Source organism: Massilia endophytica (assembly GCF_021165955.1).
GTDB lineage: Bacteria > Pseudomonadota > Gammaproteobacteria > Burkholderiales > Burkholderiaceae_D > Rugamonas > Rugamonas endophytica.
In genome coordinates, this window is the sequence record NZ_CP088952.1 from 2,944,273 (window position 1) to 2,997,536 (window position 53,264).

55 protein-coding genes (2 of these 55 only partly in view) are annotated in these 53,264 nt (G+C 64.6%); 19 read left to right on the forward strand and 36 right to left on the reverse strand.

Annotated elements, in window-relative coordinates:
- The 3 genes from LSQ66_RS13295 to LSQ66_RS13310 form a co-directional block, all read left to right on the forward strand.
- Nucleotides 1-46, forward strand: partial view of a c-type cytochrome gene (locus LSQ66_RS13295; RefSeq protein ID WP_231765681.1) — the final stretch only. 1,334 nt of this gene lie to the left of the window's left edge; only the last 46 of its 1,380 coding nucleotides appear in the window; the start codon falls outside the window, past its left edge; it ends in the stop codon at nt 44-46.
- A 91-nt stretch (nt 47-137) separates the two neighbouring features.
- A complete protein-coding gene (locus tag LSQ66_RS24860) occupies nt 138-1,739 on the forward strand; it encodes a methyl-accepting chemotaxis protein (protein ID WP_269449072.1) in 1,602 nt (533 codons plus the stop codon).
- Nucleotides 1,740-1,825: 86 nt separating this feature from the next.
- Nucleotides 1,826-2,755: an exo-alpha-sialidase gene (locus LSQ66_RS13310; protein WP_231765682.1), complete on the forward strand. Its 930-nt coding sequence runs from the start codon at nt 1,826-1,828 to the stop codon at nt 2,753-2,755.
- 86 nt (nt 2,756-2,841) lie between these two features.
- Here the strand turns inward: LSQ66_RS13310 and ltrA are convergent, their stop codons facing one another.
- The 3 genes from ltrA to rpsO form a co-directional block, all read right to left on the reverse strand.
- A complete protein-coding gene (gene ltrA, locus LSQ66_RS13315; protein ID WP_231765683.1) occupies nt 2,842-4,209 on the reverse strand; it encodes a group II intron reverse transcriptase/maturase in 1,368 nt (455 codons plus the stop codon).
- A 455-nt stretch (nt 4,210-4,664) separates the two neighbouring features.
- A complete protein-coding gene (pnp, locus tag LSQ66_RS13320) occupies nt 4,665-6,794 on the reverse strand; it encodes a polyribonucleotide nucleotidyltransferase (RefSeq protein ID WP_231765684.1) in 2,130 nt (709 codons plus the stop codon).
- Nucleotides 6,795-7,001: 207 nt separating this feature from the next.
- Nucleotides 7,002-7,271, reverse strand: a complete 270-nt coding sequence (gene rpsO / locus LSQ66_RS13325; RefSeq protein ID WP_231765685.1) for a 30S ribosomal protein S15 — start codon at nt 7,269-7,271, stop codon at nt 7,002-7,004.
- 167 nt (nt 7,272-7,438) lie between these two features.
- Between rpsO and LSQ66_RS13330 the strand changes: the two genes are divergently transcribed.
- Entirely contained in the window at nt 7,439-7,930 is a 492-nt protein-coding gene (locus tag LSQ66_RS13330) for a hypothetical protein (protein ID WP_231765686.1), read from the forward strand.
- Between the two features lie 5 nt (nt 7,931-7,935).
- On the opposite strand, the gene LSQ66_RS13335 is transcribed toward LSQ66_RS13330, so the two are convergent.
- Nucleotides 7,936-9,459: an alpha/beta hydrolase gene (locus LSQ66_RS13335; RefSeq protein WP_231765687.1), complete on the reverse strand. Its 1,524-nt coding sequence runs from the start codon at nt 9,457-9,459 to the stop codon at nt 7,936-7,938.
- 104 nt (nt 9,460-9,563) lie between these two features.
- Here LSQ66_RS13335 and LSQ66_RS13340 point away from each other — a divergent pair, with 104 nt between their 5' ends.
- Nucleotides 9,564-10,070, forward strand: a complete 507-nt coding sequence (locus tag LSQ66_RS13340; protein ID WP_231765688.1) for a hypothetical protein — start codon at nt 9,564-9,566, stop codon at nt 10,068-10,070.
- A gap of 5 nt (nt 10,071-10,075) precedes the next feature.
- On the opposite strand, the gene LSQ66_RS13345 is transcribed toward LSQ66_RS13340, so the two are convergent.
- The 3 genes from LSQ66_RS13345 to LSQ66_RS13355 form a co-directional block, all read right to left on the reverse strand.
- Entirely contained in the window at nt 10,076-11,617 is a 1,542-nt protein-coding gene (locus tag LSQ66_RS13345) for a 2-isopropylmalate synthase (protein ID WP_231765689.1), read from the reverse strand.
- Between the two features lie 13 nt (nt 11,618-11,630).
- Complete coding sequence (gene pssA, locus LSQ66_RS13350) at nt 11,631-12,491, reverse strand: CDP-diacylglycerol--serine O-phosphatidyltransferase (RefSeq protein WP_231765690.1); 861 nt, start codon at nt 12,489-12,491, stop codon at nt 11,631-11,633.
- A 75-nt stretch (nt 12,492-12,566) separates the two neighbouring features.
- Nucleotides 12,567-12,947 carry a hypothetical protein gene (locus LSQ66_RS13355; RefSeq protein ID WP_231765691.1) on the reverse strand — a complete coding sequence of 127 codons (381 nt, stop codon included), beginning with the start codon at nt 12,945-12,947 and terminating at the stop codon, nt 12,567-12,569.
- A 76-nt stretch (nt 12,948-13,023) separates the two neighbouring features.
- Between LSQ66_RS13355 and LSQ66_RS13360 the strand changes: the two genes are divergently transcribed.
- Nucleotides 13,024-13,629, forward strand: a complete 606-nt coding sequence (locus tag LSQ66_RS13360) for a GyrI-like domain-containing protein (RefSeq protein WP_231765692.1) — start codon at nt 13,024-13,026, stop codon at nt 13,627-13,629.
- A gap of 3 nt (nt 13,630-13,632) precedes the next feature.
- On the opposite strand, the gene LSQ66_RS13365 is transcribed toward LSQ66_RS13360, so the two are convergent.
- A complete protein-coding gene (locus LSQ66_RS13365; protein WP_231765693.1) occupies nt 13,633-14,385 on the reverse strand; it encodes an SIMPL domain-containing protein in 753 nt (250 codons plus the stop codon).
- Nucleotides 14,386-14,568: 183 nt separating this feature from the next.
- Between LSQ66_RS13365 and LSQ66_RS13370 the strand changes: the two genes are divergently transcribed.
- Nucleotides 14,569-14,832 (forward strand): DUF1902 domain-containing protein, encoded by a 264-nt coding sequence (locus tag LSQ66_RS13370; protein ID WP_231765694.1) that lies wholly within the window; start codon nt 14,569-14,571, stop codon nt 14,830-14,832.
- Nucleotides 14,833-15,007: 175 nt separating this feature from the next.
- Here the strand turns inward: LSQ66_RS13370 and ilvC are convergent, their stop codons facing one another.
- From ilvC to LSQ66_RS13385, 3 genes are read right to left on the reverse strand one after another with little or no spacing between them, the layout of a single operon-like run.
- On the reverse strand, nt 15,008-16,024 hold the full coding sequence (gene ilvC / locus LSQ66_RS13375) for a ketol-acid reductoisomerase (RefSeq protein WP_231765695.1): 1,017 nt from the start codon (nt 16,022-16,024) through the stop codon (nt 15,008-15,010).
- A gap of 32 nt (nt 16,025-16,056) precedes the next feature.
- On the reverse strand, nt 16,057-16,548 hold the full coding sequence (ilvN, locus tag LSQ66_RS13380; RefSeq protein ID WP_231765696.1) for an acetolactate synthase small subunit: 492 nt from the start codon (nt 16,546-16,548) through the stop codon (nt 16,057-16,059).
- 1 nt (nt 16,549) lies between these two features.
- Complete coding sequence (locus LSQ66_RS13385; protein WP_231765697.1) at nt 16,550-18,271, reverse strand: acetolactate synthase 3 catalytic subunit; 1,722 nt, start codon at nt 18,269-18,271, stop codon at nt 16,550-16,552.
- Nucleotides 18,272-18,630: 359 nt separating this feature from the next.
- On the opposite strand from LSQ66_RS13385, the gene LSQ66_RS13390 reads away from it, so the two are divergent.
- The 4 genes from LSQ66_RS13390 to LSQ66_RS13405 are packed head-to-tail and all read left to right on the forward strand — an operon-like array spanning nt 18,631 to nt 21,063.
- Nucleotides 18,631-19,320 (forward strand): RNA polymerase sigma factor, encoded by a 690-nt coding sequence (locus tag LSQ66_RS13390; protein ID WP_269449073.1) that lies wholly within the window; start codon nt 18,631-18,633, stop codon nt 19,318-19,320.
- A complete protein-coding gene (locus LSQ66_RS13395; RefSeq protein ID WP_231765699.1) occupies nt 19,317-19,721 on the forward strand; it encodes a DUF3619 family protein in 405 nt (134 codons plus the stop codon). The genes LSQ66_RS13390 and LSQ66_RS13395 overlap by 4 nt, the downstream gene beginning before the upstream one ends.
- A gap of 3 nt (nt 19,722-19,724) precedes the next feature.
- Nucleotides 19,725-20,534, forward strand: coding sequence for a DUF3106 domain-containing protein (locus LSQ66_RS13400; protein ID WP_231765700.1), 810 nt, complete (start codon nt 19,725-19,727; stop codon nt 20,532-20,534).
- Nucleotides 20,521-21,063: an RDD family protein gene (locus tag LSQ66_RS13405; protein ID WP_231765701.1), complete on the forward strand. Its 543-nt coding sequence runs from the start codon at nt 20,521-20,523 to the stop codon at nt 21,061-21,063. Before LSQ66_RS13400 ends, LSQ66_RS13405 begins: the two co-directional genes overlap by 14 nt.
- On the opposite strand, the gene LSQ66_RS13410 is transcribed toward LSQ66_RS13405, so the two are convergent.
- Nucleotides 21,056-21,712 (reverse strand): hypothetical protein, encoded by a 657-nt coding sequence (locus LSQ66_RS13410; RefSeq protein WP_231765702.1) that lies wholly within the window; start codon nt 21,710-21,712, stop codon nt 21,056-21,058. The genes LSQ66_RS13405 and LSQ66_RS13410 overlap by 8 nt on opposite strands.
- A gap of 133 nt (nt 21,713-21,845) precedes the next feature.
- On the opposite strand from LSQ66_RS13410, the gene LSQ66_RS13415 reads away from it, so the two are divergent.
- Nucleotides 21,846-22,187 carry a PilZ domain-containing protein gene (locus LSQ66_RS13415; RefSeq protein WP_231765703.1) on the forward strand — a complete coding sequence of 114 codons (342 nt, stop codon included), beginning with the start codon at nt 21,846-21,848 and terminating at the stop codon, nt 22,185-22,187.
- On the opposite strand, the gene LSQ66_RS13420 is transcribed toward LSQ66_RS13415, so the two are convergent.
- The 12 genes from LSQ66_RS13420 to LSQ66_RS13475 all read right to left on the reverse strand — a co-directional run bounded on the left by LSQ66_RS13420 (nt 22,184) and on the right by LSQ66_RS13475 (nt 30,856).
- Entirely contained in the window at nt 22,184-22,864 is a 681-nt protein-coding gene (locus tag LSQ66_RS13420) for an RNA pseudouridine synthase (protein WP_231765704.1), read from the reverse strand. The genes LSQ66_RS13415 and LSQ66_RS13420 overlap by 4 nt on opposite strands.
- Nucleotides 22,861-23,883: a low-specificity L-threonine aldolase gene (ltaE, locus tag LSQ66_RS13425; RefSeq protein ID WP_231765705.1), complete on the reverse strand. Its 1,023-nt coding sequence runs from the start codon at nt 23,881-23,883 to the stop codon at nt 22,861-22,863. Before ltaE ends, LSQ66_RS13420 begins: the two co-directional genes overlap by 4 nt.
- Nucleotides 23,880-24,761: a class I SAM-dependent methyltransferase gene (locus LSQ66_RS13430; RefSeq protein WP_231765706.1), complete on the reverse strand. Its 882-nt coding sequence runs from the start codon at nt 24,759-24,761 to the stop codon at nt 23,880-23,882. The genes ltaE and LSQ66_RS13430 overlap by 4 nt, the downstream gene beginning before the upstream one ends.
- A complete protein-coding gene (iscX, locus tag LSQ66_RS13435; protein WP_231765707.1) occupies nt 24,748-24,942 on the reverse strand; it encodes a Fe-S cluster assembly protein IscX in 195 nt (64 codons plus the stop codon). Before iscX ends, LSQ66_RS13430 begins: the two co-directional genes overlap by 14 nt.
- A gap of 13 nt (nt 24,943-24,955) precedes the next feature.
- Nucleotides 24,956-25,297, reverse strand: a complete 342-nt coding sequence (gene fdx / locus LSQ66_RS13440; protein WP_231765708.1) for an ISC system 2Fe-2S type ferredoxin — start codon at nt 25,295-25,297, stop codon at nt 24,956-24,958.
- A gap of 23 nt (nt 25,298-25,320) precedes the next feature.
- The gene (gene hscA, locus LSQ66_RS13445) at nt 25,321-27,201 is read right to left on the reverse strand and encodes a Fe-S protein assembly chaperone HscA (RefSeq protein WP_231765709.1); all 1,881 of its coding nucleotides are present in this window, start codon (nt 27,199-27,201) and stop codon (nt 25,321-25,323) included.
- A gap of 62 nt (nt 27,202-27,263) precedes the next feature.
- Entirely contained in the window at nt 27,264-27,779 is a 516-nt protein-coding gene (gene hscB / locus LSQ66_RS13450; protein WP_231765710.1) for a Fe-S protein assembly co-chaperone HscB, read from the reverse strand.
- Between the two features lie 14 nt (nt 27,780-27,793).
- Entirely contained in the window at nt 27,794-28,117 is a 324-nt protein-coding gene (iscA, locus tag LSQ66_RS13455) for an iron-sulfur cluster assembly protein IscA (protein WP_231765711.1), read from the reverse strand.
- A 17-nt stretch (nt 28,118-28,134) separates the two neighbouring features.
- The gene (gene iscU, locus LSQ66_RS13460; RefSeq protein WP_231765712.1) at nt 28,135-28,521 is read right to left on the reverse strand and encodes a Fe-S cluster assembly scaffold IscU; all 387 of its coding nucleotides are present in this window, start codon (nt 28,519-28,521) and stop codon (nt 28,135-28,137) included.
- 34 nt (nt 28,522-28,555) lie between these two features.
- Complete coding sequence (locus LSQ66_RS13465) at nt 28,556-29,821, reverse strand: IscS subfamily cysteine desulfurase (RefSeq protein ID WP_269449074.1); 1,266 nt, start codon at nt 29,819-29,821, stop codon at nt 28,556-28,558.
- A 13-nt stretch (nt 29,822-29,834) separates the two neighbouring features.
- The gene (iscR, locus tag LSQ66_RS13470; protein WP_231765713.1) at nt 29,835-30,311 is read right to left on the reverse strand and encodes a Fe-S cluster assembly transcriptional regulator IscR; all 477 of its coding nucleotides are present in this window, start codon (nt 30,309-30,311) and stop codon (nt 29,835-29,837) included.
- Nucleotides 30,312-30,454: 143 nt separating this feature from the next.
- Nucleotides 30,455-30,856, reverse strand: a complete 402-nt coding sequence (locus LSQ66_RS13475) for a hypothetical protein (protein WP_231765714.1) — start codon at nt 30,854-30,856, stop codon at nt 30,455-30,457.
- Nucleotides 30,857-31,054: 198 nt separating this feature from the next.
- Between LSQ66_RS13475 and LSQ66_RS13480 the strand changes: the two genes are divergently transcribed.
- The gene (locus LSQ66_RS13480; protein ID WP_231765715.1) at nt 31,055-32,794 is read left to right on the forward strand and encodes a GGDEF domain-containing protein; all 1,740 of its coding nucleotides are present in this window, start codon (nt 31,055-31,057) and stop codon (nt 32,792-32,794) included.
- Here the strand turns inward: LSQ66_RS13480 and maiA are convergent, their stop codons facing one another.
- The 3 genes from maiA to LSQ66_RS13495 are packed head-to-tail and all read right to left on the reverse strand — an operon-like array spanning nt 32,795 to nt 34,997.
- A complete protein-coding gene (gene maiA, locus LSQ66_RS13485) occupies nt 32,795-33,439 on the reverse strand; it encodes a maleylacetoacetate isomerase (protein ID WP_231765716.1) in 645 nt (214 codons plus the stop codon).
- Complete coding sequence (locus tag LSQ66_RS13490; protein WP_231765717.1) at nt 33,436-34,458, reverse strand: fumarylacetoacetate hydrolase family protein; 1,023 nt, start codon at nt 34,456-34,458, stop codon at nt 33,436-33,438. The genes maiA and LSQ66_RS13490 overlap by 4 nt, the downstream gene beginning before the upstream one ends.
- Entirely contained in the window at nt 34,455-34,997 is a 543-nt protein-coding gene (locus LSQ66_RS13495) for a VOC family protein (protein ID WP_231765718.1), read from the reverse strand. The genes LSQ66_RS13490 and LSQ66_RS13495 overlap by 4 nt, the downstream gene beginning before the upstream one ends.
- A gap of 85 nt (nt 34,998-35,082) precedes the next feature.
- Here LSQ66_RS13495 and LSQ66_RS13500 point away from each other — a divergent pair, with 85 nt between their 5' ends.
- Together LSQ66_RS13500 and LSQ66_RS13505 are read left to right on the forward strand one after the other, a co-directional pair.
- The gene (locus LSQ66_RS13500; protein ID WP_231765719.1) at nt 35,083-35,970 is read left to right on the forward strand and encodes a LysR family transcriptional regulator; all 888 of its coding nucleotides are present in this window, start codon (nt 35,083-35,085) and stop codon (nt 35,968-35,970) included.
- 27 nt (nt 35,971-35,997) lie between these two features.
- Nucleotides 35,998-36,564 carry a gamma-glutamylcyclotransferase gene (locus tag LSQ66_RS13505; protein WP_231765720.1) on the forward strand — a complete coding sequence of 189 codons (567 nt, stop codon included), beginning with the start codon at nt 35,998-36,000 and terminating at the stop codon, nt 36,562-36,564.
- Here LSQ66_RS13505 and LSQ66_RS13510 read toward each other — a convergent pair.
- Nucleotides 36,561-37,355, reverse strand: coding sequence for an MBL fold metallo-hydrolase (locus tag LSQ66_RS13510; protein WP_231765721.1), 795 nt, complete (start codon nt 37,353-37,355; stop codon nt 36,561-36,563). The genes LSQ66_RS13505 and LSQ66_RS13510 overlap by 4 nt on opposite strands.
- Nucleotides 37,356-37,446: 91 nt before the next feature.
- On the opposite strand from LSQ66_RS13510, the gene LSQ66_RS13515 reads away from it, so the two are divergent.
- Nucleotides 37,447-38,418 carry a GlxA family transcriptional regulator gene (locus LSQ66_RS13515; RefSeq protein WP_231765722.1) on the forward strand — a complete coding sequence of 324 codons (972 nt, stop codon included), beginning with the start codon at nt 37,447-37,449 and terminating at the stop codon, nt 38,416-38,418.
- On the opposite strand, the gene LSQ66_RS13520 is transcribed toward LSQ66_RS13515, so the two are convergent.
- A complete protein-coding gene (locus LSQ66_RS13520) occupies nt 38,415-39,566 on the reverse strand; it encodes a PA0069 family radical SAM protein (protein ID WP_231765723.1) in 1,152 nt (383 codons plus the stop codon). The two genes, LSQ66_RS13515 and LSQ66_RS13520, sit on opposite strands and share 4 nt — an antisense overlap.
- Nucleotides 39,567-39,743: 177 nt before the next feature.
- On the opposite strand from LSQ66_RS13520, the gene LSQ66_RS13525 reads away from it, so the two are divergent.
- From LSQ66_RS13525 to LSQ66_RS13535, 3 genes are read left to right on the forward strand one after another with little or no spacing between them, the layout of a single operon-like run.
- Nucleotides 39,744-40,298, forward strand: a complete 555-nt coding sequence (locus LSQ66_RS13525; protein WP_231765724.1) for a DUF2760 domain-containing protein — start codon at nt 39,744-39,746, stop codon at nt 40,296-40,298.
- The gene (locus LSQ66_RS13530; protein WP_231765725.1) at nt 40,295-42,133 is read left to right on the forward strand and encodes an Hsp70 family protein; all 1,839 of its coding nucleotides are present in this window, start codon (nt 40,295-40,297) and stop codon (nt 42,131-42,133) included. Before LSQ66_RS13525 ends, LSQ66_RS13530 begins: the two co-directional genes overlap by 4 nt.
- Entirely contained in the window at nt 42,130-44,937 is a 2,808-nt protein-coding gene (locus tag LSQ66_RS13535) for an Hsp70 family protein (protein ID WP_231765726.1), read from the forward strand. Before LSQ66_RS13530 ends, LSQ66_RS13535 begins: the two co-directional genes overlap by 4 nt.
- On the opposite strand, the gene LSQ66_RS13540 is transcribed toward LSQ66_RS13535, so the two are convergent.
- From LSQ66_RS13540 to tssC, 7 genes are all read right to left on the reverse strand, one after another.
- On the reverse strand, nt 44,921-45,544 hold the full coding sequence (locus LSQ66_RS13540) for a tRNA-uridine aminocarboxypropyltransferase (RefSeq protein WP_231765727.1): 624 nt from the start codon (nt 45,542-45,544) through the stop codon (nt 44,921-44,923). The two genes, LSQ66_RS13535 and LSQ66_RS13540, sit on opposite strands and share 17 nt — an antisense overlap.
- Before the next feature lie 20 nt (nt 45,545-45,564).
- Nucleotides 45,565-47,202 (reverse strand): methyl-accepting chemotaxis protein, encoded by a 1,638-nt coding sequence (locus LSQ66_RS13545; RefSeq protein WP_231765728.1) that lies wholly within the window; start codon nt 47,200-47,202, stop codon nt 45,565-45,567.
- A gap of 72 nt (nt 47,203-47,274) precedes the next feature.
- Nucleotides 47,275-48,309, reverse strand: a complete 1,035-nt coding sequence (tssA, locus tag LSQ66_RS13550) for a type VI secretion system protein TssA (protein ID WP_231765729.1) — start codon at nt 48,307-48,309, stop codon at nt 47,275-47,277.
- A gap of 9 nt (nt 48,310-48,318) precedes the next feature.
- Nucleotides 48,319-50,901 (reverse strand): type VI secretion system ATPase TssH, encoded by a 2,583-nt coding sequence (gene tssH / locus LSQ66_RS13555; protein WP_231765730.1) that lies wholly within the window; start codon nt 50,899-50,901, stop codon nt 48,319-48,321.
- Nucleotides 50,898-51,356: a type VI secretion system baseplate subunit TssE gene (gene tssE, locus LSQ66_RS13560; RefSeq protein ID WP_231765731.1), complete on the reverse strand. Its 459-nt coding sequence runs from the start codon at nt 51,354-51,356 to the stop codon at nt 50,898-50,900. Before tssE ends, tssH begins: the two co-directional genes overlap by 4 nt.
- Before the next feature lie 53 nt (nt 51,357-51,409).
- The gene (locus LSQ66_RS13565) at nt 51,410-51,901 is read right to left on the reverse strand and encodes an Hcp family type VI secretion system effector (protein WP_231765732.1); all 492 of its coding nucleotides are present in this window, start codon (nt 51,899-51,901) and stop codon (nt 51,410-51,412) included.
- A gap of 29 nt (nt 51,902-51,930) precedes the next feature.
- Nucleotides 51,931-53,264, reverse strand: partial view of a type VI secretion system contractile sheath large subunit gene (tssC, locus tag LSQ66_RS13570; RefSeq protein ID WP_231765733.1) — the 3' portion only. It continues 145 nt past the right edge of the window; only the last 1,334 of its 1,479 coding nucleotides appear in the window; its start codon lies off the right edge, out of view; its stop codon occupies nt 51,931-51,933.

The following is a 53,264-nucleotide window of genomic DNA, read 5'->3' on the forward strand; positions in this document are numbered from 1 at the left end:
TGATCATGGTGGCAAGCTCTACCGTGTTACCTATGAGGGGAAATAGCCACAACTGAGTTCCGTACGGCAAAATCAATTGCGACACGGAAATCAGAATGTTACATTGGGAGCGCATCCTTTCACACTGCCTCCCAACCATGAAATTCCTCAAGAACCTCACCATCCGCAGCAGCCTGATCCTGACTTTTTCCCTGCTCGGGCTGCTGCTGCTGCTGCTCGGCGCGGAAGGCATTGCCGGCATGCGTGCCAGCAATGCCAGCCTGAACGAGGTGTACTCGAACCAGCTGGCCTCCACCATTGCGATGGGAGCGGCCAAGAACTCGCTGGCGCGCGCCCGCTTCGTGCTGGACCGCGCCGTATTCCATCCGGATGCGCCGGACGCGCAGGAGATCGCCGGAACGAGCACGGCGCTGCTCCGCGACTCCGACGAGGCCTGGCAGCAGTACCGCAAGCTGCCTGCCGGCCCCGAGGAAGACGCGCTGGCGGACGAGGTGCAGCGGAAGCGCGCGGCGTATGTGAAAGATGGCCTGCAGGCGCTGGCACAGGCTCTGCATAACCGTGAACTGGACCGCATCGATGCCCTGGCCGTCAGGAAGGTGCCGGAACTGTTCGCTGCCTACAACGACGCGGCCGACAGGCTGGCCCAGCTCCAGGTGAAGCTGGCGAGGGAAGGCTACGAGGACAGCCAGGCCCTGTACCGCAGGCTGTTCGTCATTTCGGTGGCAGCCATGGTCCTGGGCGCGGTGGTGATGGTGGCCGCCTGCGCAGCGCTGATGCGCGCCATCATGCGCCCGCTGCGCCAGGCCCTGCGCCATTTCGAAGCGATGGCCGATGGCGATCTCTCGACCCGGATCGAGATCTCGCGCAACGACGAAATGGGCACCTTGCTTGGCGGCCTGCAGAAGATGCAGCAGCAGCTGGCCTCCACCGTGCTGCGTGTGCGCGACGGCGCTGGCAGCATCGCCAGCGCCAGCACCCAGATCGCCAGCGGCAACCTGGACCTGTCCTCGCGTACCGAGCAGCAGGCCAGCAGCCTGGAAGAAACGGCATCGTCGCTGGAGGAGCTGACCGCCACCGTGCGCCAGAATGCGGACAACGCGCGCCAGGCCAACCAGCTGGCCCTGTCGGCGTCCGAGGTGGCGGCCCAGGGCGGCAAGCTGGTGGCGCAGGTGGTGGACACCATGGGCGACATCAATACCTCCTCGCAGCGCATCGTGGACATCATTTCGGTGATCGACAGCATCGCCTTCCAGACCAATATCCTTGCGCTGAATGCCGCGGTCGAAGCTGCCCGCGCGGGCGAACAGGGCCGCGGATTTGCCGTGGTCGCCTCCGAGGTGCGCAACCTGGCCCAGCGCTCGGCGGGCGCCGCCAAGGAGATCAAGGAACTGATCGGCAATGCCGTGCAGAGCGCCGAGGCCGGGACCGCGCTGGTGGACAAGGCTGGCGCCACCATGGGCGATATCGTGGCGAGCGTGACGCGCGTGACCGACATCATGGGCGAGATCATGTCTGCCAGCGAGGAGCAGAGCGCGGGCATCGACCAGATCAACCGCGCCGTGACGGAGATGGACCAGGCGACGCAGCAGAACGCGGCCCTGGTGGAGGAAGCGGCGGCCGCCGCGGCCACGCTGCAGGACCAGGCGTCCACGCTGGAGGAAACCGTGCGCATCTTCAAGCTGGCGCATGCGGCGGGCGCAGCGGCAGCCCGCCCCGCCCTGCCCGCCCTGGCGCACTGACCGGGGGAGCTCTCCTTGCGATAGAATCGCCGGAGAGCAAGCATTGCGCCTTGCTCTCCCCGGCATCATCACAATGAGGAGAGTCCATGAACGACTGCATTACAAGGCGGGCGGCCCTTGCCGCCTGCCTGCTGGCCCTATGCGGCGCGGCGCTTTCGGCGCCCGCGCTGGAGGCCGCGCCGCAAGCACTGGCGCCCGGCGTCATTTCCACCGCCTTCCACGACTTCGCCGCCTCGCTCACGCCCGACGGCAACGCGGTTTTCTTCACCCGCACGGACGCGGGGTTCAACCGCATGGTGCTCCTGCAGTCCGTGAAGCGCGGCGGCCAATGGCAGGCGCCCACCGTACTGCCCTTCTCCGGCATATGGAACGACGGCGACGGCGTGCTCAGTCCGGACGGCAGGCGCTACGTCTTCATCTCCAACCGCCCCGCCAGCGGCACGGACGCCAAGGCGGACCTCGACCTGTGGCAAGTGCTGCGCGATGCGGGCGGCAACTGGGGCGAGCCGCATCGCCTGCCCGACCACATCAACTCGGGCGTAAACGAAATCTACCCCTCGCTGGCGGCGGACGGCACGCTCTACTTCGGGCGCGCGGGCAACGGCAACCCCGTCTTCCGCTCCCGGCTGGTGGACGGCGCCTACCAGCCGCCCGAGCAGCTCCCCTTCAACGCCTTCTCCTTCGCTGTGGCGCCGGACCAGAGCTTCGGCATCGCCGGCGTGCTCGACGCCGCGCGCAACAGCGACCTTTTCCTCGTCGAACGCAATGGCGAGGGCTGGGCGGCGCCGCAGCGCATCGAAGGGCCGCTCAATTCGCCGCAGCAGGAATTCGCCAGCTCGATCTCGGCGGACGGCAAGACCCTGCTCTTCGCCAGCACCCGGCGCGAAGGCGCCGCCGCCTGGCCGCGCGCGAAGCCCGTGCGGTCCGCCGCCGACGTGGCCGGGGAACTGGCCTCCTTCCCCTTCAACGGCCTGCGCAACATCTACTCGGTCGACATCTCCGCGCTGCGCAAATAGGCATAGGGGCGGTCAGTTTGACTGACCGATCCCCTGCCACACCACCCGGCATGCGGGTCCGCACCGGGCGGTTCAAGAAGTTGAGGTCAGGAAAGGCGAGGCACACCCAGGCGGTCAAAGTAGGCAATAGTGAGGGTGGTTTTCAGCAGCCTGTCACTGTTGCGCCACCAGCGACGGCTATTCGCCGCCACCTGTTTTGCCACCGATGGCGCGGCCCCAAGTTTGACCAATTCCCGGTACATGGTAGTTCCGCGTTTCCAGTGCTTGAGCTGGATTGCCCGCAGCCTATGACGCAGCCATTCATCGAGTCTCCGCCAAATCTTCGGAGTTTGCGCCAAGTGGAAGTACCCCTTCCATCCCAGCATATAGATGCGTAGTTTTGCCACCACTTCCGCCATGCTGCGCCCGCCGGAGCGGCCGGTGAGCTCCCGGAGGCGTTGTTTAAAGGCTGCCAGCGGCTTATGAGCCACTGCGCGCTTCACTTGGCCTCCGCGTGCCACCCACAGACTGTAACCGAGGAACTTGCGACCAAAGGCGCTGGCCACCGCGCTTTTGCTTTCGTTGACCATGAGGTGCAACTTGGCATAACAGCGCCGCAACAGCGCCATCACCCGCTGCCCCGCCTTGATGCTGCGTACGTAGACGTTCGCATCGTCGGCGTAGCGCGCGAAGCGATGGCCGCGCCGCTCCAGTTCCTTGTCCACCTCATCGAGCATGATGTTGCCAAGTAGCGGGCTGAGCGGGCCACCTTGAGGCGCTCCATCAGTCCGTTCCAGCACCACGCCATGGTCCATGATGCCGCTGTTCAAATAGGCCCGGATCAGCCGGATGACCCCGGCATCTTCAATGCGCTTGCGCAGACGGTCAATCAGGATGTCATGATTGACCCGATCGAAGAATTTCGACAGGTCAACGTCAACCACGACTCGCAGGCCCGACTGGACATACGCTTGGGCGGCTAAGACTGCGTCTTGCGCACACCTACCCGGACGGAAGCCGTAGCTGTGCTCGCTGAAGGTGGGATCAAGTATCGGTTGCAGCACCTGCAGGAGTGCTTGCTGGATCAGGCGATCCGTCACCGTCGGGATGCCAAGCTCGCGCTCACCGCCGTCCGGTTTCGGGATCGTCACCCGGAGCACCGGGCTGGGCCGGTACGTCCCTGACAGCAGTTGTTCGCGTATGCCCGGCCACGCGGTCGCCAGATGATGAGAGGTTTGGTTGATGTCCAGACCATCGACGCCAGCTGCTCCCTTGTTGGCGCGCACACGCTTGAATGCCCGCCGCAGGTTCTCTGTTGTCAGCGCCGCAGCAAGCAGCGCTGTCCCCGTGTTTCCGGTGGCATGCCGCGGGCATTCCGCTTCGTCGCTGAAAGCATCAGACAAGGCTTCACCTTGCCTTACGGCCTCCCGCCCCGCTTGCACGGGCATCTGACGCATGGCTGGCTGCATCGGCATATCGGACTCACTCCTTCTCGTTCGGTCCTTCACTGGCGGAGTCGAGCCTTCCCGGCGCTACCTCCAGCTACTATGACCTCTGCTGAGACCCCGCTCCGATTTTTTTTTCGTCGCCCTTTCAGGCATAAAGCGGGGCGTCCCCAGGTAAGGGCCGCACTCCTTCATCACACAACCGCCGCATCTACACCACCGTCCTTTGACCACAAGAGCTTTGCGGTTTTATGCCCGCTTGCCCTGAGCAGCAGTGCCTTCTATGCGATTCGTGTTCCTCGGCTCATGATTTACGCTCCACGCTTCCTTCCCACGGTCGGTTACCCTTCCGCAGTTGCGCTTCGCTTCGCTCACTGTGGTCAGCTCGCGGCGGGACTTGCACCCGCAGGAGTACGCCCATGCTGGGCGCACATAAAAAAAGCCGCCGGCGCTTGCGCGCTGGCGGCTTTTCGGAGCCCTGAGGCTTACTGTGCGTTGGCGGCAGCGGCGGCAGCTTCTTCCGCAGCGGCTTTCATCGACAGCTTCAGGCGGCCGCGGTCGTCCGTTTCCAGGACTTTCACGCGCACCTGCTGGCCTTCTTTCAGGTAGTCGGCCACGGCGTTCACGCGCTCGTTGGCGATCTGCGAGATGTGCAGCAGGCCGTCCTTGCCTGGCATCACCTGAACGATGGCGCCGAAGTCCAGCAGCTTGAGCACGGTGCCGTCGTAGGTCTTGCCCACTTCCACGGAAGCGGTCAGCTCTTCGATGCGGCGCTTGGCTTCCTGGCCGGCAGCAGCGTCGACGGAAGCGATGGTCACCACGCCTTCGTCGCTGATGTCGATCTGGGTGCCGGTCTCTTCGGTCAGCGCGCGGATCACGGCGCCGCCCTTGCCGATCACGTCGCGGATCTTCTCGGGGTTGATCTTGATGGTGATCAGGCGCGGCGCGAAGTCGGACAGCTCGGTCTTCACGTTCGGCATGGCCTTCTGCATCTCGCCCAGGATGTGCTGGCGGCCTTCCTTGGCCTGGGCCAGCGCCACCTGCATGATTTCCTTGGTGATGCCCTGGATCTTGATGTCCATCTGCAGCGCGGTGATGCCGTTGGCCGTACCGGCCACCTTGAAGTCCATGTCGCCCAGGTGGTCTTCGTCACCCAGGATGTCGGACAGCACGGCGAAGCGGCCGCCTTCCTTGATCAGGCCCATGGCGATACCGGCCACATGCGCCTTCATCGGCACGCCGGCATCCATCAGCGCCAGGCAGCCGCCGCAGACGGAAGCCATGGAGGAGGAACCGTTGGACTCGGTGATTTCGGACACCAGGCGCACGGAGTAGCTGAACTCTTCCTGCGACGGCAGGGCCGCCACCAGGGCGCGCTTGGCCAGGCGGCCGTGGCCCACTTCGCGGCGCTTCGGTGTACCCACACGGCCGGTTTCGCCGGTGGCGAACGGAGGCATGTTGTAGTGGAGCATGAAGTCGTCGGTGTATTCGCCCATCAGTGCGTCGATCTTCTGCGAATCGCGGGCGGTGCCCAGGGTCGCTACGACCAGCGCCTGGGTTTCGCCGCGGGTGAACAGGGCGGAACCGTGGGTGCGCGGCAGCACAGAGGTGCGGATCGAGATCGGGCGCACGGTGCGGGTGTCGCGGCCGTCAATGCGCGGCTCGCCTTCCAGGATCTGCGAACGCACGACCTTGGCTTCCATGTCGAAGAGGATATTGCCCACTTCCACGGCGTCCGGCGCTTCGGCGCCGGCGGCAGCTGCCTCGGCAGCCAGGTCGGCCTGCACTTCGGCGGACATGGCGCGCAGCTTCTCGGTGCGGGCCTGCTTGTCCTTGGTCTGGTAGGCGGCGCGGATCTTCGCTTCGGCGAAGTGGGCCACGCGGGCGATCAGGGCGTCGTTCTTGGCCGGAGCGGTCCACTCCTGCTCGGGCTTGCCGCCGTCGCGCACCAGGTCGTGGATCGCGTCGATCACGGCCTTCATCTGCTCATGGCCATAGACCACGGCGCCCAGCATAATCTCTTCGGACAGCTGCTTGGCTTCCGATTCCACCATCAGCACGGCGGTTTCGGTACCGGCCACCACCAGGTCCATCTCGGAGGTCTTCAGCTGGCTGGTGGTCGGGTTCAGGATGTACTGGCTGTTGGCGTAACCTACGCGGGCGGCGCCGATCGGGCCGTTGAACGGCACACCGGCCACGCACAGGGCGGCGGAAGCGCCGATCATGGATGGGATATCCGGATCGATCTCAGGATTGACCGACAGAACGTGCACGATCACCTGCACCTCGTTCATGTAGCCCTCAGGGAAGAGAGGACGGATCGGACGGTCGATCAGACGGGAAGTCAGCGTTTCCTTCTCGGAAGGACGGCCTTCGCGCTTGAAGAAGCCGCCGGGGATCTTGCCCGCGGCATAGGTCTTCTCCATATAGTCCACGGTCAGCGGGAAGAAGTCCTGGCCGGGCTTGGCGTCCTTGCGCGCCACCACGGTCGCCAGCACCACGGTGTCGTCCATCGACACCATCACTGCGCCGGAGGCCTGGCGAGCGATCTCGCCGGTTTCCAGCGTGACGGTGTGCTGACCGTACTGGAAGGTTTTCGTAACTTTGTTAAACATGGGTATTCCCTTTCTATTTGCCGACAGATTTTCAGGAGCTGTCGTTCACCTCACCACAGGCAGCGCACAGGCTGCCTTACTGCTCTACTTCTTCCTCCGTGCCAAGTGCTACTGCTTCTTGGCAATAAATCAACGGTTCAGAAAGACAAAATGCCTGCGGCAGCGAGCTGTCGCAGGCATTTCGTACTGAACCGGGTGACGCAAAAATTACTTACGCAGACCGAGTTTGGCGATCAGATCGCGGTAACGGTTGGCGTCCTTACCTTTCAGGTAAGACAACAGGCTCTTACGACGGTTCACCATCTTGATCAGGCCACGGCGGGAGTGATGGTCCTTGGTGTGCTCTTTGAAGTGGGTGTTCAGTTCGTTGATACGGGCGGTCAGCAGGGCAACCTGAACTTCCGGCGAGCCGGTGTCGTTCTGGGCGCGTGCGTTGTCCGCGATGATCGCGGCCTTGTTGATGTTTTCTACGGTCATGATATTACCTTTCACATGCGATGCACGGAGTCTTTCAACCCTGCACATCGTGAACTACGGATGATGGAATGCCTGGCCCTTTTGGACCAGACCCGGAAGTATAGCGGAAAAAACAGCCCTTGTATCGGCTTCTCGCTACAATTATTCGGCACCGAGGAGCCTCCACGATGAAAAAACTGGCGATAACGACAACATTTTTGCTGCTGGCGGGCTGCGCAGGCTTCGGCGGTCCGCCGCCTGCGCCAGGCGAATCCATGGCGGCGGTGGAGGCCCGCCTTGGCCAGCCCTCCGCCCGCCATGCGGGGCCGGGCGGCGAAACCATCGCCGAATACGGCGCGGGCGCCTTCGGCCAGTACACCTGGATGGCCACCTACGGGCCCGACGGCCGCCTGCGCCGCTACGAGCAGGTGCTGAGCAGCGAGAAGTTCGCCACCGTGAAGCTGGGCCAGGACAACAAGGAGAGCATCCTGCGCACCTTCGGCCGCCCGGCGGAGACCATGTACCTCTCCCTGCGCGACCTGGAGGTCTGGAGCTACCGCTACAAGGAGTCCGGCGTGTGGAACTCCATGATGCACATCCATTTCAGCCGCGACGGCATCGTGCGCGAGATGCAGAGCGGGCCGGACCCGCTCTACGAGGAAAAGCGCAGCTTCTTCTGATCCCTTCAGGGCGCGGGCACTGCGTCCTTCAGCGGCGAATCGGGATAGGCCGTCTTCCAGATCTCCCAGCCCATCCTGCGCCGCAAGGCCATGCGTTCGCTGCCTTCAGCATACAGGTCGTAGTGGCCCTTCCCGGGCAGATAGGCAAAGCTGGCCTGGCCTGCCACGTCGCGCACGGCCTGCTCGAACTTGCGCACCGAAACATCAAGGCCGTACTCGTCCTTGTCGCCCACATAGATGTGCAGCTTCCCATCGAGCTCGCGCTTCTGTCCCGCCCAGCGCTGGCGCACGATGCGCGAGAGATCCCAATGCGCCAGCCAGTAGTCCGCGACCTCGCGGTCTATCTTGCCGGTGGCACGGTCGTACAGCTTGCGCGGCCTGCCATCCGCAGCCCTCGGAGAGAAGACCCACTCGAAGGCCTGGGCCTGCCCGCCATATTCGGCCAGTACTTCCTCCATGCGCGCCGCGGACGTGTCGCGCTTCACGGTGTTCGGATCGGCCAGGTCCAGGCCTTCGAACACACTGAAGTCCAGGAAATCGGGCGAGGTGGCAAATGCGCCGCGGAACAAGGTGGGGTAGTTCACCTGAAGCCAGACTGCGGCCCAGCCGCCGGAGGAGTGCCCCATCAGGTAGCGGCCCGCCGACGGGTCGGTGCGGTAGCGGCGGTCGATCTCCGGCAGCAGCTCCGCCGTCAGCGCACGGCCCCAGGGACCGTTGTTCACGCTGTCCGCGAACTCGTGGGTGCCGCTGGCCAGGCTCTGGTCCAGGAACACCCAGATCATGGGCGGCAGCCGGCCGTTGCCCGTCTGATTGAGTACGCCCAGCGCGCTGTCCGCCAGCGAGGCCATGCCTGCCTGGAAGCCGTGCGTAAAGTACACCACGGGATAGCGCCGGGCGGGATTCTCGCCATAGCCCGGCGGCGTGAGCACGAAGCCGCGCAATGCCTTACGCGTGCCCCAGAAGGCGGTCAGCGCATCGCTGTCGACGGAGAACTCCGTGATGCGCCGCTCCACCTCCGCCTTGTCCTCCGCTTTCACCAGGGGCTTGCCGTCCGGCCGTGTCCAGTAGCTGCGTCCGGGCAGCACCTCCGCCAGTTCGAGCGTAAGCGGCTCCGCGGCCGGAAGGTGCAGCTTGCGCACCGGCGAGGCGACATCGCCCGCACCGCGGCCCGAATAGCCGTAGCTGTGATCGCGGTCCAGCAAGGCCTGCACCCAGTAGTCGCCTGGCGGAAGCTGATCGACCGGTACGGGGAAAGCAAGGTCGCCGGGATAGAAGCGCACAGCCTCGCCTGCGTTGATGCCGCTCACCTCGCGGGCCGCTACGAAGTTCTGGTTCTTCACGAAGGGATCGGCGTCGACGGCGGCCGGGGCGCCCTTCCCTTCCACCACCTTCTCCGCAAACAGGAGCAGGCGCCCCGGGCCCGGCTGGCCGAGCGAGGGCGCGGCTTTGACAAGAACAGGGCCGTCGTGAGCGTGTGCAGAGGACAGCAGGGCCGCAGCAAAAAGGCCGAGACAAAACAGTAGGCGCATGGAGTCTCCCAATAGCGGCTGCAGGCGGAATGCTCAGCCGTGGGTGACAGCATATAGCACGTAGAACAAATTTTCTACTTCAAAATTTCTTCTAGAATACGGCCATGACCCGTCTTCTGTTCAGCCATCCCAGCTCTGGTCCCGCCGCGTCCGAAGACGCTGCTGTCCCGCCTCCCCGCCGGCCGATCGATGACGACAGCGAAGCCTTCACCCTGCCCCGCGATGACGGCGATGGAGGCGATATCGGCGCGGAGGCGGAGCCGGCCCAGCCAAGGATGCTGGCCGCCCTGCTCGATCCGCTGCTGCTGAACCTTGAAAAGGCAGGGCTGCCTGACGAGGAAGAGGCCATTGCCGAACCGGCGCCTGGGGAGTTTGCAGGCGAGAGTCTGCAGGAGTTCGCGATGGAAGGAGAGTTACTGGCGGAGCTGCCTGGCGGAACGGCGGAGGCGCTGAACATCGACACGGACCCTGAGCAGGCCACGAAAAAACATGCGGGCGAAGGCTGGTACTGGGCTGTGGTGCCGCGCAGCGGCGAACCGGCCTACAGCGCCGCGCTGCGCCACCGCTCGCGCGCCCGGTCAAGGACGCGCAAGCGCCCGCGTCCGGACTAGCCGCCTCAGATAGTTTCGGCCTGGGGGTTGACGCGCTCCTTGCTGTGCAGCTTGTTCAGCGCCGAGAGATAGGCCTTGGCCGAGGCGGTGACGATGTCCGGATCGGCGCCCACGCCGTTGACGATGCGGCCCGCGCTGGACAGGCGCATGGTCACCTCCCCTTGCGATTGCGAGCTGGGGCTGATGGCCGCAATCGAGAACAGCACCAGCTCCGCGCCCGACTGCGCACGGCTCTCGATGGCGTTGACAATGGCGTCCACCGGTCCATCCCCCGTGCCCTCGCAGCTGTATTCCACGCCGCCCATCGAAAACACAATGCGCGCATGCGGCAGCTCCCCCGTTTCGGAACGCTGTGCCAGCGAGACCAGGCGGTAATGCTCACCCTCGTGGCCCTCCTCGTCCGACACGAGGGCCATGATGTCCTCGTCGAAGATCTCGGACTTGCGGTCGGCCAGCTCCTTGAAGCGGGCGAAGGCGGTGTTGACTTCTGCTTCCGAATCGAGCTCGATGCCCAGCTCCTGCAAGCGCTGCTTGAAGGCGTTGCGGCCCGAGAGCTTGCCCAGCACGATCTTGTTCGCGGTCCAGCCCACGTCTTCGGCGCGCATAATCTCATAGGTTTCGCGCGCCTTCAGGATGCCGTCCTGGTGGATGCCCGACGCGTGCGCGAAGGCGTTCGCGCCCACCACCGCCTTGTTGGGCTGCACGGCAAAGCCGGTAATCTGCGACACCATCTTGGACGCGGCCACGATCTGGGTGGTGTCGATGCCGCATTCGAGATTGAAGTAGCCCGCGCGCGTGCGCAGCGCCATCACCACTTCTTCCAGCGCCGTGTTACCGGCACGCTCGCCCAGGCCGTTGATGGTGCACTCGATCTGGCGCGCGCCGCCGATCATCACGCCCGCCAGCGAGTTGGCCACGGCGAGGCCAAGGTCGTTGTGGCAGTGAACGGACCAGATGGCCTTGTCCGAATTCGGGATGCGTTCGCGCAGGCGGCGGATGGTCTCTCCGAACAGCTCGGGCACCGCATAGCCCACCGTATCCGGGAAATTGATGGTGGTGGCGCCTTCGTCGATCACGCCCTCCAGCACGCGGCACAGGAAGTCCTCTTCCGAACGGCTGCCGTCTTCCGGGCTGAATTCGATATCGTTGGTGTGCTGTCGTGCGAAGCGCACCGCCAGCTTCGCCTGCTCCAGCACCTGCTCCGGCTCCATGCGCAGCTTCATTTTCATGTGCAGCGGCGAGGTGGCGATGAAGGTGTGGATGCGTTTGCGGGCCGCAGGCTGCAGGGCCTCGGCGGCGCGCGCGATGTCGCGGTCATTGGCGCGCGAGAGCGAGCACACGGTGGAATCCTTGATGGCAGCTGCGATGGCGCGGATCGATTCGAAATCGCCCGGCGATGCGGCGGCGAACCCCGCCTCGATCACGTCCACCCGCAGGCGCTCCAGCTGCTTCGCGATGCGCACCTTCTCTTCGCGCGTCATCGAGGCGCCGGGCGATTGCTCGCCGTCGCGCAGGGTGGTATCGAAAATGATCAGGCGGTCGCTCATGCGGCACTCCTTGCTAGTCGTCGGTTTCGTCTTCCGTCTGGACGATGCTGACCGGCTTGCCCTTGGCGAGGCGCACGAAGAACACCAGGTAGCCGGACAGGCCGTACAGCACGAACAGCGGGAACATGACTTTCGGCGGGTCGATGGAGATCAGCGCGAACACCAGCGCGATCAGGAACACGGCGATGAAGGGCACGGACTTGCGGAAGTTCACGTCCTTGAAGCTGTAGAAAGGCACGTTGGTGACCATGGTCAGGCCCGCGAACATGGCGATGCCCCAGGAGACCCAGGGCAGCAGCACGCCCGGCACTTCAAGGTCCACCATCATCAGCACGAAGCCCGCCACCAGCGCGGCGGCCGATGGGCTGGGCATGCCCTGGAAGTAGCGCTTGTCCACCACCTGGATGTTGGTGTTGAAGCGGGCCAGGCGCAGCGCGGCGCCAGCGCAGTACACGAAGGCCGCGATCCATCCCAGTTTACCCAGGCCGCGCAGCGACCATTCATAGATGACGAGGGCTGGCGCCGCGCCGAAGGACACCATGTCGGACAGGCTGTCGTACTGCGCGCCGAATTCGCTCTGGGTGTTGGTGAGGCGGGCGACGCGGCCATCCAGGCCGTCCAGCAGCATGGCCACGAAGATGGCCCAGGCGGCATGCTCGAAGCGCTGGTTCATGGCCATGACGATGGCATAGAAGCCGCAGAACAGCGCACCGGTGGTGAAGGCATTCGGCAGCAGGTAGATGCCGCGCGAACGCGGCTTGGCCGTCCCATCCGCCGCATGGTGGCGTGCGAAACGGCTGAAGGGCGTCCTGCGGGGCGCCTTGCCAGCCGGGTTCACTGCATTGTTGGGCCTGCGGCGGGGAAATTTTGCCATACGTTCCTGTGATAGCTGCGCTAGAGAATGGCCCCTATTATAGTGGAGCGCGCAACATAGGAGTGGCTGCGAGCGTCAGAACTTCGTCACAGCCCCAGCCTTCCTCGCGACACAGTTTCCTCGAATGACCATTCCATCGTCGCGCTTGAAAAAGTAGTTTCCATCGGTCCGATCAACGTATGATATTGCTTCCTGGTCATTTCGAAGCTGGATTTTGTAGGCATCGGCTCGAACGAACCGGTATCGGTCTGAAAAATCGAATCCGCGGCCGAAGTTGTCGTAGAAGGCCACGGTCGACGAGTCGAAGGTCAGCTCAAGCCGGCGAACGAATTCGTACTGCGAGCCGTCGGGATCGGTGCGCTTGACCGAACAGTCCAGGACGAGATCCTGAGCGAGGGAGCCTGCGGCAAGCACCAGCCCGGCGATAGACACGAAAGTTGCGGAGAGATATCTCATGAATAGCCTCCAGATCGTTGTTAGCAGTTAGACTGCAGCCGCCACGCAAAGGTTCAGCCAACACTCAGGAATATTCATGCCGAAAATTGATCTCAAGAAGGAACTCAAGCAGCTGTATCACGCATCCGCAAAGGGCGTGGTGGAAGTTCAGGTGCCACGCTTGCGCTTCCTGATGGTCGATGGCGAGGGTGATCCCAATACATCGCCGTGGTACGCCGAGGCCGTGGAGGCCTTGTTCTCCGTTTCATACACCGCGAAGTTCATGGTGAAGAAGGCTGCGCAGACCGACTACGCCGTCATGCCGCTCGAAGGGCTGTGGTGGTCGGACGATATGTCCTCCTTCACCAGCAACGACAGGTCGAAATGGAAGTGGACGATGATGATCATGCAGCCTCATTTCGTGGAGCAGGCCGTGATCGAGGCGGCGCTGGCGGAAGTGAAGCGCAAGAAGGGGCTTCCAGCACTGGATGAGCTCCGGCTGGAGGACTTCATGGAGGGACGATGCGCGCAGATCCTGCACGTCGGGCCATTCAGCGAGGAAGGCCCGACCATCCAGCGCGTCCACGATTTCATCGGGGAGCGCTCAGCCCTCGCCGGAAGGCACCACGAAATCTATCTGAGCGATGTTCGCCGCGCCGATCCGGCCAGGTGGAAGACCATCATCCGCCAGCCGATGGAATGACGGTTACTTGAAACGCACCTTCCCTACCAGGCGCATGTCCAGCGTGGTCTCGCCAGGTTCGAAGCTGGGTTCTGCCACTTCGGCCGTATCCTTCGCTGCCCGCATCATCATCATTGGCGCCGCGGGCGCCATCTCGCGGCCAGCGTAGTTCCCGGTACCTTCGAAGTCCACCGTTTCCAGCACTGCGTCGCTGGTTTTGCGGCCCATGGCGCTGGCGATGGAGGCGATGCGCTCGTTCAGGTTGCGGTAGGTGACAGCGATGCGCTGGTCGTCCAGCTTGCGCGTGGCCTCGGGGCTCAGGCCGAACTGGATGTTGTTCAGGGTGAGGATCTTCTGCGCGGCAGCGACCGTTTTCGGCAGCGTGCCCAGGCTGGTGGTGGTCATTTCCACGTACTGGCCCACGCGCCATGCCACCGGCTGCGGCCTCTTTGGCGTGCCGCCCATCGGCACCGGACGGTCTTCCGGGTACACGGGATAGGTGTAGTAGCCCTGGGTCTTCAGCCTGGCCTGCGGGTCTTCCTTCTTCAGGATGTCCAGGCCCTGCTTCATCTTCTGGTTGACGCGGGAGGCGGCAGCGGCCTTGTCCTTGTCCTGCTCCTCGATGGCCAGCGTGGCCACGGCCTGGTCGTTGGGCGCGCGCACTTCGCCGTTGGCGGGCACGATCACGAGGGTTCCGGTGGTGGGAATGGACTGCGCCTGCACAGCCTGGGCGCCCAGCACGAGGGCAGCGGCGGCGACGGTTTTCATGACGGTCATCTTGTTCTCCGAAGTCAGACAGTGCCCCGACTTTAACCGAAATGGCCATAGAGCAACGCTCCAGTTGGTGACCGTTTGTAACCGCCGCCCTGGGCAAGCTCACTTTGCTGATCAAGTCGGTATCAGGTGAGTGCAGTTGTGAACTATACTCATTGGATACTCCCCAGCCACGATGGAGCCAAAATGTACCGAATCGGGTATCCCTTCTGGAAGCAGGCCGCGCATCTCGGCATTCCGCTGAAGATCCGCGTCAACGTTGTTGAAGACGAGGACGCTGGCGTTTATGTGGCAACCAGCACGGATCTGCGTGGACTTGTATGCGAGGCGAAAACTATGGATGAGCTCGTAAAAGAGGTAAACGCCGCGACCGCCACCCTGCTTGAGCTCCACCTGAGCAAAGTTCCTGCAACCCCGCCTATTACGGATCTGCGCTTTCGCGCAGCATGAAGGGCTACTACAGCCGAGTCCTTCAACTCCTGAAGGACGCTGGCTTCACCCATGTACGTCAAGGTAAAGGCGCCCACGAGATATGGGGTAGAAAAATCGGCCGGGATCAAACACAAGTTCTGACCATAGAAAAAAAACGGCCCCGCAGGGCCGTTGAAGTGGAACGTGGGACAAATCAATTCTTGGACTGGTCCACCAGCTTGTTCTTCGCGATCCAGGGCATCATGGCGCGCAGCTTGGCGCCGACTTCTTCGATCTGGTGCTCGGCGGTCAGGCGGCGGCGGGAGATCAGGGTCGGGGCGCCCGCCTTGTTCTCGAGGATGAAGCTCTTCGCGTATTCACCGGTCTGGATGTCCTTCAGGCACTGGCGCATCGCTTCCTTGGTGGCCGAGGTCACAACCTTCGGACCGGTCACGTATTCGCCGTACTCCGCGTTGTTGGAGATGGAGTAGTTCATGTTGGCGATGCCGCCTTCGTAGATCAGGTCCACGATCAGCTTCAGCTCGTGCAGGCACTCGAAGTAGGCCATCTCCGGCGCGTAGCCCGCTTCCACCAGGGTCTCGAAGCCTGCCTTGATCAGTTCAACCGTACCGCCGCACAGCACGGCCTGTTCGCCGAACAGGTCGGTCTCGGTCTCTTCGCGGAAGTTGGTTTCGATGATGCCGGCCTTGCCGCCGCCGTTGGCCGCAGCGTAGGACAGGGCGATGTCGCGCGCCACGCCGGACTTGTCCTGGTAGACGGCGATCAGGTGCGGCACGCCGCCGCCTTGCGTGTAGGTGCCGCGCACGGTGTGGCCCGGGGCCTTCGGCGCCACCATGATCACATCGAGGTCGGCGCGCGGCACAACCTGGCCGTAGTGCACGTTGAAGCCGTGGGCGAAGGCCAGCACGGCGCCCTGCTTGATGTTCGGCGCCACGTTCTCGTTGTAGACCTGGGCGATGTTCTCGTCCGGCAGCAGGATCATCACGACGTCGGCGGCCTTCACGGCCTCGTTCACCTCGGCAACCTTCAGGCCGGCCTTCTCCACCTTCTGCCACGAGGCGCCGCCCTTGCGCAGGCCCACGGTCACGTTCACGCCCGATTCGCTCAGGTTCTGCGCGTGCGCGTGGCCCTGGGAGCCGTAGCCGATGATGGCAACGTTCTTGCCTTTGATGAGGGAGAGGTCAGCGTCTTTGTCGTAGAAAACTTTCATGATCATTCCTATGTATTTTGTGTTGTGTGTGTTCAGACTTTGAGGATGCGTTCGCCGCGGCCGATACCCGAGCCGCCGGTACGGACGGTTTCGAGAATGGAGGTGCGGTCGATTGCATCGATGAAGGCATCCAGCTTGCTCTTGGCGCCCGTCAGCTCGATGGTGTAGGTCTTCTCGGTCACATCGATGATGCGGCCGCGGAAGATGTCGGCGGTGCGCTTCATTTCTTCGCGCTCCTTGCCCACTGCCCTCACCTTGATCAGCATGAGCTCGCGCTCGATGTGCTGGCCTTCGGTCAGGTCCACCACTTTCACTACCTCGATCAGGCGGTTAAGGTGCTTGGTGATCTGCTCGATGATGTCGTCCGAACCGCTGGTGACGATGGTCATGCGCGAGAGGGTCGAATCCTCGGTCGGCGCGACGGTCAGCGTCTCGATGTTGTAGCCGCGGGCCGAGAACAGGCCCACCACGCGCGACAGCGCGCCTGCTTCGTTTTCCAGCAAAACAGAAATAATGTGTCGCATATCAGAGGTCCTCCGATCCGAGCAGCATTTCGGAGAGGCCTTTACCGGCCTGCACCATCGGCCAGACGTTCTCGCTCTGGTCGGTAATGAAGTTCATGAACACGAGGCGGTCCTTCATGCCGAAGGCTTCGCGCAGCGCGCCGTCCACGTCGCCCGGCTTCTCGATGCGCATGCCCACGTGGCCATAGGCCTCGGCCAGCTTCTCGAAGTCCGGCAGCGAATCCATATACGACTCGGAATAGCGCGAGCCGTAGTCGATCTGCTGCCACTGGCGCACCATGCCCAGGAAGCGGTTGTTCAGGAGGATGATCTTCGGCGTCAGGTGATACTGCTTGCAGGTGGCGAGCTCCTGGATGCACATCTGGATCGAGCCTTCGCCCGTGATGCAGGCCACGGTGGCGTCGGGGTTCGCCATCTGCACGCCCATGGCGTACGGCAGGCCCACGCCCATGGTGCCAAGGCCGCCGCTGTTGATCCAGCGGCGCGGCTTGTCGAAGCGGTAGTACTGCGCGGCCCACATCTGGTGCTGGCCCACGTCCGAGGTGATGAAGGCGTCGCCCTTGGTGATGTCCCACACCTTTTCCACCACCTGCTGAGGCTTGATCACCAGCTCGGAAGTGGCGTACTTGAGGCACTCGCGGCCGCGCCATTCATTGATCTGCGACCACCACTTGGCCAGTGCAGGCTTGTTCGGCTTGGCCTCGGCGGCTTCGAGCTGGTTGAGGAATTCGACCAGCACGTCCTTGACGTTGCCCACGATGGGGATGTCGACCTTCACGCGCTTGGAAATCGACGAGGGGTCGATATCCACGTGAATGATCTTGCGCGGGTTGGTGGCGAAGTGCTTCGGATTGCCGATGACGCGGTCGTCGAAGCGCGCGCCGATGGCGATCAGCACGTCGCAGTGCTGCATGGCCATATTGGCTTCGTAGGTGCCGTGCATGCCGGGCATGCCCACGAAGTGCGGGTCGCTGGCGCGCGAGCCGCCCAGGCCCATCAGGGTATTGGTGACGGGGAAGCCGAGGCGTTCGACCAGCTTGTTCAGCTCCGGCGAGGCATTGGCCAGGATCACGCCGCCGCCCGTGTAGATCATGGGGCGCTCGGCCTGCAGCAGCAGCTGCACCGCCTTGCGGATCTGGCCCGAATGGCCCTTGTCCACCGGGCGGTAGGAGCGCATCTCGATATCCTTCGGATACGAGTAGGTATGCTTGTGCATGGAGATATCCTTGGGGATATCCACCAGCACCGGGCCGGGACGGCCGGTGCGCGCAATATAAAAGGCCTTCTTGACCGTTTCCGCCAGTTCCTTGACGTCCTTCACCAGGAAGTTGTGCTTCACCACCGGGCGCGTAATGCCCACGGTATCGCATTCCTGGAAGGCGTCCTGGCCGATCGCGTGGCTGGGCACCTGGCCGGAGATCACCACCATGGGAATCGAATCCATGTAGGCGGTGGACAGGCCGGTGACGGCATTGGTCACGCCCGGTCCGGAGGTCACGATGGCCACGCCCACTTTCTGCGAGCTGCGCGAATAGGCGTCAGCGGCATGGACGGCTGCCTGCTCGTGGCGAACGAGGACGTGCTGGAATTTGTCTTGCTTGAAGATGGCGTCGTAGATGTAGAGCACTGCTCCGCCGGGGTAGCCAAAGACGTGCTCAACGCCCTCTTCGGCAAGGCAGCGCACGAGGATCTCGGCGCCTGTGATGGAGGCTTCGGTGTTCATGAAACATTCCTTTCAAGGTCCATAAGGAGATTGATAGGATGCTCTGGCCTGGCGAAGCGGGCGTTCCGTGCAGCACTTCGGGCTTCCCTTCTTTCTGCGGTCACGCTACCCCTTCCCCGCAACGTAGTGCAAGTACAAGGCAACGCTAAACGCAACTCGTTTGGCCTGAGTTTCTGCAGCGGGTGTGCCGACCTCTCACGCTTGTGGCGCGGGTTAGAGCAAACTGCTGACAAATGAAAGCTGGTTTTCCCCAACGGCTTTGTGTGCCTGTTGCGTCAAACCGGGGAGCTTCGTGGTGTGCAAAGCGTTCCATACGTTACTGCGTTGCAGCATGGCGGTCAAGGCTTATCTGACAAAAAATGCATATCTATACATTTTTGTTCGCAATCTCGTGCCAAAACAGGCCGTTTTTGCTAGGATGCCCAACAGTTCACAAAAAGACCCCCACGGCGACCACTCCGGCAGCACGCTCCCCACGCATGGCCACAGACAAAGAATTATCGGATTTCCTCGAAAACGTGGAGCGGCGGGCATTCAAGCAGGCGGTGTATGCGGTGCGCCGGGACGAATCGGCCCTCGACATCGTGCAGGACGCCATGATCAAGCTGGCCGAAAAGTACGGCGACAAGCCGGCCGCCGAGCTGCCCATGCTGTTCCAGCGCATCCTGCAGACCACCATCCTCGACTATTTCCGGCGCGAGAAGGTGCGCAATACCTGGGTCAGCCTGTTTTCCGGCTTGGGAAGTTCCCACGAGGAAAACGAGGACTTTGATATACTGGAGAGCTATGAGGCGGAGCAAGGCACCCAGGCCGCCGAATCGAGCGCCGACCAGGTCGAACGCTGGCAGATGTTGCAAATCATAGAAGACGAAGTACAAAAACTGCCGGCGCGTCAACGGGAAGCCTTCCTCATGCGTTACTGGCAGGATATGGACGTGGCGGAGACGGCGGAAGCGATGGGATGCTCCGAAGGGAGCGTTAAAACACATTGCTCCAGAGCAACACACACCCTTGCAGAGTCGCTCAAAGCCAAAGGAATCAAACTATGAACACCGAAGAATTGAATTTCGCTTACCGTGTGCGCCACGCGCTGAACGAGAAGCTGGACGATTTGCCGGCTTCGACGACGGAGCGCCTGGCGGCTGCCCGCAAGGCGGCCGTGGCGCGCAAGAAGGCGCACGTGGAAGTGCGCGTAGCCCGTACCGCTCCGGCCATGGCTGGCGCGGGTACGGCAGGCTTCGGCCATGCCTTCGGCTGGATGAACCGCTTCAGCGTTGCCCTGCCCCTGGTGCTCATGCTGTGCGGCATGGTCGGCGTCTACCAGTATGAACAGCAGCAGTCGATCGCCGAACTGGCGGAGCTGGATGCGGCCGTGCTGTCGGACGAGCTGCCGCTGTCGGCCTATCTGGACCACGGCTTCAACGCATACATCGAAACGCGCGGGCAATAAGCAATGGCGCAAGTCCGTGGCCGTACCCCGCTCGTCGCTGGCATTGCCGTTTTGGCAGTATTGCTGGCGGCAGGCGCCGTATGGCTGCACCACGAGAGCGGCGAGGCGCCGCTGGCGGCCATCGCCTCCGTGCCTGCCAAGGTAGGCCTGGGCAGCAATGTCACCGCGGAAAAGCCGCGCTGGTCGGAATTGAACGCAGCACAGCAGAAGGCCCTCGGCCCGCTGGAATCCACCTGGGACGAACTGGGCCCCGTGCGCAAGAAGAAGTGGCTGGACATCGCCAACCGCTTCAACACCATGAAACCGGACGAGCAGCAGCGCGTGCATGAACGCATGCGCGAGTGGACCCGTCTCTCCCCCGACGAACGCAAGGCCGTACGCGAGAACTACGCGCGGGCGCAGAAGATCGTCGGCGGCCAGAAGGCCGCGCAGTGGGAGCAGTATCAACAGCTGCCGGAAGAGGAAAAGCGCAAGCTTGCCGACACCGCTGCCGGCAAGCGCCAGCAGGTGGCCAAGCCGCCGACGCCGGCCCAATCCATGATCAAGACCCCGCAGCCGATCAAGGCGCATGGCCAGGGCCTGGTGCCGCCGCCCGGCACGCCCGCGCCCGTCGCGCCCACGCCCGCAGCACCGGCTCCGGCCACGCCCGCTCCCGCTCCTGTGGTTCCAGCGCCCGCCGCTCCCGTCACCTCGCCCGCGCCGGCGCCGGAAGTGGTCTATCCGCTCGAAGGCGCTGCCACACCGGCCGCCATGAACCAGCAGTCGATTTCTACGCCGGCGTCCCCGGCCCCTGCGCCGAATGCCACCAAGTAAAGAAGCACTCTCCAGCTATCCCGCCCCCACCGTCAAGCGCCGCCTGATCTCCATGGTCTACGAGCTGCTGCTGGCGTTCGCCGTGCTGTTCCTGCCTTTCCTCGTGTTCGAGGTCGCCACGGGGGCGAGCCATACGCCTGTGGTGGAACATATGCGGCAGGCGCTGGCCTTCATCGTACTTGGCATCTATTTCATCCATCAATGGAGCCGCAAGGGCCAGACCCTGGCCATGCAGACCTGGCGCATCCGCCTCGTGACCGCCGGTGGCGAAGCGCTGCCGCTGAAAATGGCCGTGCTGCGCTATCTCCTGAGCTGGATGTGGGTGCTGCCCGCCCTGGTGCTGGACTTCGCCCTGCAGCTGCAGCGCTGGCACGCCCTGTACGCCATTTTGGGCGGCATCGCACTGTGGTCGCTCACCGCATTCTTCGACCGCGACCGCCAGTTCCTGCACGATAAGCTGGCAGGCACGCGCCTCGTCCAGCTACCGAAACCAACTAAGGCGGCGTCGGTCCCCCAACAGGCTAGCTAGGTCCGCGCTCCCCTCGCGCGACATGAATTCGTGCGCCAGACTGAACGATTATTTGCTGTACATGCTTGTCCTGATGCGAAACCAGCATCTCCGCGCGGTAGATGCTTGCCGCTTCTTTGAGCGCAAGAAATGAGCAACTACCAAACGTAACCAGGCAAAGCAAAAAGAGCAGAACAGTCTGGCCCAAGGCCAGGCCTAGTACTCCAGAAAAGACCAAGGGGACAAAAGCAACAAAAGCCAGAACAAAATACAGCACACCATATGTCCATTTGCGCCACGTTCTGGAGAATGAAGTGTAGTACTTAGGCCGGAATTCGATCTGCAGGTTGCCAGAGGAAGGCAAATGCTCGATGTAGGAACGGCCAAGGACATAGTCCTTAAGTGCCCGTTCTGGGCGCTGCAACGATATCAGGTATTCAATGGCCTCGGAGCCAATCGACCGGTCACCAGCAATTGCGTGATACCCCTTCTCGCGAACAAAGGGGTGCATGTCTGGCTCTTCCTTAATAGCGGTTAGAAAGTCACGCGCGAATCGATACTCATCTCTCATACGATGATGCCTTCCCATCGCCAGCTCATACATTATGCGAGCAGCCCCTACCACCGCCAGTAGCGTGGAGACAATTTTTAAACCGAAATCGAAATCCATGGTTTCCCTTGGAGGCGTTATTCGAGATCAGAGAATGCCACGACTGGAAGAGCGACTTGTTGACCTACCACAACGTTTCATTCCCTCAGGGCAGGAGAACTACACCGAGGGTCAATTTCCACTACGATAAGTCATGGACCAAAGACGAGAGCATGTACGGCGCCTGCTGCAAGTGCAAGCCACAGTTACTGAACTGAATGGCGGGGCCGTGCGCATCGTGCAGATCATCGACATCGCGCGCATGGGGGTGGCCTTCGTTACGCCCTATCCCATGATCCCGGACCGCTCCTACCGCTTCTGCTTCGCCTTTCCGGGGAGTTCAGTGCGCAACGATGCCGTAATCGACCTTGTCTACAGCCGTCCCTTCGGCAGCGAGGGCCGCTTCCGCAACGGCGCGCGCTTCCAGAGCCTGCCGCAGGAAAGCGTGGACCTGATTGTCGACTACGTCACCAGCGGCGCGTTCGAAGCGGCCTAGAAGCGCTCGTAGCCTTGCAGGTAGCGCCACTGTCCGGCGGGCAGGCCCGCCATGGCGATGCGCCCGAGGCGGATGCGCTTGATGGCGGTGGGCGTGAGGCCCACCGACCTGCACATCACGTCGATCTGCTGCGGCTTGGGCCCCTTCACCGCAAAGCGCAGGCGGCCTTCGTTCTGCCAGCTCACCTTGGCGCCGCCGCGATTGAGCTGGGCCAGGCCGTCTTCGGCGATGGTTCCGGACACGTCCACGATAATCTCCTGCTCCACCTTGTCGCCCTCCTCCACCAGCTTGCGCGCGACGCGGAAGTCCTGGGTGAAGACGAACAGGCCGCTGGCGTGGTCCGGCAGCGGCAGCGCAGGCGTCAGGTTGGCGATGTGGCGCCTGAGGAAGCGTTCGCGCCGCGCTTCGGCACTGCGGTTTGCTTCCGTGAGCAGGCCTGCAGCGCTCACGCCCGCAGGCTTGTGGAGAAGGATGGTGACGGGCTGGATCTCCAGCAGCGTGGCATCCGGCGCAAGGGCCACCTGCTGCGCTGGCGCGACGCGCGCGCCGGGTTCCTCGATCACGAGGCCATCGACCAGCACATAGCCGCCTTCGATATAGAGTTCGGCCTCGCGCCGCGAACACGGCGCCATTTCGGCCACGCGCTTGGAGAGGCGGATCGTTGCGTCGTCCGTCATGCCTGCCAGCGCTGGAAGAAGTGCGTGAACACGGCGGCCACCGTTTCCATGTCGGCGCGCGACACGTCAAGGTGAGTCACCAGGCGCAGGCGCGGCGACATCGACACGCGGATGCGCTCGGCCAGCAGCGCTTCGTTCAGCGCGGCGGCGGCCTCGCGCGGCACGTCGACATAGAAGATATTGGTCTGCGGAATACTCACCTTGAGCGCACCGATCTTCGCCAGTTCGGCGGAGAGGAAGGCCGCGTTGTCGTGGTCCTCCGCCAGACGCGCCACGTTGTTCTGCAGGGCGTAAAGGCCTGCGGCTGCGAGCACGCCTGCCTGGCGCATGCCGCCGCCCAGCATCTTGCGCCAGCGCTTGCCCTGTTCGATCAGGGCGCGGCTGCCGCACAGCACGGAGCCGACCGGCGCGCCGAGCCCCTTGGACAGGCAGACGGATACGCTGTCGAAACCCGCCACGGCGTCCTTCAGCGCACTGCCCTGCTTCACGGCGGCGTTGCAGATGCGGGCGCCGTCCAGGTGGGTGTTCAGGCCGCGCAGGTGGGCCAGGCGCGTCGCCTGGGCCAGATAGTCGGCGGGCAGCACGCGGCCGCCGATGGTGTTCTCCAGCGCCAGCAGCCGGGTGCGCGCGAAATGCACGTCGTCCGGCTTGATCTGGGCTTCGATGTCGGCGATGGCGAGCGTGCCGTCCGCCTGGTTGGCGATGGGCTGCGGCTGGATGCTGCCCAGCACCGCGGCGCCGCCGCCTTCGTAGCGGTAGGTATGCGCTTCCTGGCCGACGAGGTATTCGTCGCCCCGTCCGCAATGGGCCAGCAGCGCGATCAGGTTGCTCTGCGTGCCGGATGGCGCGAACAGCGCCGCCTCGTAGCCGAACAGCTCCGCCGTGTAGTCCTGCAAGGCATTGACGGTGGGGTCGTCGCCATACACATCGTCGCCCACCGGCGCGGCGTGCATGGCCTCGCGCATGGCCGCGGAGGGCTGGGTAACGGTGTCGCTGCGCAGGTCGATCCAGTGGCTCATGCGGTTTCCTGTCCGGTATAGAAGCGGTGGCCCAGCTCTTCCAGGCCGACGGTTTCCAGCACCTCCTGCAGGCGCTCGGAGGGACGGCGCCGCGGCAGGTTCTTGTAGGTGGCGATAATCAGCTCGTTCTTCATCGAGTGCTCCCAGCCCACCAGCTCCGTCACATTGACCTGGTAGCCGTGCGCTTCGAGCTGGAGGCAGCGCAGCACATTCGTGATCTGGCTGCCGAACTCGCGGGTGTGGATGGGATGGCGCCAGATCTCAGTCAGCGCGCTCTTGCCCAGGGCCTGGCCCTTGTTCTTGCGCAGCACCGAGGCCACTTCCGCCTGGCAGCAGGGCACCAGCACCATATGCTTCGCCTTCTTCTTCAGAGCGAAGTCGATGGCGTCGTCGGTCGCCGTATTGCAGGCGTGGAGGGCCGTGACGATGTCGATCTGCGGCGGCAGCGCGTCCGAGGTGGTGGATTCGGCCACCGAGAGCGGCAGGAAGGACATGCCGGGGAAACTGAATTTCTGCGCCAGCTCGCGCGAACGCTGCACCAGCTCTTCGCGCGTTTCGATGCCGTAGATGTGGGAATCGCCGCCAAGCTGCTTGAAGAACAGGTCGTAGATGATGAAGCCGAGGTAGGACTTGCCCGCGCCATGGTCCACCAGCGACACGCTGCCCTTCTCTTCCAGCACGTCCTTGAGCAGGGGCTCGATGAACTGATACAGGTGATAGACCTGTTTCAGCTTGCGGCGGCTGTCCTGGTTGAGCTTTCCGTCGCGCGTGAGGATGTGCAGCTCCTGAAGCAGCGCGACGGACTGTCCCGGCTTGATCTCCGGGATGTCCGTCACTTCGGCGGGCAGTGCTGCGGGGGCTGGCTTATTGCGCTTCATCGATCCATGCCTGCTGAATCGCCTCCAGGATCTTTTCGCCGCCGCGCTTGTGGTCGTCGTCGAAGCCTTCCAGCGTGACGACCCAGTTATGCAGGTCGGTGAAGCGGATCGTGGTCGGATCCAGGTTGGGGTATTTGTCGTACAGCGCTTCGGCAATCGCCGTGATGTCAGTCCATTTCATCGCAGGCTCCCAGTCAGTGGCCGCCTTCGCTGGCGTGGTTGATGGTGTACTTCGGAATCTCGATCACGAGGTCCTCGTCCGCCACGATGGCCTGGCAGGACAGGCGCGACACCGCTTCCAGGCCCCAGGCCTTGTCCAGCAGGTCCTCTTCCGTTTCGCTGGCCTCGTTCAGCGAGTCGAAGCCTTCACGCACCAGCACGTGGCAGGTGGTGCAGGCACAGGATTTCTCGCAGGCGTGTTCGATATGGATATCGTTGTCCAGCAGGACGTCGCACACGGACTTGCCGGATTCGGTTTCGATCACGGCGCCTTCGGGGCACAGCTTGGCGTGAGGGAGAATGACGATTTGGGGCACGGAGCTACCTTTGTAATGATGTGTTATGCGACCTGGTCGAGCGACTTGCCGGCCAGCGCGCTGCGCACGCTGCGGTCCATGCGGCGCGATGCGAATTCCTCGGTGCCTGCGGCCAGCGCTTCGACGGCGGCCTTCACGGCGAGATGGTCCACGGAACCGGCGGCCGACTGCGCGACGATGTCGCGCGTCCTGGCGATCAGCGCATCGATGGCGGCGCGCTCGTCGGCGTCGAGCAGCGCGGCATCCTCCTCCAGGGCGGATTCGGTGGCCAGCAGGATGCGCTCGGCTTCCACCTGCTCTTCGCGCAGGGCGCGCGCCTTCATGTCCGCGTCGGCGGCGCTGTAGGAGTCCTGCAGCATGCGCGCCACGTCGTCATCACCCAGGCCGTAGGAAGGCTTGACGGTGATGGAGGCTTCCACGTTCGAGCGCAGCTCGCGTGCCGAGACAGAGAGCAGGCCGTCCGCGTCCACCTGGTAGGTGATGCGGATGCGCGCCGCGCCCGCCGCCATGGGTGGAATGCCGCGCAGCTCGAAGCGCGCCAGCGAGCGGCAGTCGCTCACCAGTTCGCGTTCGCCCTGCAGCACGTGCACGGCCAGCGCCGTCTGCCCGTCCTTGAAGGTGGTGAATTCCTGCGCGCGGGCGCAGGGAATGGTGGAGTTGCGCGGAATGATCTTCTCGACCAGGCCGCCCATCGTTTCAATGCCCAGCGAGAGCGGAATCACGTCCAGCAGCAGCCAGTCGTCGCCCGGCGCGCGGTTGCCCGCCAGGAGGTTGGCCTGGATGGCTGCGCCCAGGGCAACCACCTTGTCCGGGTCGATGTTCGCGTGCGGAATGGTGTGGAAGAAGTCGCCCACGGCGCGCTGCACGTGCGGCATGCGGGTGGCGCCACCCACCATCACCACGCCGTCGATATCGTCGGCGTCGATGTTGGCGTCGCGCAGGGCCTTCTTCACGGCGGTCATGGTCTTGGCGACCAGGTGCTTCGTGATCTCGGCGAAGGTCTCCGCCGTGATCTTCAGGTGCACTTCCTCGCCCGAGCCGAGAATGGCGTCCACCGTCACCTCGGGCTTGGTGGAGAGCAGCTCCTTCGCCTCGCGCGCCTTCACCATGAGCACCGCCGTGTCCTCGTCGGACAGGGGCGCGAGTTTCTCCTGCTCGTGGATCCAGCAGAACAGGCGGTGGTCGAAATCGTCGCCGCCCAGGGCGGAATCGCCGCCAGTGGACAGCACCTCGAACACGCCCTTGGACAACTTGAGGATGGAAATGTCGAAGGTGCCGCCGCCCAGGTCGTACACGGCAAACAGGCCTTCGGAGCCGTTATCAAGGCCGTAGGCGATGGCCGCGGCGGTGGGTTCGCTCAGCAGGCGCAACACGTTCAGGCCCGCCAGCTGGGCGGCGTCCTTGGTGGCCTGGCGCTGGGCGTCGTCGAAATAGGCGGGCACGGTGATGACGGCGCCCACCAGGTCGTCGCCCAGGGAATCTTCCGCGCGCTGGCGCAGCGTGGCCAGGATCTGGGCCGAAGTCTCGACCGGGCTCTTGATGCCCGCGACGGTCTTCAGCTGCACCATGCCCGGAGCGTCGACAAAGTCGTAAGGCAGGTTCTCGGCGTAGGCGATGTCCTTCAGGCCGCGGCCCATGAAGCGCTTCACCGAAACGATGGTGTTCTTCGGATCGGTGGTCTGCGCCGCCATGGCCTTGTAGCCGATGTTGGCATGGCCGTTGGGCAGGTAGCGCACCACGGAAGGCAGCAGCGGACGGCCGTCTTCGTCGTTCAGCACTTCCGGAATGCTGTTGCGCACGGTGGCCACCAGCGAGTTGGTGGTGCCGAGATCGATCCCGACAGCCAGCCGGTGCTGGTGCGGCGCCGTGGACATGCCCGGCTCGGAAATTTGCAGAAGTGCCATTTAAATCACGCCTCGCGAGGCTCTGTCTTATTGTTCAAAGTATGGCGCGGATGGCGCCATCGCTATGCTTCGATGGCAGCGTAGCTGTGCTCTATCTCTTCCCGGAATTTTTCGAGGAACATCAGGGCGCGCACGCCCTGCGCGGCCGCATGGAAGTCGCCGCCGTTCAGCGCCGCCTCGATTTCCTGCAGCTGCTTCTTGCGCGCGGAGCGCAGCTCGCCATCCAGTTCGTCCAGCTGCTCCGTATTCTTTTCCGAACGCGCTTCGGCCAGGGCCTCGCGCCACTCCATCTGCTGCATCAGGAAGGCCATCGGCATGGCGGTGTTCGATTCGGTCTGCAGGTCCACGCCATTGAGCTCGCACAAATAGGCTGCCCGCTTCTGCGGGTTCTTCAGCGTCTGGTAAGCCTCGTTGGCGCGCGTGGCCCATTGCATGGCGACGCGCTTCTCGGCATCGGTGGCGTTGACGAATTTGTCGGGATGGACGCGTCCCTGGACCTCGCGGTAGGCGGCGTCCAGGGCGCCGCTGTCAATGGCGAACTGCTGCGGCAGTTGGAAGAGCTCGAAGTGGTTTTGCACGGTGCATCGACGGATCAGATACGGAAGCTTTCGCCGCAGCCGCAGGCGTCTTTCTCGTTCGGGTTGTTGAACTTGAAGCCTTCGTTCAGGCCTTCGCGGGCGAAGTCCAGCTCCGTGCCGTCGATGTACGGCAGGCTTTTCGGATCGACAAACACCTTCACGCCGTGCGACTCGAAGACCTGGTCTTCCGGCGCCACTTCGTCCACGTATTCCAGCTTGTAGGCCAGCCCCGAGCAGCCGGTGGTGCGCACGCCGAAGCGCAGGCCGACGCCCTTTCCGCGGCGTTCGATATACCGGTTGATGTGCTTCGCTGCTTTTTCAGTCAGGGTGATTGCCATACTTCCTCCGTGTTGCCTCAGGCGTCTGCGTGCTTGGCCTTGTAGTCCTGCACGGCGGCCTTGATCGCGTCTTCCGCCAGGATCGAGCAGTGGATCTTCACCGGCGGCAGGGCCAGTTCTTCGGCGATCTGGGTGTTCTTGATGGCCAGCGCCTCATCCAGCGACTTGCCCTTGACCCATTCCGTCACCAGCGAGCTGGAGGCGATGGCCGAACCGCAGCCGTAGGTCTTGAACTTCGCGTCTTCGATCAGGCCGTTCGCGCCGACCTTGATCTGCAGTTTCATCACGTCGCCGCAGGCCGGTGCGCCGACCATGCCGGTGCCCACGCTTTCATCGCCTTTTTCAAAGGCGCCCACATTGCGCGGATTTTCGTAGTGGTCGAGAACTTTTTCCGAGTAAGCCATGATGTGCTCCTGATATAAATCGTTAGCGGCGCGCTTAGTGCGCGGCCCATTGGATCGAATTGATGTCGATCCCTTCCTTGAACATGTCCCACAGCGGCGACAGCTCGCGCAGCTTGCCCACCTTGGACTTCATCAGCTCCACGGCGAAGTCGATGTCCTGCTCGGTGGTGAAGCGGCCGATTGTGAAGCGGATGGAGCTGTGCGCCAGTTCGTCGCTGCGGCCCAGGGCGCGCAGCACGTAGGACGGCTCCAGGCTGGCCGAGGTGCAGGCCGAACCGGACGACACGGCCAGATCCTTCACGGCCATGATCAGCGACTCGCCTTCCACGTAGTTGAAGCTGACGTTCAGGTTGTGCGGCACGCGGTGGTCCATGTCGCCGTTGACATAGGTCTCTTCGATTTCCGTCAAGCCCTTGGCCAGGCGGTCGCGCAGGGCCTTGATGCGTGCAATCTCGCTGTCCATCTCTTCCTTCGCGATGCGGAAGGCTTCGCCCATGCCCACGATCTGGTGGGTGGGCAGCGTGCCCGAACGCAGGCCGCGTTCGTGGCCGCCGCCGTGCATCTGCGCTTCGATGCGCACGCGCGGCTTGCGGCAGACGTACAGCGCGCCCACGCCTTTCGGGCCGTAGGTCTTGTGCGCGGTGAAGGTCATGAGGTCGACCTTGGTCTTCTGCAGATCGATGTGCACCTTGCCGGTCGCCTGCGCGGCGTCACAGTGGAAGATGATGCCCTTGCTGCGGCACAGGGCGCCGATTTCGTCGATGGGCTGGATCACGCCGATCTCGTTATTCACCAGCATCACGGACACGAGGATGGTGTCCGGGCGCAGCGCGGCCGTCAGCTGTTCGATGGTGATCAGGCCATTGTCCTGCGGGTCCAGATAGGTGGCTTCGAAGCCCTGGCGCTCCAGTTCGCGCACGGTGTCCAGCACGGCCTTGTGCTCGGTCTTCACGGTGACGATGTGCTTGCCCTTGGACTTGTAGAACTGGGCCGCGCCCTTGATGGCCAGGTTGTTGCTCTCGGTGGCGCCCGAGGTCCAGATGATTTCGCGCGGGTCGGCATTGACGAGGGCCGCCACATGGCCGCGCGCCTCTTCCACCGCCGCTTCCGCCGTCCAGCCGTACATATGGCTGCGGGATGCGGCATTGCCGAACTGCTCGCGCAGGTAGGGAATCATCTTGTCCGCGACGCGGGGATCGATCGGCGTGGTGGCCGAATAGTCCATATAGATGGGGAAATGCGGCGCAGTGTGGAATTCCACGGGAGCTACCTGGGCGACTTTTTTCTCTGGGGCGTTCATCTGCTACTCCTGTTTAACCGAGGGCGGCTTCGCTGCGGTGCATCACCACGACGTTCTGCTCGGCGTTTTTCTGTTTCTGCTGGTCGACCAGGTCCTGCAGGGACACGGAATCGAGATAGTCGACCATCTTTTCGTTCAGCGTGGCCCACAGCTCGTGGGTCATGCAGCGGGCGCCCGTGGCCTTGTTGGCGCCATGGCAGTTTTCCTTGCCGCCGCACTGGGTGGCGTCGAGGGGTTCATCGACGGCAATAATGATGTCGGCGACCGTGACCTTGTCCGCCCGGCGCGCCAGGCTGTAGCCGCCGCCCGGACCGCGGATGGACTCCACGATCTCATGGCGGCGCAGCTTGCCGAACAGCTGCTCCAGGTAGGACAGGGAAATGGCCTGCCGCTGGCTGATGCCGGACAGCGTGACAGGGCCCTTGCCCTGGCGCATGGCCAGGTCAATCATCGCAGTGACTGCAAATCGGCCTTTGGTAGTCAAACGCATACAAGCTCGCTTCCTTCGGTTAAAATCTTGCCTTCGCCAAGCAAGCCAATTCCGGATTACTTGATCGATTTGGTCAAGTATAACAGAGTTGGGAAATCTTGTCCGGGAGCCCTTTTTTTGACGCGGGGCAGCAAAAAGCCCGGTCAGCCCAGCAGGTCGTGGGAATTCAGGATGGTGAAGGCGATCTCGGGATTGCTTTCAAGACAACGCCTGATGGCGGCCGGAATGGCCTGCCGGGTCTTGCGGCACAGTCCCGGCATCTCTCTTACCTCGATGTGGAAGCCGCGCACCGTGCGCACCTCGTTCGGGCCGGGCGCAATGGTCAGGGAAATTCCCAGCTGTTCGCGCAGGCGCTCCCCGATCCGCAGCAGTTCGGCATAGCTGCCGATGGCCTCGATGCGTTCGATCAGGCGCTTCTCCTCTTCCTTCGTCAGGCGCAGCACGCGCCGGTCCGCCGCCGGATCGTCCAGCAGACGCTCGCGCTCGCAGACGCAGGCGCCGGGCGGGCATTCCTTACGGATAGGAAAAGCAGGCGGATGCAGCATTGGACGGTCGTCGGTGGGGGCAACGGTAAACCTGCGAGTATGGTTCGGGCGCACTTCCCTGTCAAACCGGGCCTTCCGTCGCGGCGCGCCCTTGTCCCAGGACTTTGTTGCAGAATTGCCACCAAGATTGCAAACCGGTAAATAGAGCGTGGTACACTTTTCCGCTCGGCAAATTCCACTGCCTGTCCTTTTCCTGCCATGTTCCTGACGACTGCGCGCGCGCGCTCACTCTTCTATTGCCTCGCGGCCTTCGGCCTGCTGCTGTACGGGCTGGCAGGGGTGGCGCGCGCCGAGACCGCGCATCCGCGGCGCCAGGTCCTGATCCTCTATTCGCTGGGCTCGGACAGCTCCTCGCGCTGGCAAACGCTGGTGCACAAGGGACTGCAGCACGAGCTCGGAGGCGCCAATGCCGGCATCACGCCAGGCATCTATGAAGAACGCTTCGACGCAGTGCGCGTCGGCGAAGCGCAGGCGCTGGACAGCATGGCGCCCTATCTGCGCACCAAGTACGCGAGGGTGCGCTTCGACGCCATCATCGCCGAGAACTATGTGGCCGCAGGTTTCCTCAGCGCCCATCCCGAACTGTTCCCCGGCGCCGCGCGCTACTACGTCAACCACGGCCGCAGCGGCTGGGAGCCCGCGGACGGCGCGGGCCTCGAAGTGGAATCCGATTTCTCCCGCGCCGTAGGCACGATTCCGCTGACGATGCCCGAAGTGCGCCGCGTGGTCGTTGTGGGCGACCAGTCCGCCCGCGCGCAGAAATGGATCGGCCAGATCCGCAATGTGGCGCCGCAGTTCTCCCAGCTGGCATTCGAGTACTGGGACCAGCAGACCTACGAAGATCTCCTGCGCCGCGCCGCAGGCCTGGACCGCAGCAGCGCCATCTTCCTGCTCACGACGCGCAGCGACGGCAGCGGCGCCACCATGAACCCCACCGAACTGGCGCGCCAGCTCGCCTCCGCCAGCACGGCGCCCATCTTCACCAATACGCAGTCGCTGATCGTACCCGGCGTCGTGGGCGGCTATGCGGTGAGCGGCGAGGCGGTGGGCCGCGTGATCGGCCGCATCCTGCTTGGCCTGCCCGCCACCGCGGTCGATGTGCAGGGCTACTACTTCGACTACCCCAGCGTGCGCCGCTTCGGCCTGAACAACCTGCCGCACCAGGCGGTCATTCTCAACCGTCCGGAAAACGTGTGGGACCGCTATCGCTGGCAGATCATCGCGGGCATCTCCGCCATCGTGATCGAGGCGGTGCTGATCACGGCACTCGTCGTCGCGCTGCGCGACCGCCGCCGCATGCTGGCCGACCTGGATGCGGAGCGCAACAACCTGGAAGACCGCGTGCTCCAGCGCACCCTGGAACTGCTGATGGCCAATACCAAGCTGGAACAGCTGGCCACCACCGATCCGCTCACCGGCATCGCCAACCGGCGCAAGATGACGGCGCAGATTGCGAGCGAACTGGAACGCGCGCGCCGCTTCGGCCATCCGCTCTCGCTGCTCATGGTGGATATCGACTACTTCAAGCGCATCAACGATACCTTCGGCCACGAGGTGGGCGACAAGGCCATCATGGCGGTGTCGAAAATGCTGACCGAATCGCTGCGCGCCATCGACATGGTGGCCCGTTTCGGCGGCGAGGAATTCGTGGTGCTGATGCCGGAAACGGATCTGGACGTGGCCGTGCTGGCGGCCGAACGCCTGCGCGAAACGGCCTGCGCGCTGCGCATCGAGGGGGAATCCGGCGCCCAGGTGGCGCTCACGCTGAGCGTGGGCGTGGCCTCCGCCCTGGCCAACGGTTCGGCGGACACGCCCTCTTCCCTGCTGGTGCGCTCGGACAAGGCGCTGTACCGCGCCAAGAAACAGGGCCGCAACAGGGTGGTGCCCTTCACGGACGCGGAGTTCTCCGCGCCCGTTCCGGCTGGCGCGCCGGGCTGACTATTCCGCGTCCGGCTGCTGCGAAGGGTGGGCCTGGCGGAAGGCAGGCAGCTGCGCGCAGTGCTCGTGAATGGCGGCAATCGTGGGATATGGCGCCAGGCCGATCTCGAAGCGCTGGGCGTTGAACACCTGCGGCACCAGGAAGCAGTCCGCCATGGTGGGCGTATCGCCGTGGCAGAAGCGGCCCGTTGCACCGTCCCGCGCCAGCTGCGCTTCCAGTGCCGCCATGCCTTCGTTCATCCAATGGCGATACCAATCCATCTTGGCCTCTTCCGAAAGGCCCATATGGCCTTTCAGGTGCTTCAGCACGCGCAGGTTGCCCAGCGGGTGGGTGTCGCAGGCCACCGTCAGGGACAGCGCCCGGACGCGGGCGCGGCCCAGCGCGTCCTGCGGCAGCAGGGGCATGGTGGGGTGCATCTCGTCCAGGTATTCGATAATCGCCATTGACTGGGTCAGCACCGCGCCATCGTCTTCCAGCGCAGGCACCAGGGCGGAAGGGTTGACCGCGCGGTAGGCCTCGCCCAGCTGCTCGCCACCGTTGCGCAGCAGGTGCACCGGAACGGACTCGTAAGCCAGGCCTTTCAGGTTCAGGGCAATGCGCACGCGGTAGGCGGCGGAGCTGCGGAAATAGGTATAGAGCTTCATGCGCGGTCCCGGTAGTCGCGCACCGTCTGGTCGATGGCGCCGAAAATGCTGGCGCCGTGCGGGTCCTGCATCTCGATGCGCACCGTGTCGCCGAACTTGAGGAAGCCCGTTTTCGGCGCGCCGCCCTCGATGGTTTCATACATCCGCACTTCGGCCAGGCAGCAGTAGCCCACGCCGCCATTGGCGATGCTGGAACCGTGCAGGCTGCCTTGCTTGTTCGATACGGTGCCCGAGCCGATGATGCTGCCGGCCGCCAGTTCGCGCGTCTTCGCGGCGTGCGCCACCAGCTGGGCGAAGCTGAAGGTCATGTCCTCGCCCGCATTCGGCTTGCCGAAGGGCTGGCCGTTCAGGTGCACCAGCAGGGGCAGGCGCAGCTTGTTGTCCCGCCAGTGGGCGCCCAGCTCGTCCGGGGTCACCGCTACCGGCGAGAACGCGCTCGCGGGTTTGGACTGGAAGAAGCCGAAGCCCTTGGCCAGTTCGTTCGGAATCAGGTTGCGCAGCGATACGTCGTTCACCAGCATGACGAGGCGGATGGCCTTCGCAGCCTGCGTTTCGGTCGCGCCCATCGGCACATCGCCCGTCACCACCGCCACTTCCGCCTCCAGGTCGATGCCCCACTCCTCGCTCAGCGCATACACCGGGTCGCGCGGACCGACGAAGCTGTCCGAACCGCCCTGGTACATCAGGGGATCGGTATAGAAGGACGCAGGCACTTCGGCGTTGCGCGCCTTGCGCACCAGCTCCACGTGGTTGATATAGGCCGAACCGTCCGCCCATTGGTAGGCGCGCGGCAGCGGCGAGTGGCAGCGCGTCTCGTCGAAGGGCTGCACGTCGCGCGCGGCGCCGTCGTTGAGCTGCGCGTAGAGCTGCTCGAGCTGGGGCTTCACCTCTTCCCAGCTGTCCAGCGCCGCCTGCAGGGTCGGCGCGATATGCTGTGCGGGAGCGCAGCTGCGCAGGTCGCGGCTGACGACAACCAGCTGGCCGTCGCGTTTTCCATTCTTCAGTGTTGCGAGTTTCATGCCTGTCCCTCCGGCTGCGGCGCGTGCATCCAGGCGGCATGCGCAGGCGCCTTTTTCGTCTTCGACCATTCTTCGAGCATGGCCCATTTCACATCGTCCAGCTTCTGCATCATTTCCGGCGTGCCCGTGTTGGCGGCCAGTTCCAGGCGGTGGCCGTTCGGGTCGAAGAAGTAGATGGACTTGAAGATGGTGTGGTTCACGGGACCGATCACGTCGATGCCCGCGGCGACCAGGCGCTCCTTCGCGGCCAGCAGCTCGTCCATCGAAGCCACTTCCAGCGCCAGGTGCTGCACCCAGGCGGGGGTGTTCTCGTCGCGGCCCATCGGCTTCTGCGTCGGCAGTTCGAAGAAGGCGAGGATGTTGCCTTGGCCCGCGTCGAGGAAGACGTGCATGTAAGGGTCGGGGGCTTTGGTGGACGGCACTTCATTTTCTGCGATGGCCAGCACGAAGTCCATGTTCAGGTGCTTCACGTACCAGTCGACGGTTTCCTTGGCGTCCTTGCAGCGGTAGGCCACATGGTGGATCTGCTTGATTTTCATGGCGGGTCTCCTTGATCCCGTCATTAGACTCCCGAATCAGCTATCATACAAACGATATTTTTATCGTCATTTATCGATTTTCCAGATGAGTCCAACCGTCCGCCAGATGCGCGCCCTCGTGGCAGTGGCCCGTACCGGCAGTTTCACCCTCGCGGCCGAGCTGCTGCACCTCACGCAGTCGGCGCTCAGCGGCCAGGTGAAGGAGCTGGAACAGCTGCTGGGCGTGAAGGTCCTGGAGCGCAATACGCGGCGGGTGCAGCTCTCCGAAGTGGGCCGCGAGCTCTATCCCCTGTTCGACAAGATGCTGCAGGACCTGGACGGCGCCATGGCCGATATCGCCAGCCGCAAGGCGCTCAACAAGGGCACCGTGCGCATCGCCGCGCCGCAAATGCTGTCCTGCACCCTGCTGCCGGAAGCCATGGCGGCCTACCGCGCCGTCTGGCCAAAGGTGCAGCTGCGGCTCGTGGACTGCCCGGTGGACAATGTGGCGGGCCGCGTGTTCAGCGGCGAAGTGGACGTGGGCATCGGGCCGGAGCGCGATGCGCTGGCCGAGATCGACGCGGCGCTGCTCTTCGAAATGCCCTTCGTGGCCGTTTTCCCGCCAGGCCATGCGCTGGCGGCGAAGAAGAGCGTGCGCTGGGCGGACATGAACGACCATCCCTTCATCGCCCTGCAGGGCCAGTTCACAGAGCGCCTGCTGCGCGAAATGCGCCAGCCGCTCAATCCCCAGAACGAGGTGACCTTCATGACGACGGCGCTGGCCATGGTGAGCGCGGGACTCGGAGTGACGGCCTGCCTGCCGTATGCGGAGCCGATGGTGAAACGCTACGGACTCGAAATGCGTCCGCTTGCGGCGCCGGAGCTGACGCGCAAGTTCTTCGTCTACACCAAGACGTCGCGCTCGCCCTCTCCCGCCGCGCAAAGCTTCATCGACTTCCTGGGCGGATTCGTGAAAGCGCAAGGAACCCTATAATCACAGTTTTTTGCAGGATCGCAGCGCATGTCCCACAACACCATCGAGATCAACCGGGCGATGGACAAATTCGACGGCCACCACAGCGTGTGGCTGTTCGGCTACGGTTCGCTGATCTACAAGGCGGATTTCCCCTTCATCGAACGCCGCCCCGCCAGCATCGAGGGCTGGACGCGACGCTTCTGGCAAGGCTCGCACGACCATCGCGGAACACCCGAAGCGCCGGGGCGCGTGGCCACCATCGTGCCCCAGCCCGGAGCCGTCTGCCACGGCATGGCCTATCTGGTAACGCCAGAGGAGTTCGCGCACCTGGACCATCGCGAGAAGAACGGCTACCTGCGCCTGGCCATCGACATCCACTTCGACGGCGGGGGCAGCGAAGAAGGCCTGGTCTATATCGCAAAAGAAGATAACGCCGCCTTCCTCGGCGCGGCGAGCGAAGAGGAGATTGCCGCCCACATCGCGCAGGCGGCTGGACCCAGCGGGCCGAATGCGGAATACCTGCTGCAGCTTGCGGAGGCGCTGCGCGCGATGGGCCATCACGACGAACATGTATTCGCCATTGAGCGCCATCTCGCGCGGCTGCGCCCTTAAGCGGCAGCCTGTACCGCGCTGAACTCCAGGGTTTCGCCGTCCGCGGGGATCAGCAGGCGGCTGCCAAGGCCCGCATGCCGCGCGGCCGATGCAAGCTGCGCGCGCGTCACCGGGCAATGCCCGAGCGCTTCCAGGTGGTTCGCCACCGTAATGCCGCCGAAACCGCGGCAAAACTCCAGTACCTCCTCCGCGTCCATGATGATTTCGTGGCCCAGGTCGAACTTCGCGCCGCCTGCAGGAATCACCGCCACATCGGGCTGGTGATGCGCGATGAAACTGCGCACGGTATCGGTCAGGATGGTGTCGCCGGAGAGGTAGAGGCTTGGTTCCCCCGGCATTTCGATGAAATAGCCCACCCCGTGCTCCATCAGCAGGCCCACCATGCCCCGCCCGTGCGTGCAGCGCACCGTCCTGATCGTTCCGCCGAAGAAGGGCTGCGGCGCCGCATGGTGCTCCGGCAGCGGCTGCACGTTCAGGCCGCGCTGGCGCAGGTGCTGCGCATCGTGCGGCGTGCAGATGACGGGAATCTGCTTCTCGCGCAGCCAGCGCTTGGCGGCGCGGTCCAGGTGGTCGAAGTGGCCTTTCTGGCAGTGGGTGATGAGGCAGTGCGTGACGGTCTCCAGCTCGGTCTCGGCCGACGGCGGCAGTTCGACCAGCGGGTTGCGTACCCGTTCCCCCAGCAGCCGCAATGGCGGCAGCGCGCCCTTGGGGGCCAGCATGGGATCGACAAGGATGCGCATGGCGCCAATGCTGATGATGGCGGTGGCGTTGCGTAGCTGAGTGATTTTCATGGCTGTTTTCCTTTCATGGATGAGCACATTGTGCCCATCCTGCTTCGCGTCTAGAATGGCCATATACGACATAAATCATCCATTTCCGGCCATGGCATCGAAACCCTTCCGCGTCGCACTCCTGCTCTATCCCGGCTGCATGCCGGCCGGGCTGTTCGCCTTCGCCGATCTGCTGCATGCCGCAAACCGGCGGTCCGGCAAGCCGGTGTTCGAACCGGTCTTTGCGGGTTTGCAGGAAGGCCTTGTGGAATGCGCCCATGGCCAGGCTCTGCGCGCGGCCAGTGCGATCCGCGAGGCGGCGCCGGACGCCGTGCTGGTTCCGGGATTCTGGGGCGAGTCCACGCGCCAGGTGGAGGTGGCGGTGGCACAGAACAGCGCTTTGATCCGCGCGCTGGCGGAGCTGCCGAGGGCCGTGGGCATCTGGAGCTACTGCACAGGCGTCTGCATCGCCGCGGCTACCGGACGCATGAACGGACAGGCTGCTACCGTGACGTGGTGGCTGGCGGATCTCGCGCGCCTGCGCTTTCCGAAGGTGCGCTGGCAAACCGAGAGCACGGATGTGTGGCACGAGCGGAACGCCTCTGCATCGGGCGTGAACGGTTATCTGCCGATTGCGCAGGCGGCCATCGAAAAACGCCTGAATGCAGACGCTTACCGCGAACTGGCGAAGCTGATGGTGCTGCCGCGGCCGGAACGCAGGCATCACGCCTTCCGCACCATGAACCTGATCGAACAGCCGAACCGGCTGCTGCGCCAGCTGCACGCCGTTGCCGAGCGGCTGCCCGCGTCGGACCTCACGCTGAAGCGGCTGGCGCAGGAACTGAATACCACCGAGCGGACGCTGGCCCGCAAGGTCGCTGCCGCAACCGGCCAGCCGGTGGCCAGCTATGTGCGTTGCCTGAAACTGAACCAGGTCAGCGAACGCCTGATCCACACCTCCCTGCCCGCCAGCAGCATCAGCGCAGAGCTGGGCTTCAGCAGCGATTCGGGCATGCGCCGCATGTTCAAGGAGCTGACGTCCCTCACACCAGCCCAGTACCGCCAGGCTTTCGGCCAGGCCTAGAAGAGATCGAGCTGGCCGGAGGAAGAAGCGCGGGTTTTGGCGGCGCGGGGCGGCACCACGACGGGACGTTTGAAGATGGTGCAGTCCAGTTGCTTGAAGCGCAGGCCGCGGCCGTGCATGCCCAGGCGCTGCACGGACTTGTCCACGCGCTGGCGTATCAGGTCCGCCCATACGCCCTCGCCGTGCATGCGGCTGCCGAAGGTGGCGTCGTAGTCCTTCCCGCCGCGCATGTCGCGCACGCGGTTCATCACGCGGGCCGCACGGTCGGGGAAGTGCGCTTCCAGCCATTCCTTGAACAGGGGGCTCACTTCCCAGGGCAGGCGCAGCACCACGTAGCTCGCCATGATGGCGCCTGCCTCAAAGGCCGCTTCCATCACGCGTTCGATGTCCGGCTCCGTCACGAAGGGAATGATGGGGGCAATGCTCACGCCAACAGGAATGCCAGCATCGGTCAGCGTGCGGATGGTGCGCAAGCGGCGCGACGGCGCCGCGGCACGGGGTTCCAGCGTGCGCGCGATAGCCGGGTCGAGCGTGGTCAGGGTGACGGAAGCCGCTGCCAGCCGCTTTGCCGCCATGGGTGCAAGAATGTCCAGGTCGCGCTCGATGAGCGAAGACTTGGTGATCAGGCCGACCGGATGGTCGCATTCCTGCAGCACTTCCAGCACCCGCCGGGTAAGCTTGTAGTCGCGCTCACAGGGCTGGTAGGCGTCCGTATTCACGCCGAGCGCAATGGGCTCGGGCTTGTAGCCCGCCTTTGCCAGCTCACCGCGCAGCAGCTCGGGCGCATTGACCTTCGCATACAGCTTGCTCTCGAAATCCAGTCCGGGCGAGAGACCCAGGTAGCTGTGCGTGGGCCGGGCGAAGCAGTAGATGCAGCCATGCTCGCAGCCGCGGTAGGGGTTGAGCGACACGCCGAAAGGAATGTCCGGCGACTGGTTGCGGCTCAGGATCGTGCGCGCCATCTCTTCGGTAACGTGCGTGCGGAAGATGCGGGGCGCTTCTTCCTCACGCTCCCAGCCATCGTCGTAGTCTTCGCGCTCATGCACCTCGTAGCGCCCCTGCAGATTGGAGACGGCGCCGCGCCCCTTCTGTGCATTGAGCGGCTTGGGCGGCAACATCACCTGCCCTTCGAATTCTTGGTCCTGCATGCGAAGCTCCGGAATACTGGATATATATACAGTATTTTATGCCCACTCTCCCCGCGCTGCAAGCGGGGCGCGTGCCCGGTGCTGGCGCTAGCTGGTATGATTCGCAATTCTCCGGATTCCGATCCCGGCGCCGTCCGACAGCGCAGCCGATCCCTTCCCCCAATCAAGAGCAATAACATGAGCAAAACGACCACTCTGCCATCCTTCTGGAGCAGGATTCCCCTCGCCTTTGGCGCCTTTTTCAAGACCCTGGGCGATGCCGAATTCGCCGCCCGCATCCAGCAGCCCGCCGCCGCACCTGTGCCAGCGCCCGCCCCAGCGCCTGCGCCAGCGCCCGCCCCGCTGCGCGAAGCCACGCCCGATGCCGCGCTCCAGCTTCTGAGCCTGTTCCAGCGCGAAGCGCGCCTGATCGATTTCACTCAGGAGAACCTGGGCGCCTATTCGGATGCTGACATCGGCGCCGCCGCGCGCGTCGTGCATGAAGGCTGCGCGAAGGTGCTGCGCGAGCATTTCACCATCGAGCCGGTGCGCAGCGAAGCGGAGGGCAGCCGCATCATCCTGCCGGAAGGCTTCGACGCGGCCTCCGTACGCCTGACCGGGAACGTGGTCGGCAAGGCGCCGTTCACCGGGTCCCTGAGCCACCGCGGCTGGCGCGCGAGCAGCGTGCGCCTGCCCAAGCTGGCCGAGACGCATGATGCAAAGGTCCTCGCTCCCGCCGAGGTGGAACTGTGAGCGAGCCGCGCTACGCCATCGGCATCGACCTTGGCACCACGCACAGCGCGCTGTCGTACGTGGACCTTGGCGGCAGCGAAGGCGAGAACACCGTACAGAAAGTGCTGCCCGTGCCGCAGTTGACGGCGCCGGGCACTGTCGAAGAACTGCCGCTCCTGCCATCCTTCCTCTATCTGCCGCATGCGGACGAATTGGCGCCGGGCGACCTCGCCCTGCCCTGGAGCGCGAGCGAAAATTCGGCGGTGGGCGAGATGGCGCGCAGCCGTGGCGCCACCACGCCTATCCGCCTTGTGTCCAGCGCCAAAAGCTGGCTGTGCCACCCCGGCGTGGACCGCCGCGCGGCCATCCTCCCCAGCGATGCGCCGGACGAGGTGCCGCGCGTATCTCCGCTGGCGGCGTCGGCCCGCTACCTCGAGCACCTGCGCCGCGCGTGGGATGCCGCGCATCCCGAAGCGCCTTTCGCGCAGCAGTCCGTCACGGTGACCATCCCCGCCTCCTTCGATCCGGGCGCGCGCGAGCTCACGGCGGAAGCCGCGCTGGCGGCGGGCTATCAGGGCCTGACCCTGCTGGAGGAGCCGCAGGCGGCGCTCTACAGCTGGATCCAGGGCAGCGAAGGCCGCTGGCGCAAGGACGTGAAGCCGGGCGACATCATTCTGGTGGTGGACGTCGGTGGCGGCACGAGCGACTTCTCGCTCATCGCCATCGCCGAGCGCGACGGCAAGCTGGAGCCGCACCGCGTGGCCGTGGGCGACCATATCCTGCTGGGCGGCGACAATATGGACCTGGCGCTGGCCCACCTGGTATCGCGCAAGCTGGCCGCCAACAGCACCCAGCTCGATGCCTGGCAGATGCGCGCCCTCACCTACGGCTGCCGCAGCGCCAAGGAACAACTGCTGGCCGATGCCAGCGCCGAGAGCTGCCCCATCGTGATCCCGAGCCGCGGCTCGAAGCTGATCGGCGGTTCGATCCGCACCGAGCTGACGCGCGCGGAGGTCTCGGCCTTCATCACCGATGGGTTCTTCCCCCAGGTGGATTCTTCCGCCCGCCCCGCCGTGCGCGCCCGCGCGGGCCTGACACAGCTTGGCCTGCCCTATGCGCAGGACGCGGCGATCACGCGCCACCTCGCCGCCTTCCTGGCGCGCCAGGTGGGTGCTACGGGCGAGCTGCCGGGTTTCACGCCGAACCCCGCACACAGCTTCCTGCATCCAAGCGCAGTGCTGTTCAACGGCGGCGTGTTCAAGTCGCAGCTGCTGTCGCAGCGCGTGATGGACACGCTGAACGGCTGGCTCGCCACCGAAGGCACGCCGCCTGCGCGCATGCTGGCCGGGGCCGACCTCGATCTGGCGGTGGCGCGCGGCGCGGCCTATTACAGCTATGTGCGGCGCGGCGCCGGGGTGCGCATCCGCGGCGGCACCGCCCGCTCCTACTACGTGGGAGTGGAATCCGCCATGCCTGCGATTCCGGGCATGGCCCCTCCCATCGAGGCACTGTGCGTTGCTCCATTCGGCATGGAAGAAGGCAGCGAATTGGAACTGCCCGGCCAGGAATTCGGCCTGGTGGTGGGCGAACCCGTGCACTTCCGCTTCTTCGGCTCCTCCGTACGGCGCCAGGACCAGATCGGCCAGGTGCTCGACTCCTGGAGCGGCGATGAGCTGACGGAGATGAACGAGATCCAGGCCACGCTGTCGCCGGAAGGCCGGCAGCCGGGCGAGGTGGTGCAGGTGCGCCTGCATGCGCGCGCCACCGAAGCCGGAACGCTGGAGCTGCTGGCCGTGGCCAGCGGCGGCCAGCGCTGGAAAGTGGAATTCGACGTGCGCAACGCCGAAGGAGCATGAAGCGCTACCTCGTCGGCATCGACCTGGGCACCACGAACACGGTGCTCGCCTGGCTTGCGCCCGGCGGCGATGCGGTCCAGCTGATGGAGATCGAGCAGCTCAGCGCACCGGGTGAAGTCAGCCCGTTCACGCTGCTGCCCTCCTCCCGCTACCATCCCGCGGAGGGCGAACTGGCCGCAGCGGAGCTGCAGCTCCCCTGGCCGCCCGGCGATCCCGCCGGGATGCCGCATGCCGTGATCGGCAGCCTCGCGCGCAAGCTGGGTGCGCAGTCGCCCGGGCGCATGGTGGCGAGCGCCAAGAGCTGGCTGTCGCATCCGGGCGTGGACCGCACGGCGCCCATCCTGCCCTGGGGGGCGGATGAAGGTGTCCCCAAAATCTCTCCCGTCGCCGCCAGCGCAAGCTACCTCGCCTATCTGCGCTCGGCATGGAATGCCCGCTTTCCCTCCTTCCCGCTGGAACAGCAGGAGATCGTGCTTACCGTTCCCGCCTCCTTCGACGAAGGAGCGCGCGCGCTGACGCTCGAAGCGGCGCGCATGGCAGGCCTGCCGCAACTGCGGCTGCTGGAAGAACCTCAGGCCGCCCTCTACGACTGGCTGCTGAGGCATCGCGACTCCCTGGCCGCGGAACTGGCGGACAGCCGCCTGGTGCTCGTCGCCGACGTGGGCGGCGGCACCACCGACTTCAGCCTCGTGAAGGTGGAGCTGGAACACGGCGAACCGGTGCTCACGCGCATCGGCGTCGGCAATCACCTGATCCTCGGCGGCGACAATATGGACCTTGCCCTCGCGCGGCTGGCCGAATCGCGCCTCGGCACGCCGGAAGGCGGCAGGCTGTCCGCAGGCAGGCTGGCGCAGCTTATCGAACGCTGCCGCTCGGCCAAGGAGCAGCTGCTGGCGGCGGATGCGCCGGACCAGCTTACCGTCACCCTTCTGGGCGCGGGCTCGCGCCTGATCGGCGGCAGCCGCTCCGCCACACTGTCGCGCGAGGAAGTGCAGCAGATCGTGACGGAGGGGTTCTTCCCCCTGAACCCCGAACAGCAGCAGCCGCAGCGTGCACGAGCGGCCATCGTGGAATTCGGCCTTCCCTACGCGAGCGATCCCGCCATCACGCGGCACCTGGCGGCTTTCCTGCGCCAGCACGCCGCCGCCTCGCGTGCCGCGCTGGGTGTCGGCGATGACGGCCGTCTGCCGGTGCCGGATACGCTGCTCCTGAACGGCGGCGTCTTCCACGCCGCGGCCCTCGCCCAAAGGCTCGCCGATACGCTCGCCGGCTGGCGCGGCACGCCGCTGCGCATCCTGCACAACGAGAGTCCCGACGTGGCGGTGGCGCGCGGCGCCGTCGCTTACTCGCTCGCGCGGGGCGGGCTTGCGCCTGCCATTGCCGGCGGATCGCCGCGCAGCTACTTCCTGCTGCTGGACACGGAAAAGCCGCCGGGCATCAAGCGCCGCGCCGTTTGCATTCTTCCACGCGGAACCGCGCCCGGGCGCGAACTGCGGCTGGATGGGCGCAGCTTTGCGCTGCGCGTGGGACGCCCGGTGCGGTTCCATCTCCTGTCTTCCACGGCCGACGAGGGCCTCCCTCCAGCCGCGGGCGACCTGCTGGAGCTCGATCCGGCCGATTACGTGCGCCTGCCGCCCGTGGCCATGGTGCTGCGCGAAGAAGGCAATGCAAACGCCCTCAAGGAAATCCCCGTGCAGCTTGCGGCAAGCCTGAGCGAGGTGGGCACCCTGGAAATTCACTGCGTGGCCGAGGCGCAGCGCTGGCTGCTCGAATTCCAGCTGCGCGGCGCAGACGAAGAAGAGGCGCAAGAAGAGACTGCGCCGCCGCGCTTCGACGACGCGGTGGAAAAGATCGAGCGCGTCTTTGGAACGCGCGCGCAGCAGGTCGATCCAAAAGAGGTGCGCCAGCTGCGCGCCCAGCTCGAGCAGCTGCTCGGCAGCCGCGAACGCTGGGCCACCCCGCTCCTGCGCCACCTGTTCGATGCACTGATGCAGCGGGCGAAAGGCCGCCGCCGATCCGCCGAGCATGAGCGGGTGTGGCTGAACCTTGCGGGCTACTGCCTGCGCCCGGGTTTTGGCGCAGCGCTCGACGACTGGCGCATCGGCCAGCTGTGGGCATTGTTCGAGACCGGCGTGCAGTATCACAAGGACAGCCAGGTCTGCGCGGAATGGTGGACGCTGTGGCGGCGCGTATCGGGCGGGCTGGGGACGGAGGCGCAGCTTCGCCTGCTGGACGACTTTGCCTTCAACCTGCAGGCGGATGCGCAGGAACGCGGCCGCAGGCCCGTCACGCTCGTCAACGGCAGCGAAGAGGACATGCTGCGGCTCGGCGCATCCCTGGAGCGCATTCCTTCCGCTTACAAGGCCGAGATCGGGGACTGGATGCTGCAGCAGATCCTCGGCATTCCGAAGCGCCCAGCGCGCGACGCGGCAAAAGCGGCCGGCGCGTACGCACGATACCTGTGGGCACTGGGCCGCGTCGGTGCTCGCCAGCCCTTCCATGGCAGCGCGCACGAAGTGGCGCCCATCGCAGCGGTGGAGCGCTGGCTCGGCGAGCTGCTGCAGCTGGACTGGCGCAAGATCGAACCCGCCGGTTTCGCAGCCGCCCACCTTGCGCGCATGACGGGCGACCGTTCGCGCGATATCGGCGGCGCCCTGCGCGAAAGCGTGATCGCAAAACTATCCGCTGCGAGCGCTCCGCCGTCCTGGGCCGCCATGGTGCGCGAAGCGGGCCAGCTGGATCAGGCCAGCGAGCAGCGCATGCTGGGCGACGCGCTGCCTCCTGGCCTCAAGCTGATTCGCTGACCGCCGCGGCGCGCAGGGCGGCGCCCTGCGCGGCCAGCGCCTGCTGCAGCTTCACGAAACCTTCGAAGGCTCCGAGCAGCGGCGAGAAACCTTCTCCTTCCAGCTGCGCCAGCGCATGGGCGGCTGCTTCCATGGTCGAAAGCTGGCCTGGCGCATGCGCCTTGCGTATTGCGTAGCGGGATTCGCCAATCTCGCGCAGCGCCAGGCGCGGCAAGGCCTGCAGGCGCGGGTTCAGGTACAGCATCTTGCGGCTCTTGCGCCACGTGGCGTCCAGCACGACCAGCAGAATGGATTCGGCGACGGAAAGCCACGCCTCATCCAGCGCTGGCGGCGCTGCCACTCCGGCAATATCGGGATAGAGAAGAACGGCCCTGCGGCCATCCAGCATGGCCGCCAGTCCGGCGTCTTCGAAGCGCTCGCCCACATGCAGCTCGCTGTTCGGAAGGCAGAGATGCAGCAGGCGCGCGCTGTTCTTGGCATTCGCCACTTCAAGCGGATGCTGGAGAACCAGCACCCTGGCGCGGCTGGAGACCGGCTGCACCAGGGAGCAGATACAGGCGCTTTGCGCGCGCAGGCAGGTGGCGCAGGCGGGACGTTGCGAAGTCATGCCCGCATTGTAGCCCCGCCTCAGAATTCTTCCAGCGCTTCCTGCTGGCGCGTTTTCGGCACGCTGCGCAGCATGGGCCGTGCGCGCGGTGCGCGGCCGGCGCCGGATGCGATCTGCGCGACGTCCAGGCGGAACAGGCTTACCGCCTCCGCCAGCCGCGCCGACTGGTCCTGCATCGAGGCGGCGGCGGCAGCCGCTTCCTCCACCAGTGCCGCGTTCTGCTGCGTGACTTCGTCCATCTGCGTAATCGCCAGGTTCACCTGCTCGATGCCCATCTGCTGCTCTTCGCTGGCATCCGCGATCTGGGTCATGATCTCGGTGACGCGGCTGATGGCCTGGACGATTTCGCCCATGGTGCTGCCCGCCCTGTCCACCAGCGTGCTGCCCGCCTCCACCTTCTGCACGGAGTCGTCGATGAGGGCCTTGATTTCCTTCGCAGCGCTCGCCGAGCGTTGCGCAAGATTGCGCACTTCGGAAGCGACGACGGCAAAGCCGCGCCCCTGCTCGCCCGCGCGCGCCGCCTCCACAGCGGCATTCAGCGCCAGGATATTGGTCTGGAAGGCGATACCGTCGATGACGGAGATGATATCCACGATCTTGCGCGAGGACTCGTTGATGGAGCCCATGGTCGTCACCACCTCGGACACCACCGAGCCGCCACGGCTCGCAATGTCGGCCGCGTCCACCGCGAGGTGCTTGGCCTGCCGGGCATTGTCCGCGTTGATTCGGACCGTCGACGTCAGCTCCTCCATCGAGGATGCCGTCTGCTGCAGCGAGCTGGCCTGCTCTTCGGTACGCGTGGAGAGGTCAAGATTGCCCGCCGCGATCTCGCTGGAAGCAGTGGCAATGGTGTCGGTGCCGCTGCGCACCTGGCCGACGATGGTCACCAGGTTGCTGTTCATATTCTTCAGCGCGGACATGAGCTGGCCCGTTTCGTCCTTGCCGCCGACGGGAATCTCGCTCGTCAGGTCGCCCGCGGAAACCGTTTCAGCCACCCGCACAGCTTCATGGATCGGCTGCGTGATTGTGCGCGTAATCCACCATGCAAACAGCACGCCCATCGCCAGCGCGCAGATGCCAAGCGCCACCAGCATGTTGCGGCCACTTTCATAGTTGCTCTGGATATCCGTGGCCATCTCGTCGAGCAGGTCCTGCTGGGTTTTCAGCAGCGTAGCGAGGGCAGCGAGGTAGGTACTCTTGCGCGCTTCCATATCGCCCTGGAACAGGCGGCGGCTTTCCTCGATATTCCCATCCAGCTTGGCCTTCAGCACCGTCTTGCGGACCGCGATATAGGCTTTGCGTGCATCCAGCACGGCAGCATGCTCCCGGCGCGAGCGCTCGTCCGCAAGCGTCTTGCCCAGCAGGTCCTGGATTTCAGTCGCCCGTTTCGAGGATTGCCCCATCGAGTCCTCGATGGCCTTCTGTTCCGCCGGGTCGGCCGCGAGGATGGCGGCCCCGGCGCGCGCCGCATTCACCTCGATGATCTTGTTCCACTCGGCCATCAGGCGTTCGTTGTGAACGCGCTCGGTGACAAGGACTTCGGTCATGCGGCTGGCGCTCTGCATCCGCGTGACGCCTGCCGCGGTCAGCACCGCGAGCAGGGCCAGCACCACTGCGAAGCCAAGGCCCAAACGCATGCCAATTCGAAGGTTTTTCATGATTTCCCTCCTGATCTCTTCGCTTATGCAAGTTCAGTCTGAGCTCGTCAGGATGAGAAAGCAAGTGGCGCGTTATCTACTGTGTGCCGCCTCTTGTCGAACACCTAACAGCTCGTCCAGCGCACCCGCCTGCACAGGATCCTTGATAACGCTGTGCAGCCAGTCATGCAGGGGCATCTCGCCCCAGCTCGCGGCCTTGTCAGCCAGATAAGCGACGGGGCTGTGCGGCTCCGTCTGACGGAAGAAGTCAGCGACTCTCCGTAGCTGAGCCAAAGCCTGTTGGCGGCTACGCAATGCACCCTGCTCTGCGGCGGTGCGCTCGACGGCCGCCCCTTGTGCCGCCGGGGCTTCTTCTGGCGATGGCGCGAGGATGGCAATGAAGTCGACAGCGTCGTGCAGCACCGCACGCGCCGCACTGAAACCGGGTCCGGACGCGCCCAGGCGCGCGTCAACCGCTACTTCCAGTTGCTGCAGGGTCTCCAGGCAGTGGCGCGCATCGGCAAGCAGCGTGTGGTTGAAACTCTCCGAATTCCTGCGGCGGTGGGCGTCGAGCTGCGCAACGTCGGGCAGTTCCGATGTCGATTCGACATGCCAGGAGTCTGTGGCAGATTCGCTACGCGCGGCGGCGCTACGCTGGCGGGCCGCTTCGAAATCGGCGAGCGAAATCGCGCCGTCCTCGCTGACAGGAATAGCCTTCAGCAGTTCGGGCGAACGCTTCGCCAGCCAGCAGAGGTTTCCGATGCGCCGCTCGCAATCCCCCTCCTCCGCCAGCGGATGCAGCGCGTCCCAGTAGCGGTCGACGAGGGCCGCGATCAGGGCGTAGCCATCGCCCAGGCCTTTGAATCCGCGCGTATGCGCGAGAGCCTCGGCGAGCCAGACGGCAAGCTGGAGGTCCTTGCTCCGGGCCTGGATCAGTTCCTCGCAGCGCTTTGCTACCAGCTCCCAGTCGGCCTCCTTCAATGCCGCGATCCACTCGCCCTGGTCCAGCGAAGGGTCGTCATGCTCGCGCGCGCGCGCGATGTCGTCCATCTCCTTGCTGAAGGCGAGGTCCTCGCCGCATTCCTGCTGCACGCTCACCGGCAGCAGCAGCCGCTCGATATCGAACATGTCCGCCTCCTATTCCGCCTTAAAAAGGAAACCGCCGCTTTCCGATGCGCTGGCCGCAATCTTCGAGACCGGCACTCCTTCGGCCATGCGCGCGAGCACGATATCCGCGAGCTCCGGCAGCAGGCTGCCGCCCACGATATTGTCCACATTGCGCGCGCCGGAATCGACCTCTGTGCAGCGGGCCAGAACGGCCTCCGCGAGCGCTTCATCCCAGCTAAACTCAGCCTGGTGTGCGGCCAGCATGCGGTCGGCGACCGCCTGCAGCTTCAGTTCGACGATTTCGGCGAGTACGCCATCACTGACCGGATAGTAGGGAATTACCTGCAGGCGCCCCAGGAAGGCCGGACGGAACTGCTTCGCCAGCTGCGGCCGGATCGCTTCCGCCAGTTGCTCCGGCAGCGGCTGTTCGCTTTCTGGCTTGTTCAGGCATGCCTGCATCACCGCGGCCGACCCCGTATTGCAGGTGGCGATGATGATAGCGTTGCGGAAGTCCACCGGCTGCCCCTCGCCATCCTCAAGCACGCCCTTGTCCAGCACCTGGAACAGCAGTGCCGTCACGTCGCCATGGGCCTTGTCGATTTCATCCAGCAGCACGACACAGTAAGGATCGCGGCGCACCGCTTCAGTGAGAACGCCGCCTTCGCCGTAGCCCACATAGCCGGGCGGCGATCCCTTGAGGCCCGCCACGCTATGCGCCTCCTGGTACTCGCTCATGTTGATGGTGACCAGTTTGCGTTCTCCCCCATAGAGCAGTTCCGCAAGCGCGAGTGCCGTCGCGGTCTTGCCGACTCCCGAAGGACCGGCGAACAGGAACGCCGCCTTGGGTTTTCCGGGGTCTTCCAGCCCGGCCCTGGAGGTACGCACCCTGCGGGCAATGGCCGCCAGCGCATGCGCCTGTCCCCTGATGCGCTTTCCCAGCTGGTTCTCCAGTCGGCGCACCGCCTCGATATCGTCGTTCAGCATTTTCCCCAAGGGGATGCCGGTCCACGCGGAGACCACCTGCGCGACGGTTGCACCATCGACCTCCAGCGGCACCAGGGGCGAATCGCCCTGCAGCTGCTTCAGCTCCTTTTCCAGGTCCGGCAGCAGCTCCCCCGGCGGCCCGGCGCTGCGCAGGCGCCGGATCTCGTCGGCCATCGATTTCTCGCGCTGCCATCTTGCGGCCACCCGCGCCTGGGCCGCCCGCGTTTCCTGCAGCTGCTCCCTCAGCTGCGCTGCCACGCCTGAATCTCCATGGCCTTCCTGAGCATCGCGCTCGCGCATGGCCAGCTCCGCGTCGACCGCCTCGGCCTGCCGTGCCAGGCGTTCGAGTTCCGCGGGCTGCATGGTCTGGCCTAGAGCCACGCGGGCACAGGCCGTATCCAGCACGCTCACTGCCTTGTCCGGGAGCTGGCGGCCGCTGATGTAGCGGCGCGAAAGACGCACCGCTTCGCCTATCGCTTCGCCGCGCACGCGGATGCCGAAATGGCGCTCCATGAGCGGCGCCATGGCACGCAGCATGGCGCAGGCAGCCGTTTCGTCCGGCTCCTCCACCTTCACCACCTGGAAGCGCCGCGCCAGCGCGGCATCCTTCTCGAAGTACTTCTTGTACTCGCTCCAGGTGGTGGCCGCGATGGTGCGCAGCTCGCCACGCGCCAGCGCTGGCTTGAGCAGGTTCGCCGCATCGTTCTGGCCTGCGGCGCCGCCTGCGCCAATCAGCATGTGCGCCTCGTCGATGAAGAGCACGATGGGATGGACACTGCGGCCCACTTCGGCGATAACGTTCTTCAGCCGGTGCTCGAATTCACCTTTGACGCTGGCTCCCGCCTGCAGCTGGGCCATGTCCAGCGCATGAATGGCGACATTGCGCAGCACTTCCGGCACCTCGCCCGCGGCAATGCGAAGGGCCAGCCCTTCCGCCACGGCCGTCTTGCCGACGCCCGCCTCGCCGGTCAGGATCGGATTGTTCTGCCTGCGCCGCATCAGGATGTCGATGACCTGGCGGACCTCCACGTCGCGGCCGATGACGGGGTCGAGCTTCCCCTCTTTCGCCATGCGGGTCATGTCCGTCGTGTACTGGTCCAGGGCCGGCGTGGCCGCGGGCATGTCGGGACTGTCGACATTCTCCACATAGGAATCCTCGATGGAACCCTCCGTGTAACGCTGCATGCGGTGCTTCAGCTCGTCCACCGGGAAGCGGCCGAACTGCGGGGAGCTGCGTTCTGCCAGCTGCGCCAGATCGGGCTCCGTGAGCAGAGCCAGAAGCAGGTGGCCGCTGCGCACCCGGAACTGGCCGCCATTCAGCGACGCAATCAGCCAGGCATGCTCCAGCAGCGCGGCGAGGTGGCGCGAGAAAACAGGCACGCGGCTGCTGCCTGCCCTCAGCTTCTGCAGCTCGGCGCGCAGGCCGCTGTCCAGCAGTTCGAGGCTGACGCCGCACCTGCGCGCGACAAGGGGGACATCGCTGCGTTCCTGCTCCAGCAGCGCCACGAAGAGATGCTCGACCTCCACCTCATGGTGCCCCATCGCCATGCACAGGTTCGCCGCCCGGCTCGCAGCGGCACGGCAGGTATCGTTGAGCTTTTCGATCAATGTCTTCAGGTTTGCACTCATGATTTGGCTCCGCGCTTGATGGAGTAGCGCAGGGTGGAGGGCTGCAGCACGGCGTTGAAGCCGACCGTCTCGCTGATCCCCTGTCCCTGCAGGACGCCTGTGATAAGAAAATGGATGCGGTTGACCGCGCCCGGCATTTCAGCCACCCTCGCCTGCACGCAGCGCAGGCGGGGCTCGTGGCGCTCGATGGCAAGCCTCAGCGTGTTGCAGACGAGAGCCCTGTCCTCGCTGCTGCTCATGCTGAGGCCTGCGAAGTCGGGCACCCCATAATTCAGCAGCGAGGCGGCGCAGCGGGGATAGCCTTCAAAACACCGGGCAGGTATCGCCACGCGGGTGTTAAGCAGGTCCTCAAGGTCGCGCATGACGGCGTCCTTGTACTGCTCCGCCGTCAACTGCCTGCCGTTCGCCTGCTCGCCGAGCAGGCGGTCGAACAGGCCTGTGCTCAGGTAGGCCATGTTGGAACTCGGGAAGAAGCGCCGCGGTCCGGCCGCGGCGCGGGACAGGCCGGTCAGGCCACACGGTTGGCGGCCAGGTCCCAGCCGCCGGAAGTATTGCCCCCGGCGCCGCCGGAGATTTTCTGCTGGGTATAGCGCCAGCGCACCTTGGAGAACTTGAAGCCCACTTCTTCGGTCAGGATGTCCCCTTCCGCCACGCCGGGAGACACGGCGCTGATCAGCACATTCTCGACTTCGATCTCGAAGTACTTCACCCGCTCGCCTTGCGCATCGGCGCGCATGAATTCAAAACGCGCCTTGGGAATGGTGCGGCCCGCCGAACAGGTTTGCAGCAGGATGGGGGACGACAGGTCGGCCAGCTTGGAAATGACGATGTCGCGGTGCTCGCAGCGCTCCGCCGTGTGGCCGCCGCTGGTGGATGCCGTCGCAGAACGGGGCTGCTCCACCGACCAGCTCACCGATTTGCATTCGATCCAGTCCTTGTGCCGGTCGTCTGCCGACTCGCCCTTGATGCCATCGATCTGCAGGTAGACGTCAATTGCCATTGTTTGCTCCTCTGTGAAAATGTGGAAGATCAGTGCTTGGTCGATTGCGGCAGTTCCGCGACCAGTCGGAGTGAGACAGTCAGCTCGTCGAGCTGAAAATGGGGACGCAGGAAACTTACTGCGCGGTACACGCCGGGGCGCCCTGCCACCTCGTGCACCTGGACCGACGCCTCGCGCAAGGGGAACTGCGCCTTCTGCTGCTGGCTGGCGTTATCGTCCAGCAGCACGTACTTCATCAGCCAGCGGTTCAGGAAATCCTCCACGTTCGAAGCGGCGCTGAAGCTGCCCACCTTGTCGCGCATCATGGCCTTCATGTAGTGGGCAATGCGCGACACGGCGAAGATGTACTGGAGCTGGGACGACAGCACGGCATTGGCGTTCGCCGCTTCCGAGCTGTAGCGGCGCGGCTTCTGCGCCGACTGTGCGCCGAAGAAGGCTGCGTAGGAGGTGTTCTTGCAGTGGACCAGCGAAATGAATCCCAGGTCGCTCAGCTCCTTCTCGCGGCGGTCGGTGATCGCCACCTCCGTGGGGCATTTGAGCGCCACCTCGCCCTCGTCGGTCTTGAAGGTGTGAGTGGGCAGGTTGTCCACCAGGCCGCCCCCCTCCACGCCGCGGATGGCGGCGCACCAGCCGAATTCCTCGAAGGCCTTGCTCAGCCTCGCGCCGAAAGCGTAGGCGGCGTTGCACCACAGGTATTTCTGGTGATCCGTTCCATCCACTTCTTCGACGAAGTTGAAGCCTTCGACGGTGGTGCCGTCCACCGGATTGAAAGGCAGGCGGCCCAGGAAGCGCGGCAGGGTCAGGCCGACATAGCGCGAGTCCTCCGATTCGCGGAAGGCCTTCCATTTCGCATATTCCACCGTGTCGAATACCTTGGCCAGGTCGCGCGGCTTGCCAAGATCGCCGAAGCCCTCCAGCCCGAAGAGCTCCGGCGCTGCAGCCGTAATGAAGGGCGCATGGGCGGCGGCGGCAACGTGGGACATCTGCTCGATGAAGTACATGTCCTCCGGCTGGCGCGAGATCTCGAAGTCGCCCAGCAGCGCGGCGTACGGTGCGCCGCCGAAGGTGCCGAACTCCTCCTCGTAGACTTTCCTGAAGATAGTGCTCTGGTCGAATTCGAGCGCGCTCTGGAAGTCGCGCACCAGTTCCCGCTTGGTGGCGTTGAGCACCCTAATCTTCAGCGTGGCGCTCGTGGCGCTGCTGCGCACCAGGTAGTACAGGCCAGTCCAGCTCTGCTCCAGTTTCTGGAACGCCGGAGCATGCATGATGGCGCTCAGCTGGCTGGAGATGAGCTGGTCTATCTCGGCGATGCGCTGGTCCAGGGTGGCGGAGAGGTTGTGCGAAATGGTGACGCTGCCCTGCA

What these genes read in the sequence shown, in the direction of transcription:
- LSQ66_RS24860 (WP_269449072.1), top strand. Translation starts at nt 138, where the DNA reads ATGAAATTCCTCAAGAACCTCACCATCCGCAGCAGCCTGATCCTGACT.
- LSQ66_RS13310 (WP_231765682.1), top strand. Translation starts at nt 1,826, where the DNA reads ATGAACGACTGCATTACAAGGCGGGCGGCCCTTGCCGCCTGCCTGCTG.
- ltrA (WP_231765683.1), bottom strand. Translation starts at nt 4,209, where the DNA reads ATGCCGATGCAGCCAGCCATGCGTCAGATGCCCGTGCAAGCGGGGCGG.
- pnp (WP_231765684.1), bottom strand. Translation starts at nt 6,794, where the DNA reads ATGTTTAACAAAGTTACGAAAACCTTCCAGTACGGTCAGCACACCGTC.
- rpsO (WP_231765685.1), bottom strand. Translation starts at nt 7,271, where the DNA reads ATGACCGTAGAAAACATCAACAAGGCCGCGATCATCGCGGACAACGCA.
- LSQ66_RS13330 (WP_231765686.1), top strand. Translation starts at nt 7,439, where the DNA reads ATGAAAAAACTGGCGATAACGACAACATTTTTGCTGCTGGCGGGCTGC.
- LSQ66_RS13335 (WP_231765687.1), bottom strand. Translation starts at nt 9,459, where the DNA reads ATGCGCCTACTGTTTTGTCTCGGCCTTTTTGCTGCGGCCCTGCTGTCC.
- LSQ66_RS13340 (WP_231765688.1), top strand. Translation starts at nt 9,564, where the DNA reads ATGACCCGTCTTCTGTTCAGCCATCCCAGCTCTGGTCCCGCCGCGTCC.
- LSQ66_RS13345 (WP_231765689.1), bottom strand. Translation starts at nt 11,617, where the DNA reads ATGAGCGACCGCCTGATCATTTTCGATACCACCCTGCGCGACGGCGAG.
- pssA (WP_231765690.1), bottom strand. Translation starts at nt 12,491, where the DNA reads ATGGCAAAATTTCCCCGCCGCAGGCCCAACAATGCAGTGAACCCGGCT.
- LSQ66_RS13355 (WP_231765691.1), bottom strand. Translation starts at nt 12,947, where the DNA reads ATGAGATATCTCTCCGCAACTTTCGTGTCTATCGCCGGGCTGGTGCTT.
- LSQ66_RS13360 (WP_231765692.1), top strand. Translation starts at nt 13,024, where the DNA reads ATGCCGAAAATTGATCTCAAGAAGGAACTCAAGCAGCTGTATCACGCA.
- LSQ66_RS13365 (WP_231765693.1), bottom strand. Translation starts at nt 14,385, where the DNA reads ATGACCGTCATGAAAACCGTCGCCGCCGCTGCCCTCGTGCTGGGCGCC.
- LSQ66_RS13370 (WP_231765694.1), top strand. Translation starts at nt 14,569, where the DNA reads ATGTACCGAATCGGGTATCCCTTCTGGAAGCAGGCCGCGCATCTCGGC.
- ilvC (WP_231765695.1), bottom strand. Translation starts at nt 16,024, where the DNA reads ATGAAAGTTTTCTACGACAAAGACGCTGACCTCTCCCTCATCAAAGGC.
- ilvN (WP_231765696.1), bottom strand. Translation starts at nt 16,548, where the DNA reads ATGCGACACATTATTTCTGTTTTGCTGGAAAACGAAGCAGGCGCGCTG.
- LSQ66_RS13385 (WP_231765697.1), bottom strand. Translation starts at nt 18,271, where the DNA reads ATGAACACCGAAGCCTCCATCACAGGCGCCGAGATCCTCGTGCGCTGC.
- LSQ66_RS13390 (WP_269449073.1), top strand. Translation starts at nt 18,631, where the DNA reads ATGCATATCTATACATTTTTGTTCGCAATCTCGTGCCAAAACAGGCCG.
- LSQ66_RS13395 (WP_231765699.1), top strand. Translation starts at nt 19,317, where the DNA reads ATGAACACCGAAGAATTGAATTTCGCTTACCGTGTGCGCCACGCGCTG.
- LSQ66_RS13400 (WP_231765700.1), top strand. Translation starts at nt 19,725, where the DNA reads ATGGCGCAAGTCCGTGGCCGTACCCCGCTCGTCGCTGGCATTGCCGTT.
- LSQ66_RS13405 (WP_231765701.1), top strand. Translation starts at nt 20,521, where the DNA reads ATGCCACCAAGTAAAGAAGCACTCTCCAGCTATCCCGCCCCCACCGTC.
- LSQ66_RS13410 (WP_231765702.1), bottom strand. Translation starts at nt 21,712, where the DNA reads ATGGATTTCGATTTCGGTTTAAAAATTGTCTCCACGCTACTGGCGGTG.
- LSQ66_RS13415 (WP_231765703.1), top strand. Translation starts at nt 21,846, where the DNA reads ATGGACCAAAGACGAGAGCATGTACGGCGCCTGCTGCAAGTGCAAGCC.
- LSQ66_RS13420 (WP_231765704.1), bottom strand. Translation starts at nt 22,864, where the DNA reads ATGACGGACGACGCAACGATCCGCCTCTCCAAGCGCGTGGCCGAAATG.
- ltaE (WP_231765705.1), bottom strand. Translation starts at nt 23,883, where the DNA reads ATGAGCCACTGGATCGACCTGCGCAGCGACACCGTTACCCAGCCCTCC.
- LSQ66_RS13430 (WP_231765706.1), bottom strand. Translation starts at nt 24,761, where the DNA reads ATGAAGCGCAATAAGCCAGCCCCCGCAGCACTGCCCGCCGAAGTGACG.
- iscX (WP_231765707.1), bottom strand. Translation starts at nt 24,942, where the DNA reads ATGAAATGGACTGACATCACGGCGATTGCCGAAGCGCTGTACGACAAA.
- hscA (WP_231765709.1), bottom strand. Translation starts at nt 27,201, where the DNA reads ATGGCACTTCTGCAAATTTCCGAGCCGGGCATGTCCACGGCGCCGCAC.
- iscA (WP_231765711.1), bottom strand. Translation starts at nt 28,117, where the DNA reads ATGGCAATCACCCTGACTGAAAAAGCAGCGAAGCACATCAACCGGTAT.
- iscU (WP_231765712.1), bottom strand. Translation starts at nt 28,521, where the DNA reads ATGGCTTACTCGGAAAAAGTTCTCGACCACTACGAAAATCCGCGCAAT.
- LSQ66_RS13465 (WP_269449074.1), bottom strand. Translation starts at nt 29,821, where the DNA reads ATGAACGCCCCAGAGAAAAAAGTCGCCCAGGTAGCTCCCGTGGAATTC.
- iscR (WP_231765713.1), bottom strand. Translation starts at nt 30,311, where the DNA reads ATGCGTTTGACTACCAAAGGCCGATTTGCAGTCACTGCGATGATTGAC.
- LSQ66_RS13475 (WP_231765714.1), bottom strand. Translation starts at nt 30,856, where the DNA reads ATGCTGCATCCGCCTGCTTTTCCTATCCGTAAGGAATGCCCGCCCGGC.
- LSQ66_RS13480 (WP_231765715.1), top strand. Translation starts at nt 31,055, where the DNA reads ATGTTCCTGACGACTGCGCGCGCGCGCTCACTCTTCTATTGCCTCGCG.
- maiA (WP_231765716.1), bottom strand. Translation starts at nt 33,439, where the DNA reads ATGAAGCTCTATACCTATTTCCGCAGCTCCGCCGCCTACCGCGTGCGC.
- LSQ66_RS13490 (WP_231765717.1), bottom strand. Translation starts at nt 34,458, where the DNA reads ATGAAACTCGCAACACTGAAGAATGGAAAACGCGACGGCCAGCTGGTT.
- LSQ66_RS13495 (WP_231765718.1), bottom strand. Translation starts at nt 34,997, where the DNA reads ATGAAAATCAAGCAGATCCACCATGTGGCCTACCGCTGCAAGGACGCC.
- LSQ66_RS13500 (WP_231765719.1), top strand. Translation starts at nt 35,083, where the DNA reads ATGAGTCCAACCGTCCGCCAGATGCGCGCCCTCGTGGCAGTGGCCCGT.
- LSQ66_RS13505 (WP_231765720.1), top strand. Translation starts at nt 35,998, where the DNA reads ATGTCCCACAACACCATCGAGATCAACCGGGCGATGGACAAATTCGAC.
- LSQ66_RS13510 (WP_231765721.1), bottom strand. Translation starts at nt 37,355, where the DNA reads ATGAAAATCACTCAGCTACGCAACGCCACCGCCATCATCAGCATTGGC.
- LSQ66_RS13515 (WP_231765722.1), top strand. Translation starts at nt 37,447, where the DNA reads ATGGCATCGAAACCCTTCCGCGTCGCACTCCTGCTCTATCCCGGCTGC.
- LSQ66_RS13520 (WP_231765723.1), bottom strand. Translation starts at nt 39,566, where the DNA reads ATGCAGGACCAAGAATTCGAAGGGCAGGTGATGTTGCCGCCCAAGCCG.
- LSQ66_RS13525 (WP_231765724.1), top strand. Translation starts at nt 39,744, where the DNA reads ATGAGCAAAACGACCACTCTGCCATCCTTCTGGAGCAGGATTCCCCTC.
- LSQ66_RS13535 (WP_231765726.1), top strand. Translation starts at nt 42,130, where the DNA reads ATGAAGCGCTACCTCGTCGGCATCGACCTGGGCACCACGAACACGGTG.
- LSQ66_RS13540 (WP_231765727.1), bottom strand. Translation starts at nt 45,544, where the DNA reads ATGACTTCGCAACGTCCCGCCTGCGCCACCTGCCTGCGCGCGCAAAGC.
- LSQ66_RS13545 (WP_231765728.1), bottom strand. Translation starts at nt 47,202, where the DNA reads ATGAAAAACCTTCGAATTGGCATGCGTTTGGGCCTTGGCTTCGCAGTG.
- tssA (WP_231765729.1), bottom strand. Translation starts at nt 48,309, where the DNA reads ATGTTCGATATCGAGCGGCTGCTGCTGCCGGTGAGCGTGCAGCAGGAA.
- tssH (WP_231765730.1), bottom strand. Translation starts at nt 50,901, where the DNA reads ATGAGTGCAAACCTGAAGACATTGATCGAAAAGCTCAACGATACCTGC.
- tssE (WP_231765731.1), bottom strand. Translation starts at nt 51,356, where the DNA reads ATGGCCTACCTGAGCACAGGCCTGTTCGACCGCCTGCTCGGCGAGCAG.
- LSQ66_RS13565 (WP_231765732.1), bottom strand. Translation starts at nt 51,901, where the DNA reads ATGGCAATTGACGTCTACCTGCAGATCGATGGCATCAAGGGCGAGTCG.